This window comes from Methylophaga sp. UBA3613, assembly GCF_002375415.1.
Taxonomy (GTDB): Bacteria; Pseudomonadota; Gammaproteobacteria; order Nitrosococcales; family Methylophagaceae; genus Methylophaga.
Genome location: NZ_DFLS01000014.1, coordinates 1 through 57,671 on the forward strand (window position 1 = coordinate 1; position 57,671 = coordinate 57,671).

Genomic DNA, 57,671 nt, shown 5'->3' on the forward strand with positions numbered 1-57,671 from the left:
TTTGTACGTTCAAATTTTGCCTTAGACATGCCAGTCTCCCCGCCAAACTTTTTTAATTGTTAAAATCAAAAACAGGCAAGGTACTCCCTGCCCAATCAAATCGAAATAATGGAGCCCGCAATCAGAATCGAACTGATGACCTCATCCTTACCATGGATGCGCTCTACCGACTGAGCTATGCGGGCCATATCTTCCAAACTAAAATGGAGCGGGTGATGGGAATCGAACCCACATAGTCAGCTTGGAAGGCTGGAGTTCTACCATTGAACTACACCCGCAAAATAGTAAACTCTTTAAACAAATGGTGGAGGGGGGAGGATTCGAACCTCCGAAGGTAGAACCGTCAGATTTACAGTCTGATCCCTTTGGCCGCTCGGGAACCCCTCCACTAAAGAGGTCGCATTTTCCGGAAATACCCGCTCGCTGTCAACCACTATCTCACTTTTAAATTAAAAAGCATCAAATTGCTGAGTAAAACGGATTTGGAATCGGCATCAGAAGTGACACCATAGTATACTGCATCGCTGTTTTTCTAATTAATAACTGGAGTTTTTTATGGAGCAATACCGTGGCACCACGATCCTGTCCTATCGTCGTGACGGCCAGGTAGTCATTGGTGGTGACGGCCAAGTCAGCCTTGGCAACACCATTATGAAAGGCAATGCCCGCAAAGTAAGGCGTCTTTATCATAATAAAGTGATTGCCGGATTTGCTGGTGGCACCGCAGATGCCTTTACATTATTTGAACGTTTCGAAGCTAAACTTGAAAAACATCAAGGCAACCTGACTCGTAGTGCTCTTGAACTGGCTAAAGACTGGCGTACGGATAGAATGATGCGCCGCCTCGAAGCTCTGCTGGCAGTTGCAGATGCCGAAGCATCTTTAATCATCTCGGGTAATGGTGACGTCATCGAGCCTGAACACGGCTTAATTGCCATTGGCTCAGGTGGTCCATTCGCCCAGGCTGCTGCAACAGCTTTACTGCAAAACACTGATTTATCTGCCAGTGAGATCGTTGAGAAAGGCTTGAATATCGCTGCTGATATCTGCATCTATACCAATCACAACCTCACTATAGAAACTTTGGATTACAACAAATAATGATGAATCAATCACTAACGCCAAAACAAATTGTTCACGAATTAGATAAACACATTATCGGACAGCACGAAGCCAAAAAAGCCGTTGCGATCGCCTTACGTAATCGTTGGCGTCGACAACAGCTTGATGCGACTTTACAACAAGAAGTGACGCCTAAAAATATCTTGATGATTGGTCCAACCGGTGTGGGTAAAACTGAAATCGCCAGAAGACTGGCTTCCTTGGTAAACGCTCCATTTATTAAAGTTGAAGCGACTAAATTTACCGAGGTCGGTTATGTCGGTCGTGATGTTGAATCAATTATTCGTGATCTAGCCGAAAGCGCGATGAAAATGTTGCGTGAAACTGCCATTAATGATGCCAAACCGCTTGCCATTGATGCGGCAGAAGAACGTATTCTTGATTCATTGCTGACACCTGCCCGCGGCACATTGACCGAAGAAGAATCAAATACCCGACAAAAATTCCGCAAAATGCTGCGTGAAGGCAAACTTGATGATCGGGAAATTGAACTGGAACTGGCACAACATCAGATGGGTGTTGAAATCATGACACCACCGGGAATGGAGGAACTCACCAGCCAGTTACAGGATATGTTCCAAAGTATGGGTAACCAACGCAAGTCAACCCGAAAACTGACCGTGGCCAAAGCTATGCGTTTAATCAGTGAAGAAGAAGCTGCCAAGCTGATTAACGAAGAAGATTTAAAAGCTGAGGTTATTAACCGTGTCGAACAAAATGGCATCGTTTTTCTCGATGAAATAGACAAGATTACTCATCGTGGTGAAGGCGCCGGCAGTGGTGCCGATGTCTCACGCGCAGGTGTGCAACGTGATTTATTACCTTTGGTGGAAGGCAGTACGGTTTCAACCAAATATGGCATGTTGAAAACGGATCATATTCTGTTTATTGCCTCTGGTGCTTTTCATTTGAGCAAGCCTTCAGACTTGATCCCGGAATTGCAGGGTCGTTTACCCATCAGAGTCGAGCTCAATGCGCTGACAACAGAAGATTTTGTCAGAATTCTGACCGAACCGGATGCCTCGCTTACTGAACAATACTCAGCTTTAATGGGTACTGAATCTGTTGATTTGAGTTTTACAGCTGATGGTATCAAACGTATCGCCGAGCTTGCCTGGCAAGTAAATGAAAAGACCGAGAATATTGGTGCCCGTCGTCTGCATACCCTGCTGGAAAGGTTGTTGGAAGATATTTCCTATGAAGCGGGTGAAGAATCTCAACAAAAATTTATCATTGATGAAGATTATGTCAGTCAACAGCTGTCAGAGCTGGTGCAGGACGAAGATTTGTCACGCTATATTCTTTAAGGACTTTTATGAGCCAGGCACCATTGCCAAGCGAAATTCAACTACATAAGCATTCCCGTAAACTGGAACTAGTCTACGGGGTTGACCATTATTTGCTATCAGCAGAATTCCTGCGAGTGCACTCCCCTTCTGCCGAAGTCCAGGGGCATGGTCCAGGTCAAGAAGTGCTTCAGGTGCAAAAAGAAAAAGTGGGCATCAGTAATATTGAACCAGTTGGCCATTATGCCATCAAAATTTATTTCGATGATGGTCATGACAGCGGTCTGTTCAGCTGGGAATATCTTTATGAACTCTCGATTAATCAAGATGAATACTGGCAAACCTATCTGGAAAAATTAATGGCTGAAGGATACGAGCGTCAACAAGACGCCTGAGGGAATTATGGAAGACAACAACACTACCCATTTTGGCTTCAAGCAAGTTCCTACTGAGGAAAAAGCTAAACATGTCGCCGAGGTATTTCATTCTGTCGCCGGTCGATACGACTTAATGAATGATTTGATGTCAATAGGGATTCATCGGCTTTGGAAACGTTTTACTTTACATAACAGTAATGTGCGCCGCGGTGCCAAAGTCCTGGATATTGCCGGTGGAACGGGTGATCTGACGGCAAAGTTCGCCGATATGGTTGGGCCAACCGGTAAAGTGGTGTTGGCAGATATTAATGCCTCCATGCTGAATGTTGGTCGTGATCGGCTTACCGATCTAGGTAAAGCCGGTAATATTGAATATGTTCAGGCCAATGCTGAAGCGTTGCCTTTTCCTGATAATACATTTGACTGTATCACCATTGCTTTTGGTCTGCGCAATGTCACGGACAAAGACAAAGCGCTTGCTTCAATGTTGCGGGTACTTAAACCAGGCGGAAAATTAATGATTCTGGAGTTTTCCCAACCTGTCAGCTGGTTAACTCCACTCTACGATACCTACTCGTTCAAAGTATTACCGGCGTTGGGCAAACTGTTTACCAATGATGCTGAAAGTTATCGCTATCTGGCTGAATCGATTCGCATGCACCCGGATCAGTCCAGCCTTAAAAAAATGATGGAAGATGCCGGTTTTGAACGCGTTGACTTCATCAATATGTCTGCGGGCATTGTGGCGTTGCATAGTGGTTATAAATTTTAAATCATGAGTTTATTGTTAAAGCCGCTTGAAATAGCACTAAATCATGCTTTGCGTTTTGATATGGAAAGTCATGAAAAGCTTCAGCATTTTGCCAATCGTAGTATTCGAATTGATATTACCAATCTGAATATTGCCGTTATCGTCAGATTTACCGATGATCGGATTCTGCTAGAAGCAGCCGAAGAACATGTCGCGGATTTAATGATCAAAGCAGATAGCTTTGCCTTGCTGAAACTAGTACAGCAACCGGACAGCTTGTTTTCCAATCAGATTCAAATCCGTGGAGATGTCCAGTTTGCCAAACAGTTACAGGACTGGCAGCAACACTTTGATTTCGACTGGGAGCAACAACTTGCCAGAGTTACCGGTGATACCTTGGCTTATCCGCTGGCTCAGAGACTTCGACGTGGTTTTGACTGGTTAAATTACAATCGCTCAGAATTTGAGCAAAGTTTGGCCGAATATCTACGAGAAGAAAGTCAGTATTTGCCGGATAAATCGCAAACAGAGCGGTTTATGCAAAATGTGGATCTGCTTCGTGCCGATACCGAACGACTGGAAGCCCGAATAAAAAGACTGCAAAACCTTATCGAGAAAAAAACATGAAGCTCAGTCAGTTCGGACGTTTATTGCAAATAAATCATGTGCTTGGTCGCCATCGTCTCGACGAATTGATTCTGGCCATACACTTTTTCCGGCCTTATCGTTTCCTCAGCTGGTTTTCACCCTATCGCTGGCGTCATAAAGCTGACTTGCCCAGAGGGGAGCGAATTCGTCTCGCGTTGCAGGATTTAGGACCGATTTTTGTCAAGTTTGGTCAAATCCTGTCTACCCGCCGAGATTTATTACCTGAAGATATCGCCGATTCATTGGCAAAACTGCAGGATCAGGTTGCGCCCTTCCCTAATGATGTGGCGTTAGCTCTAATCCATGCTGCTTATGAAGAAGGCGAACCGGAACGTATTTTCAGTCATATTGAAGCTGAACCATTGGCCTCTGCATCAATCGCGCAGGTACATGCCGCGACCTTAACTGATGGTAAACAGGTCATTCTCAAACTGGTACGCCCGGGAATTGAGAAAGTAATTCGTCGCGATGTTGACCTGCTTTATACCCTTGCCGGCCTGGCTGAAAAATACTGGTCAGAAGGCAAACGCCTGCGTCCCCGTGAGGTGGTTGCTGAGCTGGAAAAAAACCTGTTTGATGAGTTAGATATGCTGCGTGAAGCAGCCTCAGCATCGCAATTGAAACGGCATTTTGCTGATGAAAGGTTGTTGTACGTTCCGGAAGTTTACTGGTCACTGACCAGACCGAACCTGTTAGTACAGGAACGGGTATTTGGCGCACCAATCAGCAATATAGCGTTATTAAAACAACATAATATCGATTTAGAACTGCTGGCGACAATCGGTGTGGAAATTTTCTTCACCCAGGTCTTCAGACACAGCTTCTTTCATGCCGATATGCATCCGGGCAATATTCTGGTCGATGTCAGCAATCCACAATTGCCGCGTTATATCGCCATTGATTTTGGCATTATGGGTACGCTGTCGCCGGATGATCAACGTTATCTGGCTGAGAACTTTCTGGCATTTTTCAATCATGATTATCGCCGTGTTGCTGAGCTTCATATCCAATCCGGATGGGTACCGGCAGAAACCCGAATGGATGAATTTGAATCGGCTATTCGCAGTGTTTGCGAGCCTATTTTTGCCCGTCCACTGAAAGAAATTTCATTTGGGCAGTTATTGTTAAGACTTTTCCAAACTGCCCGACGCTTTAATATGCAGATCCAGCCGCAACTGGTTTTACTACAAAAAACACTGCTGAACATTGAAGGTTTGGGACGTGACCTGTATCCTGACCTGGATTTATGGCAAACCGCCAAGCCAATTCTGGAACAATGGATGAAAGAAAAGCTGGGTTGGCAGGCGGCCGTTAAATCACTGCAGAAAGAAGTACCAACCTGGGCAGAGACATTACCGACCTTGCCCCGAATGCTGCATGACCTGACCAAACAAGCTCAAGCGGGTCAATTGCATATGCAATTATCGTCTAAGGATTTGGACAAGATCCGTCAGGAAGTACGCCATTCCAGCTACCGTACGGCCACAGCCGTCAGTGGCGCCGCCTTTATTGTGGGTGCAGCTATTATCAAAGGTCTGGATGGCTATTCAGCCAATATTCTGGCTGGCATGCCCGTACTTAGTTGGGTTCTGGGACTTTGGGGTGGCTTAATGCTTTATTTCAGTCTGCGGCGTTCCGGCTAATCAGAACAAGCCACTGATAACACCTTTATCATCAATATCAATGCGTTCTGCTGCAGGAATTTTCGGCAGGCCGGGCATGGTCATCACATCACCGCAAAGCACGACTATAAATCCTGCACCTCTCGACAAACGAACATCACGAATGGTCAGAGTGTGCTGCTCTGGGGCTCCGCGTAAACCAGGGTCACTACTGAATGAGTAAGGCGTTTTTGCCATGCATACCGGTAAATCTCCATGCAATGATTGAAATTCGCCGAGTTTTTTCATTACTTTTTTATCAGCGATCACCTCATTTGCCCCATACAACCGCATGGCGACAGCATTAATTTTTTCCCATAACGTCTCGCTGTCGCTATACAGCAATTTACATTTTCCAGGTTGCTGTAACTTTTCAACTACCGTCTGAGCTAATAACTCGGCTCCCGCTCCACCTTCAGCCCAATGACGGGCTAAAATGGCAGTTGCCCCCATGGACTCAACAGCATCCTTAATCAACGCAACTTCCGCATCACTGTCCTGAATAAAGTGATTTATTGCTACCACGCATTCCAGACCAAACTCGTTTTGTAAATTATGTAAATGCTTACGCAGATTGGTTAGTCCCGATTCAAGCGCCGTTAGATTCTCAGCAGCCAAATCCGGTACATTAACACCGCCATGGTATTTCAATGCCTTAACCGTCGCGACAACTACCGCAAGATCAGGACGAATACCGGCTTTCCGACATTTAATATTAAGAAATTTTTCCGCCCCCAAGTCAGCACCAAAGCCAGCTTCAGTCACCACATAATCGCTAAGCTTTAATGCCATTTTGGTCGCGATAACTGAATTGCAGCCATGCGCAATATTGGCAAAAGGCCCACCATGAACAAACGCAGGATTATTTTCCAGAGTCTGCACCAGATTCGGTTTAATGGCTTCTTTAAGTAAAGCTGTCATAGCACCCTGAGCGTTTAGATCATTGGCATATCTTGGTGTGCCATCAATTGAATATCCAATCAGAATATCACCAAGCCTTTGTTTTAACTCGGTTAATGACGCTGCCAGACAAAATATTGCCATGACTTCTGAGGCGACCACAATATCAAAGCGATCCTCGCGAACAAAGCCATTTGCAGGCCCCCCCATCCCTATCGTGATCTGACGTAAGGCCCGGTCATTCATATCCACAACCCGCTGCCAGGTAATTTTACGGGTATCCAGCTGCAGGCTATTGCCATGGTGAATATGATTATCAATCATTGCTGCTAACAGGTTATGTGCTGCTGCTATCGCATGTAGATCACCGGTAAAGTGCAGATTAATATCTTCCATTGGAACTACCTGCGAATAACCGCCACCGGCAGCTCCTCCTTTTAACCCAAAGCAAGGACCCATTGAGGGTTCGCGAACACAGACGGTGGCTTTTTTGCCAATGCGGTTCAACGCATCACTGAGACCAATAGTCGTGGTGGTTTTACCCTCACCGGCAGGAGTCGGGCTAATGGCTGTAACCAGAATCAATTTGCCATCTGGTTTTGTCGCCAGATCATCCATTACCTGCAGAGAAACCTTGGCTTTATAACGTCCATAGCTATCCAGATCATCCACCTGCAATCCTAATTTTTGCGTGGCGATATCCGTTATATTCTGCATTGTTGCCTGTTGGGCGATTTCAATATCTGACATGCTATTATCCGAATTTTGACTCTGCGGGCATTATACGCGAGTTAGTATATGGCTCAGTATCTTGGCCGATAATTACTCGCCCCAGCGTGGCATCAATTGATGTTTTATGGAGGCTTGATCGAGAATTCTGGCCACCACGAAATCGACAACGTCTTCAAGTGTCTGCGGTCGGAAATAAAAACCGGGATTAGGCGGCATAATACAAACACCCAGCCGGGAGAGTTTCAGCATATTCTCCAAATGGATGGGCGAAAAAGGAGCCTCACGGGGGACAACGATCAATTTACGTTGCTCTTTAATCATTACATCAGCGGCACGATTAATCAGATTATCGCTGCCGCCACAGGCAATGGCCGACAAGGTTCCCATGGTACACGGGCAGACAATCATCGTGGGCACTGAATGCGATCCGCTGGCAAGTGGCGATGACCATTGCTGCTCGCCATACAGTTTTATCTGTCCGGCCTGGCAACTAAATTGTTTTTCCAGTACTTTAGTGGCATCTGCTGCACGTGAGGGTAGTTTCCAGTCCAGCTCATCGGCTAATACAATTCGACCAGCAGCAGAAATCATCAGATGCACGGTGATTCCCTGCAACAACAACTGCTCTAGTAAACGTTTGGCATAGGGAGCACCCGATGCACCGGTAATGGCCAGCGCAACTTGTTTTGAATCAGTCATTGTTCAACGCATCCAGGATTTTTTGATGAATGCCGCCAAAACCGCCATTGCTCATCACCACAATATGGTCGCCTGATTTACTTTGATTAACCAATTGCTCGACGACATCATCAATGTTTCGAAGCAGTACCGAGCCATCGCCGAGTTGTTGCTGAATGTTATCTAACGACCAGGTTAACTGTGGATCCTGATAGAGAATGACCATATCAGCCGCGTTTAGTGATGCAGCTAAGGTATGCTCATGCACGCCCATTTTCATCGTATTGGAACGCGGTTCCAATACGGCAATCAATCGCTGTTGACCTATGTTGGCCCTTAACCCTTGCAAGGTGGTAGCAATCGCCGTGGGATGATGGGCAAAATCATCATATACTTTGATTCCCCGACATTCACCTCGTAGCTCAAGGCGACGCTTAACACCTTTAAACTGGTTCAATGCTTCACAGGCATGCTCCACAGTCACACCAACATGATGCGCGGCCGCAATAGCTGCCAGGGCATTATTAACATTATGCTGACCAAGTAAAGACCAATCCACTTTGCCGGTATTTTGGTTGTGTTGCAACGTAAAGCTATGTCCATCTTCTGCCGTTTCAGCTAATTGCCAGTCAGCCTGTACATCATTCAAGGTTTGTCTTGGTGTCCAGCAGCCACGCTCCAGCGTCTGTTCTATTGCAGGGATAGCGTGCGGCGTAATCACCAAACCTTCAGCCGGAACAGTACGAATTAAATGATGAAACTGCGTTTGAATGGCAGCCAGATCAGCAAAGATATCAGCGTGATCAAATTCCAGATTATTAATGACTAAAGTACGCGGGTGGTAATGAATAAATTTGCTGCGTTTATCAAAAAATGCCGTGTCATATTCATCGGCTTCGATCACAAAGAAAGGGGTATTTCCAATCGCAGCAGACTGACCAAAATTACCGGGTACTCCACCGATCAAAAAACCAGGTTGCATACATGCATATTCCAGAATCCAGGCCAGCATACTGCTGGTCGTGGTTTTACCGTGAGTCCCGGATACCGCTAGCACCCACCGATTAAGCAAAATGTTTTCTGCCAACCATTGTGGTCCGGAGATATAAGGTAAATTACGGTTCAGCACATATTCTACGGCAGGATTGCCACGAGACATCGCATTACCCATAACCACCATATCGGGAGCCGGTTGCAAATGCTCCGGCAAATACCCCTGCATGACGTCGATTCCTGCGGCGGCTAATTGATCGCTCATTGGCGGGTAAACATTGGCATCAGAACCGGAAACATCGAAACCACGTTCACGAGCCAGTAAAGCCAGTCCCCCCATAAAGGTACCGCAGATGCCTAAAATATGGATATGCATTCAGGCTACTCCGGACATGACAAGGCCATTAATAACAATCGCCAGCACTACGTATAAAACCGTTAAAGCAACCGCCTTAGGTGCTGATGTTTCAATACTGCGGCGTATGATATGTGCGGTGACCATCAAACTCCATAACATCACCAACATCAGTGCAAACAAGATGAAATTTGCTGTATCTGATTGTTCAGCGTACTGATGAAAGGCCCATAGCAGTGGCATGGCTAACAGACCCAACAGACTGCCGGTGCCGGCCAATGCCATTAATGACTGTTGGTAACGCGGCAAAAAGTGGTTCAGGCGAAGCAGTCCATAAAGAAGAGTCGTTAATACGATCACATCTGTTAAACCAATCCATAGACTGATTCGGAATGACATATCAATTTGGTTGACCGATACGCTGACAATAAAATATATCAACAATAGCAATTGCATCAGTTGATTATTAGCCGGAAGGCTATCTGGTCCTGAACGGAACAGACAAATGTCGATTAAGCGCAGTATAACTTTCATGTGCGGCATCATAGCGCGTCAGCAATAGTTCACAAAATTTTTCTTGTCTCTTTTATATTTTTACTCATAAAAAAACCCGGCAACGCATAACGCTGCCGGGTTTAATTTTAGTTATGTTTTATACTCAGTCGTCCAGAGCAACACCCCATGGGAAGGAGCCGACTTCGATGGTTTTAATACGCTCCTGCTTAGCAGTATCTACAACTGAAACAGTGCCATCCACCCCGTCAGCAGTGTAAATCATCGAACCGTCTTTCGATAGATCCAAGCCCCAGACACGTTTGCCAACAGGAACATTACCTTTTAATTCCAAAGTTTCCGCATCGAGAAATGCTACCGAATTACCACGTCCTGTGGTGACATAAAGCATTTTATCATCAGGACTGACTTTGATATCCATCGGCTTTGAGTTCTCTACATCAATACCTGATTTCTTGATTACTTTCAGTGTTTCCATATCGATAATGGCAACTTCATTGCCAATTTCGCTGGTGGCATAAGCCAGACTGCCATTACTGTTAAAAGCCAAGCCTCTTGGACGTGCGCCTACAACAAGATGTGCCACTGCTTCGTATTTAGTTGTTTCAATAATATGCACCATATTGCTTGATTCACTGGTGACCAAAGCATATTTACCGGTTGGAGATACTGCTACACCCTCGGGTTCAATACCGACCTGAACCACTGCCAGCTTTTCACCTGATTTAGGATCAAGGAAGGTCGCCTCGCCATCATCTTCATTCGAAATCACAATATGACCGCTCACCGGATTAACCCCAAATGTTTCAGGATCATCACCTGCATCCAGGGTTTTGATAACTTCCAACGTTTTTACATCAACTACAGCAATGGCATTATCTTCACTGATAGCGACATACAGCATGGTTTGATCAGGCGACAGACCAATACCCCGAGGCCGTTGCCCTATATCAATTGTCGTTTCAACTTTATTGGTGCGGGAATCAATCACACTTACCGTATTATCTTTTTCATTGGTGGCAAACAAGCGATGAGTAGGTTCAGCCAATGCGGCGGTACTCGCCAGAATCAGTGAACTTAACAAAAGTGTTTTAAATTTCATTCAGCGTTCTCCATAGTATTTTTTAATTTTATTTGCAGGTAACTTTACCAAGACTATCCAAGCCACCTTTAAAACCACGTAACGGCGCTTCAGCAACAATTTTATTATCGTTATCTACTAACAATAGAATTTGTCGTAACTGCCCATTCTCACGGAAATTAGCGTTATCGCCTTTTTGTCCATCAAACACCAGGTCCGTTTTAAGATGATTCAACATAAACTCTGCATCATACTGCATGGTTTGCACCACTGAGTCTGCAATCATTTTGGTTCCAGCCCAGCCAGCCCATGCCTGGTCCGTCATTGCCTCACCTTGAGATTTTTTAAACCGGTTGTTTAACTGGCTAGCAGCAAACTTTACAAAATCTTCGTGCCAGCTTTGTACATTTGCAGGCTTATCCGGATTCTTTTCCTGCCACTGCGCTAGAGCATCAGCACGCATTTCATCACTTGGCGTGATATGAAATAGATTCGGCAGACAGGATTCACGTAACTCATCCGAGCGTGAAATAAGATTTATCACCGGTATTGCAGCAAACTGTTCTGATTGAGCCACTTTCATTATGTAATCGTCATCTGTCGCTAACAACAGCACCGTTTCAATCTCAGTTGTTTCCAGTGCATCAGGCTCCACGACTTCTATTTGGTATTTTTGTCCCAGGAACCCTCCCTGAAGATTGGCTTCCTGAAGTCCCTGTTGCACGCCAAGCCAGACTTGTCCTTCAGTGGGTCCAACATAATGCATGGTGACTTCAATTTCATCTGCCATCAGCCATTGTGGCCAGATAAAAAACAGGAACAATCCATATTTTTTTAGGTGATACATTCATTTCTCCTTCCTTTATAAAACCCTTTCAAAGATACGTACTTAGAGATCCTTGACCATCAGGAAAATCCTCAACCTTTCAGGAAATTATCCTAACTGCGCTCCTGCAAAAACATCATTATTTTTATAATCAATTAGTTATATAAATTTTACCCTGTAAATCTGCATATAGAATATTGAAACTGGTTGATATAAACCACATCCTTATTTGGCAAGATGTTTTTTCTCAAGATTTCTTGCCAGAGGCCGCTACGGTTCATACTAGGAACAGAGTGAGAAAAATGAAAAACAAATCACTGGAATTGGATCTGAGGCAAATCATGCAGGGACTTGAGGAATTTGCAACGTTCATGAGTTATCAAAGCAACTATGAGGGATTACGCATACTCAAAGTGGAAACTCAGCATGAGAATGTTCAAGATTACAATACCAGCCAACCTTCAGACAATATTGTATCTATGGAAAAAGCTCGCATTAAACGAACTGAATACGTAGACACTTTTCCCGCTGCCAAAAAATATCAATAAAAAAGGCCCGCATCATGCGGGCCTTTTAATTTTAAACCTGACTCCCATCAGGGTTAACTTCACCATCTTCATCTATTTCAGGCGGCATCAAGTCAGTCTTAGTTACCCCCATCAGCAATACAGCAGTGCCTGCAATATAAATAGATGAATAAGTCCCCACCAGAATTCCGATAAGCAGCGCCGTGGCAAAAGCGTGAATTACTTCACCGCCAAATACAAATAATGCCACAACAACCAGCAATGTCGTCATCGATGTCATGATGGTCCGGCCTAAAGTGGCATTAATCGAAGTATTAATTACTTCAAGTGGTTCCGCTTTACGCATCTTCAGAAAGCTTTCACGGATCCTGTCAAAGACTACAATGGTATCGTTCAGCGAATAACCTATCACGGCCAGGATAGCGGCCAACACTGTCAGATCAAAATCCAGACGGAAAAAAGAGAAAAACCCAACAGTAATAACAACGTCATGGACTAACGCCAGCACCGAGGCAATCGCAAAACGATATTCAAAGCGCAGTGCCACATAAATAAGAATACCAATCAGCGCATAAACCATCGCCAGACCGCCATCTTCAGCAAGCTCTTCACCCACCTGAGGCCCCACAAACTCGACTCTTCTGACCTCAACAGCATCGGTTTGCTCTGCTTGCAATAAAGCCACAACCTGATTACTTATTTCAGCCATATTTTCACTTTCAATAACGGGCAAACGTATCAGTACGTCCGTTAAAGAGCCAAAATTCTGAACTAAAGCATCACCGTAACCACCCTGTTCAAGTATTGAACGGACCTCCCCAAGGTCGACTGCCTGAGGATATCCCACCTCAATCATTGTGCCGCCGGTAAAATCGATTCCGAAATTCAAACTGTTGGTCACGATTGAATACGCCGAAATCAGTATTAATACTGCCGAAAATGCTAATGCAATTTTTCGGATCCCGACGAAATTAATGTTTGTTTCTTTGCTCAATAAATGCATGACACAAGCCTTAATTAAATGGACAGTTTTGGTCGTTGCTTACGGCCATAAACAAGGTTAATCACCATGCGTGTGCCTACAATCGCAGTAAACATTGAGGTCAAAATGCCTAACGTCAGTGTGATAGCAAACCCCTTAATGGTTCCGGTACCAAAACCAAATAACACTATCGCAGCAATCAACGTTGTAATGTTAGCGTCAGCAATAGTTGAAAATGCTTTTGAATAACCGGCATCAATACTGGCACGTGGGCTGTTACCCAGTCTTAATTCTTCACGAATACGCTCGAAAATAAGCACATTCGCATCAACCGCCATACCAACTGTCAGCACAATACCTGCAATACCTGGCATGGTGAGTGTGGCCTGTAACATTGATAACAACGCCACAATTAACACCAGGTTGGCTGCTAAAGCCAGATTAGCCACTGCACCAAACAATCGATACCAGACAATCATAAATACGAGTACCAGAGCAAAGCCGATCATTACTGAAGCAAAACCCTGATCAATATTTTCCTGCCCCAGGCTAGGCCCGACAGTGCGCTCTTCGACAATATCGATTGGCGCTGCCAATGCACCTGCACGTAATAATAAAGCAAGATCCCGTGCTTCAGTCGTACTGTCCAAACCGGTTATCTGAAACTTTTTACCGAGTTGATCACGAATAGTAGCGACACTGATAATCTCCGGGATTTGACGTCGTACACTGACTTCTTCGCCATCAATTATCTGTGTTTCAACTTTAGATTCAATGAAAACCACCGCCATCGGGTTACCGATATTGTCACGGGTAATATTGCTGAAAATGCGTGCGCCTTTTCCATCTAATGTCACCGATACGGCCGGCGAACCGGATTGACCGTCTATTGTTGAGGCCGCATTGATAACATGTTCACCGGTCAGCATCACCCGCTTATTCAATAGATAAGGTCTGCCATCGCGGTGATAATATAATTCAGAATTGGCAGGAACTCGTCCGTTGACCGCATCCTGAACATCACTTTCAAAATCGACTAAGCGAAATTCCAGGGTTGCCGTGGCACCAAGAATTTTTTTCGCCTGAGCGGTATCCTGCACACCCGGCAATTGAACAACAATGCGATCCTGCCCCTGTTGCTGCACAGTAGGTTCAGCGACACCCAGCTCGTTAATACGGTTTCGCAAAGTGGTGATGTTTTGTTGTAAAGCCAGGTTCTGCGTTTCGCGAACAATCGTGTCATTTAAGTTTATAGTGACGGTTGGACGCTCTGCATTTTCATCGATAGCAACCACAAGCTCATTGTATTCGCGATCGATTGCATCAATAGCCGCATCAAGATCTGCTGCTTCCCGAAAGCCAAAGGTCAAAACACCATTTTCAACGTTGACCTGGGTATAGCGAATTGTCTTATCACGTAATAAAATACGAATATCGCTGGCATAACTTTCGAGTGTTTGCTTCAACACCGCATCCATGTCCACTTCCATCAGGAAATGCACACCACCGCGTAAATCCAGACCAAGATTCATCGGTTCTGCCCCAAGAGACTGTAACCAGGCCGGAGTATTGGGTGCCAAATTCAAAGCGACGATATAATCTTCAGAACTCAGTTTCTGCTGAATAAGTTCACGTGCCTCGAGCTGTTCATTGGCTTCACTGAAACGAATCAATAAACGGTTTTCTTCCAGCACTACACCCTTGTATGGGATTTCAGCCTGTTTAAGGCTTGATTCGATTTCATTAACCAACTGCAAATCAACGCTGTTCAGTCTTCCGGCAGAAACCTGTACAGCAGGATCATCACCAAACAGGTTTGGCATGGCATAGATAATGGCCGTGAGTATTACAGCCACAACCAGTAAATTTTTCCAGAGGGGGTATCGGTTCATCTTGATATCCAGATAGCAAAAAGGCTGCTCGCAGGCAGCCTTTTCATATTTACAGTTTTTTCAATGTGCCTTTTGGAAGCACTGAATTGATTGATTCACGACGTACTTTAACTTCGACAGTTTCTGCAATCTGCAAGTTAATCGCGTTATCGTTGATATCATTAATTTTGCCCATCAAGCCACCATCCGTTACAACCTCATCACCTTTCGCTAGTGATTGCTGCATAGTACGGTGGGCTTTAGCGCGTTTTTGCTGCGGACGAATCAACATCACGTAAAAAAGCACTAATAAAATGATTGGGAACGCAAAATCAAGCAAGCCCGGCGAACCCGTTGATGCTGCAGTTTCAGCAAAAGCAGGTGAAATCAGAAAATCCATCATATTTCCTCTAAACTGGCAAATAAAAGACAGTGATTATGCCACAGCCAACTGCCGGCTGATAGCCAATTAACCTATTCTGCACGATCCTGACGCATTGCGTAAAACGATTGACGAAACTGTTGAAGATTTCCCGCTGCGATTGCGTCTCTCAGCTGTTGCATCAAGCGTTGATAATAATGCAGATTATGAATGGTATTCAGTCTTGGACCGAGCATCTCACCGGTACGATCCAAATGATGCAAATAGGCGCGACTGTAATTTTTACAGGTATAACAATCACAGTAAGGATCCAAAGGTCCTGTGTCCATTTTATGACGACTGTTGCGAATTTTAATGACACCTTCATGTACAAATAAATGACCATTTCGTGCATTCCGCGTTGGCATCACGCAGTCAAACATATCCACACCCAGACAAACCGCTTCAACCAGATCTTCGGGCCGACCGACGCCCATCAAATAGCGTGGCTTGTCCGTTGGCATTTTCTCGCTGAGGTGGTTGAGAATTCGCAGCATGTCTTCTTTTGGTTCGCCCACAGACAAGCCGCCGATGGCATAACCATCAAAGCCGATCTCAGTCAGACCTGCCAGAGATTCATCACGTAATGCTTCATGCATACCCCCTTGCACGATTCCGAATAACGCCGAGGGATTATCTCCATGTGCTGCTTTACTGCGCGCTGCCCAACGTAGCGATAACCGCATCGAAATGGCCGCGGTCTTTTCATCAGCAGGATACGGCGTACATTCATCAAAAATCATTACAATGTCACTGCCAAGGACGCGTTGCACAGCCATGGATTCCTCAGGCCCCATAAAGACCTTGTCACCACTGACTGGCGAGCGGAAATGCACACCCTGCTCAGTTATCTTGCGCAGCTCACCAAGACTGAAGACCTGAAAACCACCGGAGTCGGTCAAGATAGGCTTATCCCAGCGCATAAAGTCATGTAAATCACCATGTCGCTGGATAATATCTGTACCTGGACGCAACATCAGGTGAAAGGTATTGCCCAGAATGATCTCTGCTCCAGTGGCTTTGACCTCTTCCGGCGTCATTGCTTTAACTGAACCATAAGTCCCAACCGGCATGAAAGCAGGTGTTTCAATGGTTCCCCGGTCAAAACTCAGTTGGCCGCGGCGGGCAAGTCCATCCTGTGCTGATGTCGCAAATTTCATTGTGTTAACTCATCAAAAATTGGCGCACAGGATAGCATTATCGATAAGGTTTCAGTGAATTCAGACGCAATCCCCTGTCAGTTAAGGTAGGATCTGCATAAAATTTTTAGTGGAAAGCAGTATGAGTCAATCAAAAATTATTGTGGCGTTGGATTACCCCGATGCGAATGCCGCGCTTAATATGGCCGATCAGTTGGATCCTTCGCGTTGCCGCCTCAAAATAGGTAAAGAATTATTTACCCGCAGCGGCCCGGAAATCGTCAAAACGTTACAACAAAAAGGTTTTGATATTTTTCTGGATTTAAAATATCACGATATTCCAAATACTGTTGCTAAAGCCTGTGCAGCCGCTGCTGATTTAGGCGTCTGGATGATGAATGTTCATACTTTGGGTGGACCGGCAATGATGTCTGCAGCACGTGAAGCGATCGGCAGTCATCATGATGCTCCTCTACTGATTGGTGTGACATTGCTAACCAGCATGGAGCAGCAAACATTTGAAGCCATAGGTTTAGAAGGCACCATTCCCGAAACAGTCCTTCGGCTTGCTGTAATGGCAGCAGATAATGGCTTGGATGGTGTGGTTTGCTCGGCACATGAAACGGCGATGTTAAAAGCCGAACTGGGCAGCCAGTTTCAATTGGTGACCCCAGGCATACGTCCGGCAGGCAGTGCAAAAGGCGATCAACATCGGATCATGACTCCTGCCCAGGCTATTCAGGCTGGCAGCCATTATCTGGTCATAGGTCGTCCGATAACTGCTGCAGCAGATCCAATGCAAAAGCTGATTGAAATTGAAAACGAGTTACGTTAGAGACTCATAAAAAAGCCCGCAGCAAGCGGGCTTTCATTTGTATCAGTATCGTTTTTTAACAAATTAAACTTTAAATTTCCCTGAAGCATCCTGCAATTGAGAAGATAGACTGCTAAGTGTATCAACCGCTTCAGAAGTAGCACGTGCACCATCTGCAGTATGATCAGCAATCTGACTGATATTAACAATACCGCGATTAATATCTTCAGCAACTGAACTTTGTTCATTAGCCGCATTTGAAATCTGCGTGCTCATCTCATCCATGGTAGAAATCATCGCTGTTATAGTATCCAGAGCCGAACCAGCACTGGCAGCTTTTTCGACACTGGTCTTGGCGCTTTCACGACTTTCATTCATGACTTTCACGGCAGCACGAGCACCTTGCTGCAAACGCTCTACCATTTCTTCAATTTCGTGCGTGGATGACTGGGTTCTGGCAGCAAGCGTACGAACCTCATCAGCAACTACCGCAAAGCCTCTGCCATGTTCACCGGCACGGGCCGCTTCAATAGCAGCATTCAATGCCAACAGATTGGTTTGCTCTGTAATTCCGCGTATGACATCAACGATTGCACCAATATTACCGATATCCGCTTCGAGTTCACTTAAAGTCTCAGCCGCTTTTTCAACTTCGCTGGCCAGAGTATCAATAGATTGCATTGTCTCCAGTACCACCTGCTTGCCGGCTTTAGCTTCATTATCGGCATTACGTGCGGCTTCAGCAGCATTGGTTGCGGTGCGTGCTACTTCCTGAACAGAGGCAGTCATTTCATTCATCGCTGTCGCGACTTGATCAGTCTCTTCCTGCTGTTTTAATACTCCCGTCACCGTTTCTTTACTGATGACCGTCATGTTTTGCGTTGCGGTATTTAGCTGACTGACACCACCAATCAGCGTGTGCACCAGGTTGGCAACATTTTTGCGGGCACTGTCTAGTTCAAATGCCATCCAGCTGAAATCGCTTTTACCGGAAATGGCAATTTTTTGCGTGAGGTCGCCTTTCTTAATATTCTGAATTCCATTGACCAATGTGGTTGCGCGTTTGTCACCAAAACGTCCAATAACATGTGCCATAAACATGATCAGTGCACTACCGATAACAACAAATCCACCCACCACTTTAAGTTGTTGCATCGAGGTAACCGCGTTCAGTTCCATGTAGAACATTAACCCGGCCAGCACCACCAAACCGATAATGCCAAATCCGGCAACAATGTACATGCGTTTTCTCAGCGAATAATTCTCTAACTTAAACACGCCGCATTCTCCCTTCTATGTTTATAATTATTGTAATTATCATGCAAACACACTCACACCGACACTATTATCTGGTGAATCAACTGATAACTGTGTTGCTTCATTGTCCATATCGTCCGTTTCAACAATAACTTGAGCTATATTATTGCCGCCATGTAACTGTTCATCTTGCTCAGAACCCTGCGAAGGCTGATCCTGATGGCTTACTTCAGCATTATTCAATGCCAGTCCGCTTTCGTTGAAACTCTCACGTAATCTCGGCAGTGCCTGCTCCAAAGCATCCCTTGCTGCTGCATTTGAGGCAATAAAAGTAACATTGGTCTGATCATTTTGCATACTCAACCTGACTTCTACAGGGCCGAGATTAGCCGGATTCAGCCTTAACTCTGCTTGTTGAACACCCTCACGCGCCATCCAAACCACCCGGCTACTCATCACTTTGCCCCAAGCTGCACTGTTAAGCTGAGGTTGTATGTTCAGCGATAAAGCGGGATTAGCAACACTCGGTGTACCAGCCACAGACGTGGTCATACCGGGGATGGTAGAAAATACTAAAGGACTACTGAGTTTGCTGGCTGAACTTCTCTCCGCCTGAGGATCCAGTTGCCGCATCGCGGAAATTGTTTCAGCACTGGCGGTCATCAACTGTTCCGGCGTTTTTCCCGCCGTTTGCATCATTAACTTAACCTTTTCGGTGGTAACCGCGTCACCTTCCACATTTTGCTTCTGAATTGCCTGAAGTATATCTGCACGGATTGACGTTGCTGAAAAATCTGCATTATTCGATTTGCTCTGCATCGCAAGCACAGATTTTTTCATATCCTTATCACCTGACTGTGGAATATTTATTAATGGCGTTGTAGCGAGCTGCTGCTTTTCAGTTTTCTTTTCTGTCACGGGAGTAACAGCCAAAATCATTAAAGGATCACTTTCATCCTCACTCTCAGTCTTATCAATTTTGCCGTCAGTATCGACAATGATTTCTTTAGTCGGTGCTTTATCGGATTCCAGTTCTGAATTGTCAGCCGTTTTTTCCGTCTTATCTACCTTTTCCGATTTTTCAGGCGGCAATTCTTTGCCGTCTTTTGCATCCGGCTTTTCCGCTTTGGTGTTTGCTTCAGCCTGTTTATTATCTGTTTTAAGGTCATTCCTGGCCGGTTTATCTTGATCTGGTCGTTGAGGTTCATTTAGCCGACGATCCAGTTCCGACGCAAAGGCCGCATTATCTTTACTGTTGGCAGCAGAAGTTATGGCTTTGTCTGTATTGTTCGGGGCAACACTCAGCGAGGAGAGGGTCAGTTGTTGCGTCATTTCATTTCCTTAAACTCTGGTTAGTAGCCGTATAGCGCTGTTATAGGTAATGAATAGCAATGGCTGTGCCAGAATCGATATTTCATAGCTCAGTATTTTTAGTGATTACTTTAATCAACTGCGTTAATGCATTGGTTTGCTCAGACAACTGTTGGCTGATTTGCTCTATGGAATGGCGGCTGCGATTTTCCCAACCGATATGATTATGCGTCAGATCTTTTTCCAGTTGTTGTGAAAGCTCAATGCTTTTATTCAGCTGTTGCTGCTGCTGACCAGACTGAATTTTCAAAGGTTGAAGCAATTGACTCAATTGTTGGTTCAGCACTCTAATTTCCATTGAAAAGTCACGAAGCTGACGCGCATCATCACCCAGCTTTGCCGCTTCAACAGTACAATTTAACGCCAGCAGGCTGGTTTCAAACACGGCGTCATCTATTTCCTGCAACATAGCAGTTAAATGACTGTTTTGCAGTTGAACTTGGTAAAGCGTTTTTTCCAGTGCCGGTAGAATATTTTGTGCTAACGGAGCGTTTTCGTTCGGCGTTGAAGATAGCGATAGACCTGAACCAGTCGCACTATGAGGATAACATTCGAGCAGAAACCCCTCGGGCTTATCATTTTTGTAAAGAACCGAAATCGTTAATCGCACATCCAAAAAGTCGTTGCGTAAATCAATACTTCTAGGCAGCTGCTCGAAATCACTTAGCCACTCTATGGGGAAGGGAACGGCTTCAGCGAAATGTTGTAACGAAATACCTTTAAGTCTCTCAATATTAAGATCTGGAAACATTTTTTTGAGACTGTCTTGATACTGTTTTAGCAGTGTTTCTGCCGCTACATTGAGGTAACTTACCACCAGATTTAAATCGATAATAATCATCGGCGTGGCAGTTTGCTCGACGGCTAGCGAGGTAAGCACATACTCTGCTGCCGGAGCTTGATCTGTTTGATAAACCGTTACCGGCTCGGCTACCTGGCCAACAGGAGTCTGCATCAACTCAGCCACATACTGCAGAACATTTCTCCACGCTTGCAGTAACGTGTCATCCCATTCCTGCTCAGAAAATTCGGCAACCACGGATAACCAGTTTTCGATGAACATCTCATAATGGGATTGTTCGACACCATATTGCTGATGTCGCACTCCCAGCCCCTGAAGATAATCCTCGATCATTTCCGAGTCACGTAAATGCTGGATCAACAAAACCATCGATGCGAGTAATTTCTTATGTTGCCCTTCAATCGTGACTGATTTGAACAACGGCATTATCGCCGGGTATTCAGCAAATAATCGCTGATAAAAGCGCTCAGCTAATGCATCACTAAAACTCATTAACGCAGCAAAATTATGCTCGACCAGGGTTATATCTTGCTCATCCAGCCCTGCCAATCCACTAATAGGATGATGTTGTAGAGCATTCTCAGCCATCAGTCTGCTCTTCCCAATAGCAAATCATTTGCCAGAGACTGATAATCAGCTGGATTTGCAGACTCGTTATCGTATATCACCGTTTTTAGCACTCGCTTCGGAAAATACTGTGTCAATAAATCACCGAACTGGTAGGCAAAATCAGTACCGTCCGGCAATCTGTTTAAACATAACCATAACCTTATTGAATCAGATCTCAATTTCGCCACCCGTTGCAATACCGGTAGCATTTTTATCATACCGCGTAATGCACCATGCTCCGCAGAAACTGGTATAAGCATATCACTCGCAGCCAAAACGGCATTCGTGCCTAATAATCCTGAGATCGCAGCGCAATCAATCAGAATGATATCTGCATCTGATTGTATTGTCGAAGTAAGTAGTTGCTTCAGTTTAACACCGAGTTTTATTGATGGTGTTTGCTGTTCGAACAAATGCAGCTCGGGACCCGACGCAATTAAAGACAGTTGTTCGCTTAGAGGCAGTATTACATCACGGGCATCATCTTTAAAAGAAAGTAAAGCATCCATGCCAATTTGAGTTTCAGCTACCCCAAATTGTCGGGTGAGATCAGCCTGGGGATCCAAATCCAGCATCAGCACCCGATAACCCATTTCTGCCAGAATCACCCCCAGGTTTGCCGTGATGGTGGTTTTACCGACGTCATGGGTCTGATTCATCACAGCAATAATTCGTTTTGTCCCTTGCCCAAACATGGTTTAATTCTGTCCCTGTAGCAATTGCTCAAATAAATTAGCTATATCAAGTAAATGAATCTTTTGTGAATCATCATTCACACTATTTATCAGACACTGATGTGTGGATGAGCTGGATGCCATTTCAGCAAGCTCTGAGTGGTACATTAGAATCGTCACGTCGGTAACACTAAGCCCCAGTAGTCGTTGTGAATCCAATGGATGATGTAACAAAACCAGTAATGGACAGTTAAATTGATGAGGAGGGACGTCAACTTCAATCAATTTATTCATATTAACGACCGGCACAATCGCATTGCGAACATGCACAACACCAGATAACCATGAGTTCGTTCCAGGCAGTCGTAATACATTTTCCAACGCCAGGACAGTCGTAATACAATGGACCGGCAGCGCATATTGCTGATCTTCGATAACGATCAGCTGGTAAAGATCATTGTCCAAAGGCGAATTAGCAGACGATTTCATTGCTCACCGGCAATCGTAAGGGACATCAACAGCTTGCCAGGCTCGAGCAGTAAAGCAATATTTCCATCATTCAGTATTGCGACGCCCTTGACTCCATTTACATGACGATAATGCGGAAGTAAGGACTTAACAAGCAGTTGAGCCTGTTCAGCCAAACTGTCTACCTTCATTGCAAAAACATTGTTTTCAGTAGTCAGTAAAATGATAAAACCGGACTGATCATCTGTTTCCTGTACAGGCAACTGCAGGAATTGGCGAATATCAATCAATGGTACTTGCCGGTTATCATCAGTGATAAACCACTTTTTGCCTCGATGCCAGACTAACCTGCTGCTATGAGCAGCATAGCTATCCAGCACACTTATTAATGGCAATGCCAGCGTTTGTTGATCAACATTAATGAGTTGTACATCCATTAAAGCCTGATGAACAGGTATGTACAGGGTAAAACAGCATCCTCTGCCATGGCTCGAAATTAACTCAATTCGACCTCCCATATCGGTAATATGTTGCTTCACAACATCCAATCCGATACCTCTTCCGGAGATAGCATCTGCTGATACTGCGGTGGAAAAACCTGGCCGAAATACCCAGTCACTGAGCAGTTGTTGATCAAGCTTACTCCCCTGCAAATTGACCCCGAGCTGTTTTGCTTTGGCCAGGATCTTTTCTTCAGCTAAACCAGCTCCGTCATCACTGAATCGAATGATCAGTTGCTCATCAACTTGTTCAGCAATAATGTGGATTTGACCTTTTACAGATTTGCCGGACTGCTGGCGAAGCTCGGTGGGTTCAATTCCATGAGCGAATGTATTTCGCAAAAGATGGGTTAATGGATCTATCAACGAATTGACGATCATGCTATCCACCTCAATGGGCGCGATATCCATATTCAACTGGATTGGTTTATCGGTTTTATTCGCCAGATCAAATGCCATCCGGGGTAATCTTGCAAAAGCATCGGCCAATGGACGCATCGAAATATGTAACAGCTGTTGTTGCAATAATTGCTGTTGATGTTTCATCGCCTGATTACGACGCGTTAAACGAATTTTATCCGTTTGATTTAACTGGTTAGTAAGTGCAAACGTCTGCTTTAACTGTGTCTGTAATGTATGCGAAACGGTTAATAATGCTTGCAGATTGGCCTCGCTCATTTTGTATCGATTTGGCTCATTGACTCTTTTGGTCTGCGCTAAAGCCAATACTTCTACCGTGAAATCACAGACATGTTTTACCCAGTCAAACTGCGAGATAATTTGTTGATAGCTCACTTCAGCCGTAAGTGTTATTTGCCAGCGCAGGTAACATTTATACAGGTCAAAATCTGCAAAATCGGGTAATTTATCAGTAAAGACGGAAACCTTTACCGGACCAAACTGGCGTAATGCTTTGATAATCCGTAATGGATCATGGCCGTTTTCAAAAAACTGCGGATGTGGGCCAAAATCAATTTGCCAGACAGAGCCATTCATTTCCGGCACAATCGGTGGTTTACCATTATTCTGATTTTGCTGATCCAGACGATTTATCCTAGCAAGGCAATTTGCCAGATTTTCGGCCTGTATTGCTGGATCTGCTTCAGTACCACTTAAGCATTGCCGGCAAAAATCAATTGCCACCAACAGTCCGTCCCTGTCTTGGCTGGTAAGTTGGCGGTTTTCCGTCAGAATATTCTCGATGGCATGACAAACTTTTGCTATTGCTTCATTTTCGAAACTGGCGGCAGTCCCCTTGAGGGAGTGCAATAGTCTGAGAGTATCTTGCCAATGGGCATCGCCGCTGGTGGAGCTCTCCAATGACGATAAGAGCCAATCCTCTATTTGGTTTAATGTTTCCAGAGCTTCCTCATGAAAAGCAGCTGTGGCAGAGGATAAAAGCGGATGCATGGCAATCGAAGATTAATTAAGCAGTGAGTTGATAGTGTCGACCAACTGTTCAGGATCAAACGGTTTTTTTAACCATCCACTAGCACCTGAAACACGGCCAAGATTTTTTTTGTCTTCATCTGTTTCCGTTGTTAATAACAGCACCGGGGTGAAACGGTATTGCGGTAACAAGCGCAGCATCGTTATGAATTCTGGTCCAGTCAGTTGCGGCATATTAAAGTCACTTAATACCAATTCAAACTGCTGCTCAGTCGCCATATCAATGGCCTGTTTACCATCTTCTGCGCACACCACATCATGGCCTGAATTCTGCAAAATAATCTGCAACATCTGTCTGAGCGAGGGGGAATCATCGACGACTAGAATCCGAGCCATTTTAGTTATTCTCCATTGAATCATTATCGGCAACTGATGGCTGATCGGTCATTTTAAAAGATAGACCGGAAAGACTTACGGCATCCTGAAAGCTATCACTCATCGCAGACCAGTGCACCTCAATATCATATTTCTCTGCCTGTTGCTGAAATTGATAAAGTAATTGTAACGCCGCGGTATCAATACGCTGCAAACGGCTGACATCAATAAAAACGTTATTTCCAGCCAGCAGTATTTTTAAACAGTGCAAATACCAAGACTCCAATTGAGTAATGTTTAGCTGTTCTCCACAATCAAGTTTTTCCGTTGTATTCGTCATTTTTATAGCTTTTTTTAATTACATTTTTTGCCGCAATACAATAAGGACCGGACAAAAATGTCCGCTTGTGAGTTTATACAACCAATGTCATATGCAAATTACCACATAACAAATCTAAGCAGAGACTATGCCATATGCCAGGGTTTATTTATGTTTGCGTGCCCAAAGCATAGCGGTATGTTCATCAGCCAGTCGCTGCTCCAGTTTATGCTGACGTTGCTCGTCTTCTTTTTGATAGCGTTCTTTGAGGGATTCGATAGATCGTTGTTTATTTTTGGCTTCCAGCCAAAGCTGACGTTGTTTTTGGGTCTGCATAAAACACTGTTCGACGTGGCGCTGTTGCATTCGAATAGCGTTATCTAACTGTGCAAGAAATGATCTTAAGTCAATTGCTTTGCGAGCACTCATCTGTACAGCGTCACCTTGGCGAAATTGCTGCAGGTACTCTTCGCGATAACGCAGTAAATCATTAAGCTGATGTTTTTCCTGCTCAAGCACGTTGTTGGCCTGAACCAGGCTCTGCATGGCTTTATCGGTCTCACGACCGGCCATTTCAATTACTGGTATCAGTTTGCTTGCCCGTGTCATATTGCTGTAGCACCCGAATCCGTCGTGTTATCCAAAATTAGAATTTACGTTGCTCCGCTGTCATCAATTGTCCATTTAATTGCTGTGAATTGCTCATCTGGCCAAAAGCCAGTTTTTGCAATGACTGCAGGCTACTGTTCCAATCATGCGCCACATGCATGTCCTGTTTCAACATTGCTGATAACGCCGGAAAACGATTAATGGCTTCATCAATTTGCTGATCGCTTCCTGCCTGATAGGCACCAATGGTAATTAAATCCTGATTCTGCCGGTAAGTAGAATAGATTCGTTTGAATTGCTGGGCCAGCTGCAGTTGTTTGGCATCGACAACCTGCGGCATGACACGACTGATCGACGCTTCAACATCAATCGCCGGATAATGCCCGGCTTCAGCTAACTGCCTGGATAACACTATATGTCCATCAAGTATGGCACGAGCTGCATCGGCCACCGGATCCTGTTGATCATCACCTTCGGTGAGCACCGTATAAATTGCGGTTATTGCTCCACCACCAACTTCACCACTGCCAGCACGTTCAACAAGCTGTGGTAATAACGAAAAAACCGATGGAGGATAACCTTTGGTGGCTGGCGGTTCACCAACTGCAAGGGCAATTTCACGCTGCGCCTGGGCAAAACGTGTCAGTGAATCCATTAACAACAAAACCTGCTTGCCCTGATCGCGAAAGTATTCTGCAATACTGGTTGCCAGCATGGCGCCATGCAACCGCATCAAGGGTGAATGATCGGCTGGTGATGCGACGACCACGGCACGCTTTAAGCCTTCTTCACCTAGAATATCTTCAATAAATTCTTTAACTTCACGTCCCCGTTCACCGATCAATCCCACCACGATGACATCAGCTTCGGTAAAACGCGTCATCATACCCAGCAACACACTTTTGCCGACACCACTCCCGGCAAACAGACCCATCCTCTGACCACGACCAACCGTCATTAACGTATTGATTGCCCGGACACCAACATCAAGATGTTGTCTGACCGGTGCACGGGATAAAGGATTTACTGTTTTCCCATGCAGAGGGACTTTATCTTTTACGTTAAGCGGCCCACGTCCATCAAGCGGTTTTCCGGCACCGTCGACAATTCTGCCTAGTAAAGCGTTACCAACAGGTACCTGAGAATCACTACGGATTGGCCTGACCCGGGCATTAGGAACCAAGCCGCGAATATTGCCGGTAGGCATTAAATACAGTGTTTCATCATGAAACCCTACTACTTCAGCTTCGACAGGTTCTCTGCCAGGAGCATGAATTTCGCAACGACTGCCAATGGAGGCCTGGAATCCAACAGCCTCCAGCGTCAGACCGACCATTCGGGTCAATCGTCCTTCAACGGTAATCGGTGTTTCATGATCTGCTGTCAGTCGCTCCAGCTGATGCTGCAACCTGTCATGCAAAGAGGTTGATTGGTTTGGCGATTCAGCTGGGTTCATGATGGTTGTCTTGGCTTAATAACCGTGAAATCAAATTATTGAGTCGGGTTTCAACGGTGGCATCAATGGTAGTATCTGCCGTCACCAACTTGGCTCCCCCACGATTTACCAGCGGATCCTCATACCATTGCCAGCCGGTATCTTCATCCAGTTTCAAGCCGTTTTTTACCAGCTCCATATCTTCGGGGTTCAGATAAACTTTTAGCTGGCGATCACTGACGGGTAAAACTGCAAGCGCTTCGCGCACAGCGGTCAAAACCATTTCAGGTTTTTGCTGAAGTTCGTGATAAACCATTTGCCGCACCAGCAAACTGATCATCGACAGTAAATCATGTTCAACAATTGAATCAATGCTCTTAAGCGGATTATTCAGACTGTCAATCAAGGCTTTCCATTGTTGAGCCTGTTGCAGAATATCGGCTTCCCCGGCTTTCAATCCTGCTTCATGACCTTGCTGGTAACCTTCATCATAGCCCAGCTTAAAACCTTCTTCCTGCGCTGCCTGCTGAACGGCTTCCAATGCTTCAACGGTTAAAGGGTTGGTATTTTCAGCTTCAACATCTGACACCGATACCACACGAGGAACTTCCCATCGCTCATAGGCATTGGCGAGTTCTTCGGCGGATAAAACGTTAGCATGTTGGGTGGTATAAAGATCATCAGATGAAGTCATCACCACCACCGCTACCTAATGCAATATCACCTTTATCGGATAACATCCGTGCGGTAGACAAAATGGATTTTTGCGCGGCCTCAACATCACTGATACGCACGGGTCCCATCGCTTCAAGATCATCACGTAACATCTCTGCTGCACGCTGGGACATATTTTTAAGAAACTTCTCTTTGAGATTTTCATCAGCACCTTTAAGGGCAAGCTGAAGCTGATCGGTTTGAATTTCACGCATTAATGTTTGCATGCCACGATCATCCACATCAATCAGATTATCAAATACAAACATCAAATCTTCGATGTTCTGACCGAGATCCGGTTCGGATTCTTTGATTTTTTCCATAATGGCTGCTTCACGACTACCCTCAACAAAGTTAAGGATATCGGCAGCTGTTTTAGGCCCGCCAACGGTGGCAGTTTGTCCGCCAGCATTACCGCTGAATTGTTTTTCCAGGATTTCATTCAGCTCATTCAGCGCCGCAGGCTGCACACCATCCAATGTGGCCACCCGCAGCAGAATCGCTGCCTGATCACGTTCTGGAAACATACCAAGCACCTGAGCTGCTTGATCGGGATCGAGAAACGAACAGACTATCGCGACGATTTGGGGATGTTCCAGTCGTATGACTTCATAGATAGCACGAGCATCCATCCATTTTAACTGCTCCAGACCATTGGTATTGCCACCGGAAAGAATCCGATCAAGCAAACCACCGGCACGTTCTTCACCCAGTGCACCAACCAGCATTTTCCGTACATAATCATGAGAGCCAATGCCCAGACCAGTTTCCTGTTCCACCGTGGTGACAAAACTGCCTAATACAGTTTCAACCTCACTACGCGTCACATTGTTCAAAGTTGCCATGGCCTGACCGATTTTCTGAACTTCTTTCGGCCCCATATGCTTAAGCACCTGCGCAGCATCTTCCTCACCTATTGAGCGAAGAAAAACTGCGGCTTTTTCAGTACCAGTTAATTTACGGGGTTGTTCGGCCATTATGCATCACTCGCTGCCCAGTTTTTTACGACCTGCGCAACCAGCGCAGGGTCCTGCTGTACTAAACTGCGAATATTAGTTAAATGCTGTTCAACACGCTCAGAACCAGTCGTCAGTTTAGCAATATCCTCACCGTTTTTACTACTTGCTGCCAATACTTGCTCTGCTGACATTCCCTCGGCATTTTCACCGCTCTGGTTGGCTAACTGTTTATCAGGAGATTTATTCAAATCTCTGAAAGCTGGACGTATCAAACCAAATATTAAGAATAACACGACCAATGCACCCAAGACTTGTTTACCCACGTCCCAAACCCATGGTTGTTCCCACAGTGGGATACCTGGAAGTGGCTCGGCCTCAATCGGAGTTACAAATGGTGCGCTGACAACATTTAAGCTGTCGCCTCGGGCCATATTGAAACCAATTGCGTCCATGACAAGCGTGTTAATACGCGCCATTTGTGCGTCGCTCATTGGTGTGGTGACAACATTACCTTCAGCGTCGGTGGTGGTCGGTTCATCGACCAATACAGCAACGCTCAGCTTACGAATGTCGCCAGGCGCCAGACGGCTATGACTGATGGTGCGATCCAATTCAAAATTACGGGTGGTGCGACGTGAACTTGAGCCAGGTGTAACCGTCTCAGTAGTCGTTTCTCCATCTTCTCCAGCGTTTTCCTGAGCAGCTTGTTCCGGTGCGACACCACCACCAGGAGGTTGATTAGCCAATGCCCCCGGCACTCCCATAGGTCCAAATCCCCCAACGCGCTCTTCTTCAGCAAGTTGTTCACTTCGTAATGCCGCGAGATCCGGGTTATAACTTTCCTGTGTTTGTTCGGTTACCGTAAAATCGACATCTGCCACCACTTGGGCACGCACGCCATTCATGCCAACGATAGGTGTCAAAATATCCTCAATACGACTGATATATAATTGCTCAAGTTTTTGCGTAAACTCTAGCTGGGAATCACTTAATGCCAGACTGTTACTCCGTTCTGGTTGGCTAAGTAAATTGCCACGCTGATCGACTACCGTGACATCTGAACTTTTCATGTTAGGTATGCTGGCCGCGACCATGTGAGTAATAGCCGATATATGGCCACGTTCTAATGTTCGTCCAGAATAAAGATTAACGACCACTGAAGCCGTAGGCGGTTTACGTTCACGTACAAATACCGATTGCTTGGGAATAGCCAGATGCACACGGGCACTGCGAACGTTCTGTAACTCACTCACTGAACGGGCAAGCTCTTGTTCCATTGCACGCTGATAGCGAGCCTGCTCAATAAACTGGCTGGTGCCAAACCCCTGTTCCTGACTGAGGATTTCCATGCCTTGTGCACTACTGCGCGGTAAACCTTCAGCTGCCAGGCGTAAGCGTAATCCCTGAACTTCTGAAGCCGGAACCAACAATGCCCCTGTAGTAGGGTCTAACTTATAATCAATTTGCATCTGTTGCAGCACATTGGCTACTTCAGAGGATTCCTGAGCTTCCATGCCGGAAAATAACACCTGATAAGAAGGTGTTTGTGACCACATAAACACGTAACCGCCAACAGCAATACTGGCTGCGATCGCCAATAAAAACATGATCTGCTTGGTTATGGGTTGGCGGGAAATATTATTTTGCATAACCGCCAACGGAGTGTTGGCAGCAAATGTGTTCGTTTTTGTAGCAGGTGCATTTTCCATATTCAGGCTCTTCAGTTAAACCAACGCCATTAAATCGACATTCTCATGACTTCCTGATAAGCCTCAATCAGCTTATTGCGGACCTGGACCGTGGCTTCAAACGCCACACTGGATTTTTGGGAGGCAATCATGACATCGGTTAAATTGACATTGGGATCACCCAATTCAAAAGCTGTTCGTAACTGACCTGCTGTTTGTTGAGTTTCATTTACTTTATCCACAGCATTTTTCATCAGATCACCAAAATCAACTCTGCCACTGGATAAATTCTGCTCAGCTGGCATTGGCATGGTCTGATTAGCCTGAGTTTGCATGGCCCGCATCTGCGTCAGTAACTGGTTAGGATCAATAGCTTTTATCATGATTATATTCTCGCTTTGTATTGCTTGTTGGGCTGAGTTTGTTTATGCAGACTTCTTGCCAAATTTTCCAGGAATGGCAATGCCCTGTTCACGAAAACGTGAGATTTTGTAGCGTAAGGTGCGTTCACTGATGCCTAATTCTTTTGCTGTCTCCCGGCGGCTACCGCGATGTTTTGCCAGTATGTCGAGAATATGACGCTGTTCGTGACTACGTAAATCATCTGCATTATCGACGGGGCTAACAGTCTCACTCTGCTCTGTAACAGGTGTCGCGTTTAGTTCATTTGTGGTTTGCTGAGCTCCCGATATAGCTTCATATGCCAAATCATCGGCGCTAATGATTGAGCCAGTTTGTAAAATCAACGCCCGTTGCAGAACATTATCGAGTTCCCGAACATTTCCCGGCCAGTTGTGTTGCGACAGTTTTCTTTTTGCTTCACTGTCGAAATGCGGAGCGACCCGTCCACCTTGCTTGCAATGACGTTCGAGTAACTGCTCGGCAAGCGGTACGATATCCTGAGGTCTTTCTCTCAAAGGCAATAACTGCAACGGAAAAACATTCAATCGGTAAAATAGATCCTCACGGAAACGGCCGGCTTTGACTTCATCACGTAAAGTGCGGTTGGTAGTCGCCAGCACACGAACATCAAGAGAGAGGGTTTTTCTGCCCCCCAGACGCTCCACTTCGCGCTCTTGCAATACGCGCAGTAATTTGGCCTGCAATGAAATATCCATCTCGGTAATTTCATCCAGCAAAATCGTGCCTTGATTAGCCTGCTCAAACTTACCAGCATAGGCTTGAGCTGCCCCAGTAAACGCGCCTTTTTCGTAACCAAACAGAGTGGCTTCAAGCATGGACTCCGGAATAGCCGCACAGTTAATGGCAATGAAAGGGCCGTCCTGACGTGGTGAATGCCGGTGAATAAAGCGTGCTAACACTTCTTTACCCGTACCACTTTCACCATTTATCAGAACGGTTGCGTCAGTCTCAGCAACACGTCTGGCCAAGGCCTGTAAATCCACTGATGATTTGGCTGCTGCGACCATATCATCACTGGCTGGCAGTATTCGCACGTAGCGTTGTACCCGCTGCAATAAATCATCAGCTTCAAACGGTTTCATTAAATAGTCGCAAGCCCCTTCGTGCATGGCTTCTACCGCACTTTGTACAGAACCATAAGCCGTCATCAGAACAACAGGTAATGAAGGCAACATCGCCCGGGCTTTTTTCAATAATGTATGACCATCCATCGGTTGCATCTGCAAGTCGCTGAGCAATAAGCCAATCGGTTCATTAGCCAGTTTATCCAAGGCCTTTTGCCCGTGATCGGTCGACGTAACTTTATAGCCCGCAAGTTCCAGCGTGTCGCATAAAGCGGTACGTAAATTGGCATCATCTTCCACTACCATAATCATCGACTGATTCATGATTTGACTCCTGCTTGCATTTGTTCCTGAGAGGTATTAGATGGACGGTAAACAGGCAATCGCAGACAGAACGTGCTGCCTACCCCCTGCTCGCTATCGAGCCAGAGCATACCTTTGTGAGCTCTGGCAACAGACTGCACCACAGCGAGTCCTAACCCGGTTCCTGAAGAACGCGTGGTATAGAAAGGCTGCAGAATCTTGTCGTAATCAGCTTCGGCGATGCCAGCACCATTATCTTCAATACTGATTTCAATAAACTGTTGTTGACCTTCTTCAGCATAATCAGCATGAATGGTTATTTTTCCTGTTTCCCCACAGGCCTGCCGGGCATTGTTGAGTAAATTATTCAGTGCACTAACCAAAGCTGGCTGACAGCCATAAATATAACCATCGTTCACCAGATTAATGACATGAACATTGAGCGATTCACTTTCCGGTTGTGCCACAAATTGCTGAACCAGCTCATCAATTAATGCATTCACACTTACCGGAGCAGTGCTATTCATATCACCCCGTGAAAATGCCAACATATTGCGAACCAGCTGTTCCATATGGCTCAGGCTGTCATGTAAACGACGGGCAAATTTTAATTGTGTAGTTTGTTCAGTCTCAGGCTTAAGAAGCGGAGCCAGATATAAAGTGGCCGATGATAAAGGGGTACGAATTTGATGTGCCAGACGTGCGGCCATTTCACCCATAGCCGATAATCTTTGCAGATGTGCAACCTTACGTTGTAACTGACGAGTTTCGGTAACTTCCTGCAAAAGAATAATCTGGCCAGGCTCTTTATCCAGCGGGCTGGTTGAAATATGGACCAGTCGACCATCTGCCAGTGAAACATCATGCCCATCATCTTCTCTGGGCTTGAACGCACGTTTGATAACATCAATCCAGCGTTGACCCGTCAACGGTTCGCCTAATAAATTAATCGCTACCTGGTTACAATCCTGAACCACACCCATTCCATCAATGACCACAACACCACCAGGAATGACGGCAAGCAAACTGCTGAGACGATCTGCAATGCGGCTCTCTGAAGCGGATGTTTTTTTGGAATTTACCGGTGGTGTCCACAAAGGCTTATGTTCAGCGATATCAACCACATTACGTTTTGTTGGTTGTATTGCCTTTAACGCAACTTTATTTTCACTGTAAGGTGAGGATTCAGGCCATTTGAGGTTCATCTAATTTTGCTCCACTAAAGGGTTTCCAATAGTGAGTTAGCAAAATATATGCCCTATTTTTTATTCTTTATTTTTCAATATGTTATATTAAATAACTTTATTTCAGAGTCAAATTTCAGGCGCTATTTCAGCTGATTTCAATATCCCGTTGAATACCGTATTTTCGCATCTTTTCAACTAACGTCGTTCGGCGCATTTTTAATCTACTGGCTGCATGAGCTACAACCCCAGCCGCTTCATCCAGGGCCTGTTTGATCAGCAGATATTCCAGATTGGCCAGATGTTCCCTTAAATCCAAGCCATCTTCAGGTATGGTATCCATACTTAACAGCGCATCATCAGATTGCTGAAAACCATTCGCTGAAGCTGAAGCATCACTACCATTCGCTTTGGAGGATACTTTAAGCGCAGTGGGTGAGTGTGGCTGGGAATCAATTGCCGATGTAATAACTTCCGGGAGTGGTTCACCCTCAATCTGGTATTTCTCTGGCAGGTCATCAAAGTCTACCGTGCCGTAGGGATATAAAATGACGAGTCTTTCAACCACATTTGCCAGTTCCCGAACATTGCCGGGCCAGGTATAGCGGCATAATGATGCGATGGCCGTCGGAGTAAAGCGTACAGCTCCCCGGTTCTCATGTTCTATTCGCTGTATAAGCTCATGAATCAATAATGGAATGTCTTCAGGCCGCTCGCGTAAGGCAGGCATCTCAATAGGAAAAACGTTTAAGCGGTAAAACAGGTCTTCTCTAAAGCGACCATCACCTATATGAGTTTCGAGATTACGATGAGTTGCAGCAATCACTCTGACATTGGCTTTCTGAGTTTTATTACTGCCTACGCGTTCAAAGGTTCTTTCCTGTAAAACTCTTAATAACTTAACTTGCATAGGCAGGGGCATATCACCGATTTCATCAAGAAACAGTGTTCCGCCTTCAGCCATTTCAAAACGACCTTTACGGGCAGTTATCGCGCCAGTAAACGCACCCTTTTCATGGCCAAATAATTCGCTTTCCAGAAGTTCACCGGGAATAGCACCGCAGTTTACCGGTACAAAAGGTTTATCGCGACGTGAGGAAAAATAATGCAGGTTGCGGGCAACCACCTCTTTACCCGTTCCAGATTCTCCTAAAATCAATACATTGGCTTCTGAATCAGAAACCTGATGTATCATTTTTTGAACCCGTTTCATCTTTGTACTGTTGCCCACCAGCGAACGAAATAACGGTTCTGTTTCAGCTTGATTATCAGCCTGGTTCCTGTAAACCGAAGCTTGTTGGATTGCATTGTTTAGCTGAAGGTATTTGATGGGGTAATTTAAGCTACCGATAGAGCCGGGAAATTCTCTGATTAAAGCTTCTGGATAATCGAGTGTAAAAACCGGGATCCTTGCTTCATGATTAATAAGCTCACGTAATAACTGTTTTGTCGGGCTAACACCACCACAATCCCCAACCAGCGCTAAAGCAATATCATTCAAATCATTAACACTATCAAACCAGTTTTCCATATCATTCACCACGACAGCGTGGCAATTTACGAACGCAATAAGCGTGGAAAGTGTTTCTCGGCGTTGTGGGTCAATATCTATCACCAAGATATTACACGCATTCATAACTGCTCCTGAAGGCAAGCTCTTTCTGAACCTGCTGGTATTACGTTAGGGATTTAGTTAATTCAAGTTAAGCACTTTGCAGTTAGTTGTCAAAAAAATGACACTGTAAATGGGAACTTTTTCAGAAACAAGCGCGCTAACTAATTGGATTGATAAGCCGTTACGGCTTTATGGGTGAATTTTGCATTACGCATTTGAAGTTGTAGAGATTGTTTTCCTTCCTGGCAATGCGCAATCAGTTCATTGTTGGTGTCGATAAGTGTTTGCAGCACTGTCGCCTGACTTTCAATTTCTGGAGAATCGTCATCTAAAGGAAATATCGACTGCAACAGTATTTGCCTTTTTTTATCAATTTCTGGCAATTCATTCCATTGTTTCTGCTTAGCCATAGCCAGCATATTTTGAGTAAGTTGCACCGCTTGGTGCAGGGAGTTAAGTTTATCGCTGAAATGTGTCATAAATGATTAGTGATAATCAGCCGGAATATTATCCCAACCAGCTTTCACTTCCATTAAAAGGCTGCTGACTTCATCCAGAATTGCAACATCATTACTGACATTTGCTTCAAGCAAACGTCGCCCCATATATTCGTACAAGGCATCCAGGTTAGCAGCAACTTCACCACCTTTTTGAGCATCAAGGCTGGTTCGTAAGCCTTGGATAATATTCATGCCCCAAGTAATCTGCCGACTTTTTTCAGCAATATCATTTCGGTCGATACAGCCCTTGGCGGTAGCAATTTTAGATAGCGCCCCCTCCATTAACATCTGAATAATACGATGCGGTGAGGCAAAGTTAACTTCTGACTCTACGGCTCCCCGACCATAACCTTCCAGTGCTTTTTTATTGATCATGTTTTGCATCATCCTAATTTCGCTCTGTGTTACTTATTATTATTCAATGAAGCTAATTGTTGCGTTAAAAAGCTCGACGTATTATTAAGGCTGCTCACCAGAGTATCAAGCGCAGTAAATTGAGCTCGGATTCTGGCTTCTACAGAAATCATTCGATCTTCCATTCGTAAAATCTGGTCATCAATTCCCTCGACTTGAGTCTTCAGACCGTCTTCACGGGCATCAATCAATCCATCGCTGGCTAACCAACCATTGGCAAGGGTTGATAGTTTTGCTGCAAACCCACCATTCTCTGAGGCAAATAAATTGGTAAAAGATTCAAAATCGGTATTCATAATTTCAGTAATACGATCCGAATCAACCTCCATAACGCCCTGTTTATTGATTGAGACACCCGCTTCTATCAGATAACTAAAAGAGGAACCGTCAATTGATGAACCAGCATTTAAAACATCAAAAATTTGCCGTTCTAACGATAAAAGAGTGCTATCAGCTTCCAGCTGTCCATCGCGTTGCTTGTTAATTTCCGTTCGTAAAGCATTGAAGGCAGCTGCAAAGGCTTCAACAGATTCGAGAATTTTCTCATCATCCCGAGTTACACTTAACGTTGAAGAGCCTATAGAAGCAGCATTGATAGTCACACCATCAATAGCGCCCGTAATTGTATTGGTGCTACTACTGACATTAAAACCGTCTATCCGGACAAGGGCATTTTGAGCGGAAGAAATGGCCGCCCGAAATTCCACTCCGCCTTCTGGATTATAGGCTAAGGCAGATAGACCAGCTTCATCAGTATTGCCACCATCACTGTCTGTTACACTTATCCGCAGAGCATTATCTGTTCCGGTTTCTTTAGAAGAGAGAACCAGACGAGCACCATCGTCACCCGTAACAATTGTCGCAGAGACACCGGTGTTATCAGCTGCATCATTAATTGCATCACGTATACCAGCCAAAGTGTTATTGCTACTATCAATCGTGAGATCAAAACTCTCAGCTCCGATACTGATACTCAGTGTGCCTTCACCCACGACCGTATTGGAATCGGTATAGGCTTGAGTGGCAATTTTGTCCCTTTCTGCCAGACTGACCACTTCAATATCGTAATTTCCAGCAACAGCACCATTTGAAACTGAACTGGTAAAAACAGACTCACTTCCACTAGTGGCTTGATATACCTGAAACTTCTCAGGTGAATTAAGATTAGCCATTGCTGATTGGAAATCAGCGACTTTACTCTTTAGCGAGCCATAAGCACTTATCTGAGCATTAATAAATGACTTTTTTGACGTTAAGTTGTCGATAGGCTGACGCTCAATCTCCATCAACTTAGTGACAATATCGTTTACATCTAAGCCAGACCCGATGCCTGGTGCTTGTATTGTAGCCATGATAACGCTCCCGATTAGTGTGTAATTTTAAGCAAATTACACGCCAATCAAACTCTCATCTCCAGCAACATGCCGCGATACTCTTCCAAAGAGCTACGAACGACTAATAACTCTTCAGCGGGTATTTGTCTGATTAATTCATCCGTTTCAGAATCAATCACTTTAATAACCGTATCGCCACTTTTATCATCTACTGAAAATTGTAAAGAACGATTCAAGTTTTGCATGTAGCTATTAAGCTCAACCACTCTCTCCTGAATCGCTGCTAATTGCTCCTCCGTGGCTTCCAGCTGTTTGGATAACATCTTCGGTTGAGCCAATGGATTAACCCGTTGTGTTGAAGCAAGCCCTGAAACAACTTCAGCAGGAACATTACTGCCCTGCTGAATATTGCCAGAATTTGGTAATGACAACGAATCAGTTTTAACTGTTAAATCGTTGGTAGTCATTCCTTCATCCTCCAAGAGTATCGGGTAAGCGTTTCCCGGCTATTTGCCGGGAAAGCCTCCCGGTAACTTATCCGAGTAATGAAAGTGCTGTCTGAGGCAGGGTATTTGCCTGCGCCAGGATTGAAACACCAGCCTGTTGCAAAATTTGCGAACGCGTCAGGTTAGCTGTTTCAGCAGCAAAGTCAGCATCTTGGATACGGCTCCGTGCTGCAGTCAGGTTTTCTGCATAGTTTTGCAGGTTAGAGATAACCGCCTCAAAACGATTTTGCAGAGCACCGTATGTGGCACGTGATTGGTTAACAGTATCCAGAGCGGTACTCAAGTTAGCAAGTGCTCCAGAAGCCGCACCAGCAGTACTTACGTCAATTGTACCTGTTGCCGCCAAATCAGCTGAATAGCCGGCAATAGCAGTCATACTAACAGTTGATACCGACAATTGATTTGTTGCAGCACCACTTGCACCGACTTGGAATGTCAATGAGTTGGCAGCACTCAGTAGACCATTACCGGCAAATTCAGTAGTCTGAATAATACGTGAGATTTCTTGAGTTAACTGGTTAACCTCAGCCTGGATACCTGTACGGTTACCTGTTGTGGCGTTGGCAGACTGTACCGCTAGCTCACGGATACGTTGCAAGTTATTACCAATTTCACCTAATGCACCCTCAGCAGTTTGACCGAGGGAAATACCATCAGATGCATTACGAACTGCTTGGTTGGTACCACGGATATCACGAGTCAGCTGTTCAGCGATGAACAAACCGGCTGCATCGTCTTTCGCGCTGTTGATACGCAGACCAGATGATAAACGTTGCAGTGATTGATTCAGACTGCCTTGTGATGCTTCAAGATTACGCTGTGCATTTAATGATGCCAGATTCGAGTTAACAATAACCGCCATGAGAATTCTCCTAGGCTTTTAAGGGCATTTTGCCCCACTAAACATGGCGGACAGACTGTGGAAAACCCAGTATTTACCGCCTCCGAAATGTTTAGCGACCTGCGATTATTTTTCTTTAATCTTTTTTTCAAATAAACCGGAATCCACCCAAAGCATGTCTTTCCAGGAACTTTGAAGCCATCATAATTAGCCCTGCAATAGGGTTAATGCACTCTGTGGCAAACTGTTTGCCTGTGCCAGAATTGATGTACCTGCCTGCTGCAGGATCTGAGCACGAGTCAATCGGGCTGTTTCAGCCGCAAAATCGGCATCTTCAATCCGACTACGTGCAGCAGTCAAATTCTCGGCATAATTCTGCAGATTAGATATAACGGCTTCAAATCTGTTCTGCAAAGCACCGTAGGTTGCACGAGTCTGGTTAACCGTATCAATATCAGTTGATAATCCTGATAATGCTGCAGATGCATTTGAGGCATCACTGACATTGATTGTTCCGGTTGCAGTTAAATCTAATGAATAACCACCAATACCCGTAATATTAACCGTATCCAGAGTCACTTGGTTATTTGTTGAACCACTGGCACCAACCTGGAAGACCAGAGAGGTTGCCCCACTTAATAGCTTGGTTCCACTAAACTCAGTGGTTTGAACAATACGCGAAATTTCCTGGGTCAACTGATCTACTTCTTTTTGTAAACCGCTGCGATCACCAACCGTGGCGTTTGACGCCTGGATAGCAATTTCACGAATCCGCTGAAGATTGTTGGCTACCTGGCCTAACGCACCCTCAGCAGTCTGTCCTAATGAAATACCATCTGCTGCATTACGAACAGCTTGGTTTGTTCCCCGAATATCTCGAGTAAGTTGTTGAGCCACAAAAAGACCAGCAGCATCATCTTTGGCGCTGTTAACTCGCAAACCAGAGGATAAACGTTGTAAAGCTGTATTCAGATCATTTTGCGAAGTGCTCAGGTTACGCTGAGCATTCAAAGATGCCAGATTACTATTGACGATTAGTGCCATAACACTCTCCCTAATTGAGCGATTCTATTCAGAACCTGCCGGCGTTCCGAACAGGTATGAATTCAACTAAGCAGTGTTCGTGCCAATAATCTTTATTTTTTCAATGTGGTAAGCGTAAACCTAGAAAAATAAAGGGCCAAACAGGCCCTATAGATTTGGTATTAATTTCTTGTCAGAGCCTCAAGCCATTCATCCAGATGATCCTCAAGCATGTAATGCTTGAGAACCCATGCCTTTAACGCTGAACCGGCATCAGCTAATGCCGCTTTATCGGCCAATATTTGCCGGATTGCCGCCACCCATTCATCTACTTGATTTTGCACATAAATAACTGGGGGATTGTTGGTACGATACGGATAAATATCGGTACAGATAACCGGCCAGCCTAATACTCCATACTCTAATAACCGTAGATTACTTTTTGATTCATTAAAAGGATGGAGTTCCAGTGGCGCGATAGCCAGATCCAGATTCAAGCTGGCAAGTTTTGCAGGGTAATCGGCCATTGGTACAAAATGATGATACTCATGGACATAAGGCTTAATATTTTCTGGACACATGCCCATAAATATCCAATCCACCTCATCTGCAGTCGCCTTAACTACTTCAAACATTATGGCCAGATCACCTTGATGTTGCTGCGCGCCGGCCCAACCGACACGAGGCTTTTCGCTTTGATTAGATAACGAAGTGACCGAAAGCCATGGTTCTTTTGGCAAGCGATTAGGAATAACTCTGATATCTTCAATCATACCAGCACAAAGGTCTGCTAAAGGTTGTGTCGAGACAATTAATCTATCCGAAGCTTGCAGCGCGCGCCTCATTCGTGATTTTGCGTCAGCAAAATGACGCTTTATTTCTTTATAGGCTGAACTCTGCTCCGGCACGTTAGTAAGTAAATCATCAATACTATAAACCCGGAAAACCTCGGGTAAAAATTCTTTAAGCTGGTCTAATTGTTTAAGTTGGAGATCATTTAAAGCGGCATGAAACACCACTGTCTCCGGTGCAATGCGAGCATATTCCGAGATCATAATCGGTTTGGTGAAATTATGATTAAATCGATAATATTCACATTGTGCCAATGCTGCATGACTAAGAGCACTAAAAGGTTGAATCACTCTGTAATCACCACTTCCACCAGCTAATGGCAGCCCAAGCACACGATTTCTATCATGAAAATTGGTATCCCAATTAGTGGGCATTTGGGCTTCGATTTGGATTTCTCTGGTTGCAAGAGTCAAATGACGGTTAAAGTAAGGATCATTGGCTATCTGAGGAAGCCACTTTTTCAACATAAATGTTTTTTCACGCAGAAATCTTCGGGAATTTTCGTCAGCTCTTGGAGAAAATTCGCTTATTTGACTGACACTTCCGTGATGGACTAAGACTGTATAAGGAGTCCAAGTCACTAAGTATCCCTTTTCCCGTACCTCTAGACATAAATCAATATCGTTATAGGAAATAGCCAGATTTTCCTCGTCCATACCCCCGACATCATCATAAATAGATTTTCGAATCATCAAACAGGCAGCTGTTACAGCAGAAAAGTTTTGATCTAAATGTGCGCGGTCCATATAGCCTGATTCGTGTATATCCCGCACTCCTAAGAAAAGATGATCCGCAACACTATCCATGCCCAAAATAACACCCGCATGCTGCACTAATCCTGACTCGGGGTAAACTAAACGTGCTCCGACAATGCCAACTTCCGGCCGTTGTGCATGCCTGACCATTCTATCTAACCATTCGGCGTGCAAAATTTCCGTATCATTATTTAAGAACAGTAAATATTCGCCGTTTGCCTCTTTTGCGGCTAAGTTGCTTATTGCTGCATAATTAAATGGGTAGGGATATTCCAGTCGCCTAACCCGCTCACCGTAGTTTGCTTGAAGCACATTAATATATTCCAAAATATCTGGATCTTCGCTTTGGTTATCGACAATAATCAGCTCAAAGTTTGAATAAGTCGTTTTCAGAAGCAGAGAATCAACACATGGTCGGAGATACTCAATTTTATCTTTTGTTGGAATAATGATAGAAACTAGAGGTGATACAGGCCACTCATACTCTACTCGAACGCTATTTTGTGCCAGCCCTGGTTCTAGGTATGCATTTATACCCAAACGCTTTAAATGCTGTTCTACAGCCATCTGCATTGTGGGTTGGTTCATTTGCCCTTGAATCGTTTCTGGAAGGTGAATCAACACATCACTAATATGACCTATTGCAGACGATCCTAACAATTCAAAGGCTTTAAACGTGAGGCCATAATTTTCATGCGCAGGCAACATGTCAAATCCGCCTAAACTTCTGAACAGGTTACTCTCGCACAGCACTAAACCTGCATAATCTTTGCTTCTCAACATATCGAGATTAAAGTCCGGCTTAAACCGTGGAGAGTGCCTTGTTCCATTAGCGGAAATTAAATCATCATCGCTGTAGAATAATTTTTGCTGTGGATATTTATCAATATAGTCTCCCATACTCAAAAATGTATGCGCTTCAAACTGCACACCTGCCGGTACAAACATGGCCCAACCATCTGACTGCTTCATTATCAAATTATTCAGAAAAACGTATGGGTCTTGTTCAGCGGGGAAACTTTGCCACTCCAACACATCCAGCTCATCAAACATCACATCGGGTGCAAGTCCATCAGCAATAACCGTTAGCTTCCAATTGTGATAGAACTGTTTTGCAAGTGAGTCAATGGTATTCGCTAAAAGATTTTCCTCACCCTCAAACATAAACATATACAAATGGAATGTTGGCTGAACTGACCAACTCATCATTCTTTCTGCATGAAGTTGGGCATCGATTTCTAATAAGGCATGATTTTTAATCCAACGTTGATAATCAATATTTAACTGCCACTCATAAATTTCTGATCGGAGTTGAAGTGCAAGGGCTTTTTGCTCGACGATCTGTTTGTGATCAAGCAGGGCTTTCATTAAATCATGGAGCTCAACGGCATCCTCAGGACTGATTGCATTTTTATAGCGCTGAACAATTGCATCGAAGGCCGCTTTACACACAGTGATTAAAAACAGTTCTCTCTCTTCTGCAGAAGAGAAAATATTTCTCCTCTTTTCCAACATTGACCGTGCAATTGACAGTAATGGTAGTCCCGTCTGATTCTGTACAGGAAAAAGTTGACTGTTAATCAGGTCACGGATTTTTTCCGCTTGAGGGTTGATATGCTGCGGCTTAATATTTTTAAAACAAAACTGACAAATTTGCTCAATTTCCTTTTGGTTGAGCAGTACCTCACCTTCAGTGGATAAAATGTCAAACAGTAATTCCTTCAAGGCGGTTTCAGTGAATTCATAGCCTAATGACTTTATCCAGTTAACTAAATCATCCTCTTGAAACAGCGTCAACTGAGCATAGGTGGCCACTTTGAGCACAACCACAAGTACTACTCGTTTTATATTGTCTCTTTTTGTTTCAACGGGCACACCAAAGCTCTCTGCATAACGTTGACCTTCTGTATGAGTCAGCCAGTCCGCCGTGGTCAATAAGCTTCCTGGAGAAAGTTTGAACATGGAGGTCGCAAGTGCCATAAACACGTTTATATGGTTTGGATTGGGTGTTTTTTTGATATACCAATGACGTTCAGCTGGCTCTTCCAAAAAAGCGACATTGTTTTGCACATGCAAAGCCGTCATTTGAGCGTCATGACGTCGCCATACTCCCCCCATTGTGCCGGTATAACAGCCAATACCGTATTTATCTTCTAGTAGTTTCAAGACAAATTGTTCACCTACTTGCTTTAATGGTGACGCCACTAAAGCCTCATATCCATATTGCAAACATTCGGTTCTGAACGCCGCCATATGTAAGGGAACAAAGTTGAATATAGTCAGGAAAGGACCAATAAAAAGAGGACCAGAACGGTCCGGGGAAAAGGGAAAACGATTGTGATCGTATCGCGTTTTCGTTTGCTCGATGTATTGCTGCCAGTTGAAAAAAACAAACGGACTTTCAGGATGAATTTTAAATTGCTCCAGCGCATCCTCAACAAAGTTATGTTCTAGAAAATCATCAGCCTGTAGAAATGAAAAATATTGGCTATCAGCTTGCCGAATCGCATAAATGCTATTGGCTGTGCCACCAATATTTTTTTCATGGACAAACAATGACACTCGAGGATCTTCAAGATAGGGTTCGATCACCTCAAACGTATTATCGGTTGAACCATTATCGTAAATCATTAACTTCCAATGTGGGGAAGTTTGATTGATAACCGACTCAAGAGCCTCACCAATAAAATGTCCATAGTTATAACTGGTGATGCCGATGGTTAATATTCCGTCCTGCTTTATTGTTGTCATTGTTTCTTCCTGAGGTGGTATCTGATGTTGGACTATATGAGTTTACTTTCTCAACAGATAACCATCTGGCGATCCTGTCAGCACTACTTTATGTTCTAATTCTTTATCCATTTCAAACATCAGTCTTTCTCCATCTGCTGCTTCAACTGATTCCGTTTCAAGTTTTTTCAGATAGGCCCAAACAGCCGTTTTGGGATTATTTCCCTTTCCCCAGGGGCGTTGAGACGTCATATCGTCTGGAGCATCCTCTATTACCGTATCACCTACCATGCAATAACTGCCCGGACTCACTAAGGGGGCATAAGCTTCAAGCTCGGCTAAAACATGATCATGCGTATGATTACTATCCAGACACACCATGATCCTTTTGTAATCTTTCGCAAACTCTTTTACCTGAGCAATAATGCTCTCATCAATGCTTGAGCCTTCTAGCATGGTAATTTTTTTACTCAAGGGATGACTGGCCAAAGCGACTTTATTATGGGGTCTGATTTCAACATCTATTCCCAGCACATGGCCTTTGTCTATTTCGTCACATGCTTCCAGAATAGCGAGCATTGATGCACTATGGATCAAGGTTCCTCCCCAAGCGATACCTGCTTCGATTATCAAGTCGGGTTTCACCTTCCAGATAATTTCCTGAAGAGCATATAAATCCTGAGGTATCTGGATTATCGGCACACCTAACCAGGTAAAGTTATAAACATAATCTGCTTTTCCAATGCCAATCTGGTTAAAAAACTCTTGAGAGGCTGATTGTAATGGTTGATTGTCAGGATATTGACGGACACGATCGGTAATATCTTGTTTAAATTGTTCTAACGGCGTTTTTTCCATGCTTTTTTTAACCTTTAATTACAATCGCTATCGTCTATACGTAACAGTACAAAACAAAATCACCAAAAAGCGGGGCATGCTGACGTAAACGGAATTGATATTCTGGAACAAGTTGTCTGACATACTCAGCAATCTCATAAAGATCGCTCGGATAGTGATATACACACAATGCCATTTTGGGTTTATATTTCTTGATCGTTTCTTCAGCGCCCCTGAGGAGAGGCATTTCCATCCCTTCAACATCCGCCTTTAAAAATGTAATGGGTTTTCCTGCAAGATAAGCATCTAAGGTCCATACTGCTGAGCTAATACGCTCATCAATTTCTGTAGCCTCATCTGGAGCCTCAGCTAAACCATGGCGAAGCGGATCATCATTTACAAAAGTACAATTCATACGTCCTTGTTCAGAGGAAAGACCGGCTTTTACTAATGAAACCTTGCTTTCATCAATCGCCCACTCCTGTGATAACCGTTCCATTCTTTTGGTCATGGCAGCAAATTGTTTATAGCCCGGCTCAAACGCATACAGATGTCGGAAAGTCCCCAGGTTTTCCCAAATAAACCTTTCTACACTATCGCCAACAAAAGCACCTGCATCGACAAATATTTCATCAAAATTGCCAGAAAACTCAGGCAAGCCAAAATACATGTCTTTTTCCATCACTTGCAGGCAACTATCAACCGAACCGGTCAACATGGCGATGAGCAAGGCATTAAAGGTTTCGATGGACTTTTCATCCTGAAAAAAATTATCTCTAACACTCGCTAATCTAGCGTAATTTTTTACCACAAAATACCCATCAAATGACATGACAGGGAAATCATAATTGCTCATTTCATCAGCAACCTGTTTCACTACATGTCTTGCTGCAATAAGCATGGCGGAGACTTTTTCTATTTCCGCTTGCTCAGGGTACTTAACTAAAACGTTATGTATTTTTGAACCTGTTTTTCTAGTATCTCTATCTAAAAAACCGTCCACTTTCACCCCAAGGTTCTGCAGATGCTCACACGCCCATGTGCCTACAAATCCAGCACCATAGATCACACCACCATTGATAAAATTTTGATCTATTTCATCCACTAGAGGGGCCAAGTTTTTAACTAGTTCAAGAACATCTTCCGATTTATATTTCATTTCATATTCCATTCTTGGCTTTTAGCATTTATTGCAATCGATAAATAGACCGAGGGGACCAACCCAGGGACAAAGCAGCATTTTCTATTTTTTCAGCATGTAAATATGGAGCGATAACCAGTAATGCTTCCGGCTGAATCTCATTCGGATCGTATATAGATTGCTGCTGAAAATGACTTTTCTGTTTTTGTTTACTGGCATCACACAACCGGTAGTCAATTCCGTTTAATTTCGGCAATAGACTGAATAATTGCGTTGAAAGCCCCCATATTGTCAGTTGAGAATGCTGCTTCGCTAAACTGATAAGTGTCTCTGCCTGGTCGTTCAGCGCACGCTGTGCAGAAGACACATAGTTTGCAATATTATCGGTTAGCTCAAATACAGCCGGGGAAGGACGCTCAGTTTTTTTGGCTAAAATCATCAGCGAAGGATACTCAAATTCCGGCGTCGGCAACATCGCTCTTTGACAGGAAACAATTTCAAAACCATGTAGGTTTAACGCGGTATTCAATGATTGTGCTGAATAATGGTAGATATGTTCACGAATGCCCATCCAGAATGCTGTACCAATCGGTTGTTGGGCATAGTTTTCTGCATCTGGAACCTCAATCAATATATGTCCCTGGTCCATTAAAACGTTATGAGCATTTTTAAGAACAGAATCTAAATCATGAATATGTTCCAAGACATGAAAATACGTCAATAAATGCTGACTGCTAACAGTAAATGGCAACGATAAAGCGCCGCCGGTTTGAAAACTAATGGGTGAATTATCACTGTTATCTTGGCTAACAGGCATGCTTTTTAAATCCACATCCACACCAATGCAGTTGGCTTGCCAACCTTGTTTATTTAGCCATTGCAAAAACCCGCCCCGACCACACCCAATATCCGTAATAGGTGTGTGTTCCAAACCAGCCTTCGCTAAAAAATCATAGTAGTGCTGATATTTAGTCACATTTGCAGGCGAAGTAATATCAAAATGGTCATTTTCAAAATAACTACATTCATTGGCATAAAATTGAGCCAGAGTCTCATCATCAATATTTGCGACATAGACTAATCCGCAGTTATCACAGCTATGCCATTGTGCGGTATAGTTAAAGATTGATGCATCAAGACCACTATATTCCCAATCGGTCAAATGATGGGTCTCTGCCAGGCAAGCTGGACAAATTTCATCTTTTCTCACGTACTTTACCTACTTGCATTTAACTTGGTTAGCAGCACTTCTTTGTAGCGATCGATATTATCCACCTGAGCGTATTTAATATGGCCACAGTTACGGCAAATCGGGTTGGTCTTTCGTTGACCTTCCAAATGCAGAACTCTCAGCTCCAGCATTTTTTCAGAATTCCAGATTTGCTTTATGCTTTGCTGCTTTAAGTCGCCAATGACCAGTTTTTGATCCCAATCGGGACAGCACGCACTGATGGTTCCATCGGCATTCACGGCCATGGCGTAGAAAAGATAACTGCACACACTTTTTTCTTCGAGACTTTGCTGATATTGGCCTTGGTCCATCTGCACCTCAAAGCCACTTCTTTCTTCAATATCAAATTCAGGCCAAATTGGGGCGATGCTTTCCACAAAAATTCGATCGCAATACTCGCCAAAAGTATCGTAAAACTCGCGTTGCTGCTCAGGGCTAAGGTAGTTACCAGGGACTTTTATGGTTACTTCACAATCACCTTTATTCGCATAAAGCCATTTGATTTTTCTGACGAATTCTGGAAAGTCTATTTTTACTTTTGCGTGTTGCAGATATTGCTCAGCATTAATGCCTTCCAATGAGATATTCAGACGGTCCAAACCCGCTGTAATCATTTTTGTCAGCAATTCTTCCGTAAATAAAGCGCCATTGGTGGCAAGATCAATATGTTGAACCCGTCCACTGTTTTTGGCTAAAGCAATCATTTCTGCAAGTTGTTTATTTAATAAAGGTTCACCGATCTTATTCATCCGCATCACTTTAAGTGGCTGCGAAAATTCAGCGAGCTCATCAATTAATTTTTCGAATAACCCTAACCCCATCAAACTTCGTTTGTAATCGGAGTTTTTAATCAAATCAATGTGTCCCGTTGGACAAAACTGACAACGAAAGTTACAGGCACTGGAAGGATCGACATACAGCAGGAAAGGTGTTTCTAAAGGAATCACATTCTGCAATTCAACCCTGTCTTCTGGGTTGAGTTTTGATTTAACTTCAGCTTTCATTATTGACTCCAGCATTGTTGGTTCGCTGATAACGTTCCGATGGTATCGCGTAAATTACAGCGCCTGTGCCACAACCACTATGTAGACGAAAAAAGAACTGGTAATTGTCTAAAGTTTTCATTAACCACGCTGCCATTTTGTATAGTCCTAAACGATTGTGATACGCCGTGCTTGTAACAATGGGTCGATGTTTACGCAATGTTTTTTCAGCCCCTTGCAACACATTCAACTCTTCCCCTTCCAAATGTAATTTCATGAAGGTTACCGGTACATCAAAGGCATCAAATGTCTTAACACTAAGGCTAGTATCACCGATTTCGCTAAGCTGACATGCATATCCCGCGCCAGCAAAAAATTGACGCATCCCTGAAACATTTGACAAGGCTGTACCATACAGATGAACTTGGTCACGGTCTCGACTGATGAGTTTTTCCAGCTTCGACTCTATCAGGGACAGATTTTCAGGATCAGGTTCAAATATCCATAACGACTTATAGTGATAATTGAAAGCATCCAGAAGCAATAAAGACGTTTCTCCCTGGTGAGCACCAATATCAGCAATAACCTCTTGCTGATGCACGACGGACTTTACTTCTGGAATCAAATAGCGGTTCTCTGGTTGCATTTCAGCCCCAGCAAACAACCAATCTTGGCGAAGGTGCCGCCAGGCAATGAACTGAAGGTGGTAAGCACGAGACTGAGGATCATTCCACTGCTCCATCACAGTCGAAATCTGTTCCGCCTCTTCCGTTGATAGCTGAGCGCAAAACCAACCATTACTAAGTGGGTGCTTATCGCGATAAGCTTCGCTAATATCATAGAAGTGCACCACATCTTGCCACCCCTGTTCAGTCAATGTTTCCTGTAAATGAGAAAACACCGCATTAGCAACACATATAGCTAATAAAGATGAGTGTTTTAATTGTAATGGTACGTCTTCGGGAAGAAGTAAGGTTACATCTTGCCAAAAGGGATCCTGCCGATGCTGATCCGCTTGCTGATCCACCACGGCTTCAATTTTAATGCCCAGTCGATCACAATAAACTTTAGCCATCCTGCCCAAATTCCCAGCCCCGTAAAACACAAGTGGCTTATCCACATGACGGCTTGGATCGGCAATGGTTTGCCTTACCAGTTGTTGCAGCAACTGTTTGACCATTGCCATATCGGGTAATGCATCAAATCGCCTCAGCATAAGGAAGCGACTCCTCCAGCCCATTTCGCAAGCAATTCATCCTGCGGAAAATATCGATGAAAATGTATTGCAGAGCCTTTGGTCTCCTCCATCATACTGTGACGCAAAAAATCATCTTCTGGGCGCTCAATAAAGCCATCATTTTTAAACAATTCTGCTTGCTGTTGACAGGATAAGAACCACTGGGCGGGAGTTCCCCCAAAAATGTTATCAAAAGCAATTGCCTGCTTTTGCATTTGCATAGCCAAGTTGTATTGTTCATCAAAGGCTTGCTGCATTTTGCCTGATGCATGTCGATCACGAACAAACGCCGACGCGTTTCCCCCCATTTCTGTTCGTTGTTGAGGATGCTGGTGTAGCCATAGAATGGCTTCAGCAAAACTCGTCTGATCATTAACCACTAGACCAGTTTTACCATGTTCCACAATTTCACATTCAGCAGGATTATTTAACACCACTGGCACGATGCCCATTGCCATTGCTTCCAGCAAGGCATTTTCATTCGTTCCATAGTGTCTCGGATTTTGTAGGTACGCCAAAACATTAATTTTATCTAAAGATTTGGCGACATCATGGATGTAACCAGTAAACATTAACAAATCAGTTCGGCCTAAACGCTTCGCTTGTGCCATCAACGTGTCGGCATTAAAGTCGTCGCCAATCATCGTCACTGTGAACGGTGTTAATTCAACCTTAGCCAGATAATAAATGTAGTCTGGATGCAATTTAGCGAAGTTAAAACTTCCAAGATAACCTACTGACAAGTTTTTTTGGGGATGACAGGCCGCCGATATAGGCCAATGTTCCAGACCATTATTACTATGAATAACTGCCAACTTTTTGTTATTTACTTCCAGCAGAGACTGTATTGATTCAGCCTGATAAGTGCAGGCTGACGTCATAATAAAGCGTGAAGATATTTCAACTAGTGCTTCAGGAATAATTTCATTATACAAACCGGAAACATGGCACCAAACCACCAGCCTCATAGGCAGATGACAGCATTTCAATAAAGCCGAAATCGTTTTTGGATGGCGCCACCATTCCAATTGCACAATGTCTGCCTCGGTTATCAGGTGTTTTAGCTGTTGTTCATCAGGTTCAACTATCACCTGATGGCCCGAAGCGATAATCAACTTTATAAAGTGATCTTTTTCAGCCTGCTCTAAACAAACAAACACATGTTCCACATGATGTTCCGATGGTTGGAGCAACCCTGATAATGCCCGTCCAACGCCTCCTCCCAGATGTGGAGTGAGGTGAATTACTTTCACTACCGACTCGCCAAATGTGCCTTGAATCGTTCGAGTAAGACAGGTTGATAAGGATCAATATTGTCAGGAAGACAGTGCGTCAACTGGCCACAATTATTGCAGACAGGATGTTCGTTGCGTCTTCCTTCCAAGTGCTGAAGGCGTAAATCGTTAAACTCTGTCGAATTCCATATTTCTCTTAAGCTGTGCTCACGCACATCACCGACAATCAAGCGTCGCTCCCAATCAAGGAAACAAGAGCTGACCAATCCATCAGCATTGACTGACATGCCATAAAAAATGTACGGGCAAGTATCGGTTCGGGTAATCGGTTGGTTATAAATGCCTTCTGTAATCTTTATTCCGGTTTTTTCTTCGACATCAAATTGAGGCCAACAAGGGGCAAAGTTTTCCAAGGAAATACGATCACAGTAATCGCCAAATACATCAAAAAATTCCTGTTGCTGTGCTTCAGTGATCAACTCTTTGGGAATTTTCATCACAATTTCACAATTGCCTTTATTGGCATATAACCATTTGACGTTTTCAACAAACTGTTCAAAATCAAAATTGAAATTGGTGAATTTTTTGTACTGCTCTTTGTTCATGCCATCAACTGAGATATTAATTTTATCTAAGCCGGCCTCAAGGATTGGCCCCATTCGCTCAGGGGTCATCAAAGAGCCATTGGTGGTGGTATCAATATAATCCACAAACGGGCTTTGTTTGGCGTAAGCGACCATCTTCGCCATTTCTTTATTTAATAATGGTTCGCCATCCTTATACATTCTGAGCACTTTTATCGGCTGACTAAAACCCGCCAGATCATCAATCACTTTCTGAAATACTTCGAACTTCATTCTGCCAACAAAACGGCCAGTATCTTTAATCAGATCTTTGTGGCCTGTTGGGCAAAAAGTACATTCAAAATTACAAGCACTGGCAGGATCAACAAATAGGATCATCGGTGTAGCTAAAGGGATGACATCCTGTAAAGGAGTGCGCTCCTCCAGATTAATTCTAGGTTTAACTTCAGCTTTCATTTGTTTCCCCTAATCTCAAATAATTCAAGATATTATCCATTGTTTTAATTTGTCTGCGTTACCCCAAAAAGCCATAGCTTCGTAATCTGGATATGGGTAATATCCAAGATTAAGTTCTATGTTGCTTTGACGTGCAGTTATAAACCGTTTCACTAGTTCTAAAATAGTTATCGGCTCGCCACTACATATATTGAGGATACCGTTACATTCTTGTCGTTCTATGACTTTAAGCAAATATTGCGCCACCGTTTCAACCGCCAGATAATCTCTTACCTGTTCACCACCAGACATGTTAAAAACAGGGTCGCCATTTTCAATCGCCTGCTCTAATTGAGATAACAGGCTGTTAGCATGTTGGCCTGATCCATACATATAAAACAAGCGACACCATTGAAGTGTAAAAGGTCGCTGTTTCTGCAAAGAAACCAGCCATTGCCGAAGATTATCTTTAGCCTGAGCATACGGAACATCTGGAAATACCGGCATAGATTCCGTGAGTTCTCCTGCTTTTTTGCCATATTCAAGGCAGGTTCCCGTCACCAGAATATGTTGGATTCCAGCCTCAATCATGGTTTGTAAAAACTGCTTATGTGCCGGTAAAACAACGTCCAGATGAAAGCTTTGTTGATAATTTGGCAGACCACTCCACGCTAAATGAATAAGTACATCATGACTGGCTATCGTGTCAGGCCACTTAGTCTCGGGGTTCTCTATGTCAACTTCAATAATACCGACCTGATGCCCCCAATCCCTATTGAGAACATTCGATTTATCTCGTGTAATTACCGTGACCTGATGACCTTGTCGAAGTGCTTGAATGACTAAATGGTTTCCAATAAAACCGGTCGCGCCTGTCACCAGTAATTTCATGATGAAACTTGCAGTTCCGGAATTACCGTCACAAATTGCCCACCCCATTCTCGGATATGTGACTGTTGCTGCATCACCTCTTCAGCAATATTCCAGGGTAAAATCAGTACAAAATCCGGTTTTTTTAAGGTGATTTGGTCGGGAGCTAAAATCGGAATGTGTGAACCAGGAAGATATTTGCCTTGTTTTGATGCTGCAGCATCCACAACCAATGGCAGTAAATCAGTTGAGATACCAGCATAGTTGAGTAATGTATTACCTTTTGCTGCTGCACCGTACGCTATCACCGATTTATTCAATCGCTTTTGCTCGGTTAAAAAATCAATTAACTGTTGCTTAATGTGTTCGGCATACCCTTGGAATCCGGTATAGGTGTTGAGTTTCGATAAACCAAACGTTTTTTCTTCTGCTAATAAACGGATGACATCGGGTTCTGTGCTGCGTTTATCAGCATGATGGCAGGCATAAATTCGCAAGCTACCGCCATGGGTTGGCAGTGTTTCTACGTCAAAAACTCTTAATCCTTCCTTGTCAAAGATCTGACATACAGTGTTAAGAGAGAGGTAGGAAAAATGCTCATGGTAAACCGTATCAAACTGTCGATGCTGAATGAGCTGAAGCAAATGTGGAAACTCTAAAGTAATGGTTCCATCTTTTTTAAGCAGAGTCTTTAATCCAGCGGTGAAATCGTTTATGTCAGGTACATGTGCATAAACGTTATTACCAATGATCAGGTCAGCCTGTTTACTTTTTTCAGTGAGTTCTTGTGCCAGTTGCTGTCCAAAAAACTCACGAAGGATGGGGATCCCCAATTTTTCGGCATGGTCAGCAGTACTGTCAGTAGGCTCAATACCCAAACAAGGTATCGCTGCAGCCACGAAGTTTTTTAATAAATAACCATCGTTCGCCGCGACCTCGACGATCAAACTATTCTGATCCAGCTGCAAGCGTTGGATAATCTGATGACAGTAACGTTCAGCATGCGATAACCAGCCCTGAGAAACTGAAGAAAAATAGGCGTAATCATTTGTAAACAATTTATCAGCCGCCGTGACATCTTCTGTCTGAACTAACCAACAGCGATCACACACATACAGTTTTAATGGAAATTTCGTTTCTGGCTGGGTGAGTTGCTCAGCCGTTAAATAGGCGTTCGAGGGTGGGGCAACGCCAAGATCCAGAAATGTATGTGTTAATGGTGTTTTACAATGCCGGCAATTCATCCAGATAAATCCTTTAACCACTTCGCCACTGTAGGTAATTCGGAATCTCTTACCGACAAGTTATTTACCGGCAGCGGCCAATCGATGGCTAAATCAGGATCTTGAACATGAACTCCCGCTTCAGCCGTTGCGGAATAAAAAGCGGTATGAAAGTAAATCAATTCACTTTCTGCCGCTAATGCCTGAAAACCGTGAGCACACCCTTCCGGAATGACGATCATCGTATCGTTTTCCTGACTTAATTCTTCTGCATGCCATTGGAGAAATGTTGGTGAGTCAGGCCGTAAATCCACCATCACATCCCATACGGCACCTTGAATACAACGGATAAACTTCATTTCCGCTTCAGGAGAGCGCTGATAATGCAGCCCCCTAACAGTCCCTCTAGTGGTCGTCCTGCTGAAGTTCACTTGTTTGATTTCGCGCTGGGCAAGGATAGGGGCCAATGTTTTCTGACAAAATAATCTGGAAAACTCCCCTCGTTGATCCTTAAACGAGGTTTGTTTGATCACAAAAGCGTCTGGGATATCCAGAGATATCCGTTGCATTGTCATGACCAACAGACTCCCACTTTGTTGGCATCATCAATGTAGTGTTGCCATTGACTTGCTGTAGCCACACGACCATTTTGTTGCAAACTCTTATACCAAAGCGCTGTATTTTCTGTGGCTTTATTTAAGTCCCAGACGGGTGTCCAACCTAATTGCTTACGTGCTTTGTCACTATTAATCCCCAGACAGATCGTCTCATGTTGTACGTCTTGTTTGGCAATATGCCATGTAAATGCTGGCCAATGTGCATGGATGGACTCCAACACATCACTCACAGTAGCAATCTGCCCCGAGACAGGACCAAAATTCCAGGCCTGAGCGCAGGCCTGCTCTCGCTCCCATAATTTTTGCCCCAATAGCAGATAACCGCTCAAGGAGTCCAAAACATGTTGCCATGGCCTTGAAGATTCTGGAGATCTAACTTCTAACGGGACTTTTTTCGTGACACTTCTGACAGCGTCCGGGATCAATCGATCAACCGACCAGTCTCCCCCACCAATAACATTCCCTGCCCGGGCAGAAGCCAATAAAACATCTTGCAGATTGAAATATGATTTTCGGTAACTATCAACAACCAGTTCTGTCGCCGCTTTGGAAGCACTGTAGGGATCATGACCGCCCAGAGGATCGGATTCCGTGTATCCATCTTTTTTTTCATGATTCTCATAACACTTATCACTGGTGATAACCACAATGGCTTTCACCGAAGGTACGTGACGACATGCCTCTAACAGGTTAACCGTACCCATTACATTGGTTGACCAAGTTTCGAGAGGCTCACTATAAGATATCCTGACAAGGGGTTGAGCCGCCAAGTGAAAAACCATGTCGGGCTGCCAGTCTGAAATAATTTCTGATAGGGTTCGATAGTCACGGATATCAGTAAGCTTTTGTTGAATATCGAGCTGTAATAAAGCCCAATGATTGGGCTCAGTATCAGGCTCCAAAGCAATGCCATACACTTTGGCCCCCATTTGGGATAACCAAAATGTCAACCAACTTCCTTTAAACCCGGTATGACCAGTGATTAATACTTTTTTATTACGATAAATATCAGCAAACATTACTCCCAAACCTTCCATGGAGCCGTGGTTTGCCATAAATTTTCCAGGCTGACTTTATCTCGGAGCGTATCCATTGCTTTCCAAAATCCCGTATGGCGATAGGCCATTAACGCCTGCTGATCTGCCAGTTTTTTTAGCGGTGATTCTTCCCATGCTGTCGTTGGACCATCAATAAAATCCATAACTTCTGGTTCGAGCACAAAGAAGCCGCCATTGATCCATGAACCATCACCTGCTGGCTTTTCTTGAAACTGTTCAACTCTCTCACTATTCAAATTAAGTGCGCCGTATCGACCCGGCGGTTGAATAGCTGTAACTGTGGCTAATTTGCCGTGTGATTGATGAAACTCAATCAATTTTTGAATATTAATATCGGAAACGCCATCACCGTAAGTGAAGCAAAAGGTCTCATTGCCAATATAATCTCTTACTTTCTTCAAACGTCCACCCGTTTGGGTGTCTTCCCCTGTTTCAATCAACGTGATTTTCCAGGGTTCTACATGCTTTTCATGGACTTGCATTTCATTATTGGCCATATCAAACGTCACATCTGACATGTGCAGGAAATAATTGGCGAAATATTCTTTTACGACATAGCCTTTATAGCCCAGACAAATAATGAACTCATTCACACCGTAATGAGAATACTGTTTCATAATGTGCCAGATAATCGGTTTGCCACCAATGGTAATCATCGGTTTGGGTTTTAGATGAGACTCTTCACTGATTCTGGTGCCTAAGCCACCGGCAAGAATGACTGCTTTCATAGTTAATCTACTGTGATTAAGTTGCGTCTAAGTGTTTCACAAAAAGTTAAACAAAGATAACCCCTGCACTTTGACATACACTTGTTGGGCTGCCTGTAAACCCACTGATTGTAAATTTAATTGTGTAATTGCCTCAGCATAGTCGAGATCTTCTATTTGAGAAAGCGTTGTGGTCATACTGAACTGTGAACTGTCATTGATTTCACGTTGTTGTTCTACTGCATTTTGCCGCGTACCAATCCGGGTACGGGCGTCCAGAGAAGCATCCATGGCGTAGTCCATGTTTGCGAGAAAATCGCCATCATTCGCTCCGGTACCTACAGTGCCATTGGAAAGAGCAGTAGTAAAATCCTGGATGGTCTGGAAAATGGCTTGATTAGGACCTGCTACTGTCTGGGTAATAAACAAATCATTGCCTGGCTCATTGATAGCAACAAGGTAGCCATCACTGACTCGTAATTGTCGTTGCCCGCCATCCCCGTTATAGGCATAGGTTGTGGTATCAAATGGTTGCACATCAGATTGATAACCGGAAAACAGATATTCCCCATTTGAATCTGTCGTATTAGCCAAAGCGACCAGTGTTTCATTTAGTTGATTAATTTCTTCAGCAATACCCTGACGTGATTCATCACTATTCGTATCATTCAGCGCCTGTACTGCCAGCTCTCGAATGCGCTGCATGATGTCACCAGCGCTTTTTAGGGTTCCATCCGTAGTGCTTAAGCGGCTATCAGCAACATCGGCATTATCTTGATATTGTTGTGAAAGACCAATCTGTCTTTGTAAATCGAGCATTTTAACGGCGCCAATGGGATCATCCGACGGTGTTTGAATCCGCTTGCCGGATGAAACCTGTAATTGGGTTTTAGCCAATTCACTCTGTTGTCTCAGCATGGCCTCCAAGCCTTGTTGAGTTATGCTATTTGTGGAGATACGCATGGTTGGTTAATCTCCTAAAATGCGTTAATTAACGAATTAAACACGGTATTCGATACTGTGATTATTTGCGAAGCCGCTTGATAGGCTTGCTGAAACTTGATCAGATTGGCCGCCTCTTCATCCAGATTAACCCCTGATACACTTTCCGAACGTTGACGGA

Annotated in this window: 56 protein-coding genes and 3 tRNA genes (1 of these 59 running past the window's edge); 8 read left to right on the plus strand and 51 right to left on the minus strand. The window is 44.2% G+C overall.

The genetic code is table 11. The annotated features are described in order from the left end of the window. Positions 1–109 precede the first annotated feature (109 nt). From B3S93_RS14800 to B3S93_RS14810, 3 genes are all read right to left on the minus strand, one after another. Positions 110–185: transfer RNA gene (locus B3S93_RS14800), tRNA-Thr, on the minus strand. 19 nt (positions 186–204) lie between these two features. After that, a tRNA-Gly gene (locus B3S93_RS14805) sits at positions 205–278 on the minus strand. 24 nt (positions 279–302) lie between these two features. After that, positions 303–387, minus strand: a tRNA-Tyr gene (locus B3S93_RS14810). A 168-nt stretch (positions 388–555) separates the two neighbouring features. Between B3S93_RS14810 and hslV the strand changes: the two genes are divergently transcribed. From hslV to ubiB, 6 genes are read left to right on the plus strand one after another with little or no spacing between them, the layout of a single operon-like run. Beyond that, positions 556–1,101 (plus strand): ATP-dependent protease subunit HslV, encoded by a 546-nt coding sequence (gene hslV, locus B3S93_RS14815; protein ID WP_014707506.1) that lies wholly within the window; start codon positions 556–558, stop codon positions 1,099–1,101. Continuing rightward, positions 1,101–2,429, plus strand: coding sequence for an ATP-dependent protease ATPase subunit HslU (hslU, locus tag B3S93_RS14820; RefSeq protein WP_292400770.1), 1,329 nt, complete (start codon positions 1,101–1,103; stop codon positions 2,427–2,429). The genes hslV and hslU overlap by 1 nt, the downstream gene beginning before the upstream one ends. A gap of 8 nt (positions 2,430–2,437) precedes the next feature. Continuing rightward, positions 2,438–2,803 (plus strand): DUF971 domain-containing protein, encoded by a 366-nt coding sequence (locus B3S93_RS14825; RefSeq protein ID WP_292356319.1) that lies wholly within the window; start codon positions 2,438–2,440, stop codon positions 2,801–2,803. A gap of 7 nt (positions 2,804–2,810) precedes the next feature. After that, a complete protein-coding gene (ubiE, locus tag B3S93_RS14830; RefSeq protein WP_318988379.1) occupies positions 2,811–3,557 on the plus strand; it encodes a bifunctional demethylmenaquinone methyltransferase/2-methoxy-6-polyprenyl-1,4-benzoquinol methylase UbiE in 747 nt (248 codons plus the stop codon). A 3-nt stretch (positions 3,558–3,560) separates the two neighbouring features. Beyond that, positions 3,561–4,163 (plus strand): ubiquinone biosynthesis accessory factor UbiJ, encoded by a 603-nt coding sequence (locus B3S93_RS14835; protein ID WP_292400773.1) that lies wholly within the window; start codon positions 3,561–3,563, stop codon positions 4,161–4,163. After that, positions 4,160–5,827 (plus strand): ubiquinone biosynthesis regulatory protein kinase UbiB, encoded by a 1,668-nt coding sequence (ubiB, locus tag B3S93_RS14840; protein ID WP_292400776.1) that lies wholly within the window; start codon positions 4,160–4,162, stop codon positions 5,825–5,827. Before B3S93_RS14835 ends, ubiB begins: the two co-directional genes overlap by 4 nt. Here the strand turns inward: ubiB and B3S93_RS14845 are convergent, their stop codons facing one another. The 6 genes from B3S93_RS14845 to B3S93_RS14870 form a co-directional block, all read right to left on the minus strand. Further along, the gene (locus tag B3S93_RS14845; protein WP_292356313.1) at positions 5,828–7,495 is read right to left on the minus strand and encodes a formate--tetrahydrofolate ligase; all 1,668 of its coding nucleotides are present in this window, start codon (positions 7,493–7,495) and stop codon (positions 5,828–5,830) included. Between the two features lie 72 nt (positions 7,496–7,567). Next, a complete protein-coding gene (locus tag B3S93_RS14850) occupies positions 7,568–8,176 on the minus strand; it encodes a UbiX family flavin prenyltransferase (protein ID WP_292356312.1) in 609 nt (202 codons plus the stop codon). Beyond that, positions 8,169–9,524, minus strand: a complete 1,356-nt coding sequence (gene mpl, locus B3S93_RS14855; RefSeq protein ID WP_292400779.1) for a UDP-N-acetylmuramate:L-alanyl-gamma-D-glutamyl-meso-diaminopimelate ligase — start codon at positions 9,522–9,524, stop codon at positions 8,169–8,171. Before mpl ends, B3S93_RS14850 begins: the two co-directional genes overlap by 8 nt. After that, entirely contained in the window at positions 9,525–10,037 is a 513-nt protein-coding gene (locus B3S93_RS14860) for a hypothetical protein (RefSeq protein WP_292356308.1), read from the minus strand. It lies immediately after the preceding gene. 124 nt (positions 10,038–10,161) lie between these two features. Then, complete coding sequence (locus B3S93_RS14865; protein WP_292400782.1) at positions 10,162–11,118, minus strand: PQQ-dependent catabolism-associated beta-propeller protein; 957 nt, start codon at positions 11,116–11,118, stop codon at positions 10,162–10,164. 28 nt (positions 11,119–11,146) lie between these two features. After that, a complete protein-coding gene (locus B3S93_RS14870; protein WP_292356305.1) occupies positions 11,147–11,944 on the minus strand; it encodes an ABC transporter substrate-binding protein in 798 nt (265 codons plus the stop codon). A 176-nt stretch (positions 11,945–12,120) separates the two neighbouring features. Here B3S93_RS14870 and B3S93_RS14875 point away from each other — a divergent pair, with 176 nt between their 5' ends. Continuing rightward, complete coding sequence (locus B3S93_RS14875) at positions 12,121–12,471, plus strand: hypothetical protein (protein ID WP_292411631.1); 351 nt, start codon at positions 12,121–12,123, stop codon at positions 12,469–12,471. 31 nt (positions 12,472–12,502) lie between these two features. Here B3S93_RS14875 and secF read toward each other — a convergent pair whose 3' ends face one another. From secF to tgt, 4 genes are all read right to left on the minus strand, one after another. Continuing rightward, a complete protein-coding gene (secF, locus tag B3S93_RS14880) occupies positions 12,503–13,453 on the minus strand; it encodes a protein translocase subunit SecF (protein ID WP_292356302.1) in 951 nt (316 codons plus the stop codon). 14 nt (positions 13,454–13,467) lie between these two features. Next, the gene (gene secD, locus B3S93_RS14885; protein ID WP_292400785.1) at positions 13,468–15,324 is read right to left on the minus strand and encodes a protein translocase subunit SecD; all 1,857 of its coding nucleotides are present in this window, start codon (positions 15,322–15,324) and stop codon (positions 13,468–13,470) included. 49 nt (positions 15,325–15,373) lie between these two features. Then, complete coding sequence (gene yajC / locus B3S93_RS14890; RefSeq protein WP_014707521.1) at positions 15,374–15,703, minus strand: preprotein translocase subunit YajC; 330 nt, start codon at positions 15,701–15,703, stop codon at positions 15,374–15,376. A gap of 74 nt (positions 15,704–15,777) precedes the next feature. Next, positions 15,778–16,884, minus strand: a complete 1,107-nt coding sequence (gene tgt / locus B3S93_RS14895) for a tRNA guanosine(34) transglycosylase Tgt (protein WP_292400788.1) — start codon at positions 16,882–16,884, stop codon at positions 15,778–15,780. A 121-nt stretch (positions 16,885–17,005) separates the two neighbouring features. On the opposite strand from tgt, the gene pyrF reads away from it, so the two are divergent. Continuing rightward, a complete protein-coding gene (gene pyrF, locus B3S93_RS14900) occupies positions 17,006–17,698 on the plus strand; it encodes an orotidine-5'-phosphate decarboxylase (protein WP_292400791.1) in 693 nt (230 codons plus the stop codon). 63 nt (positions 17,699–17,761) lie between these two features. On the opposite strand, the gene B3S93_RS14905 is transcribed toward pyrF, so the two are convergent. The 38 genes from B3S93_RS14905 to flgK all read right to left on the minus strand — a co-directional run. Continuing rightward, positions 17,762–18,955, minus strand: coding sequence for a methyl-accepting chemotaxis protein (locus B3S93_RS14905; RefSeq protein ID WP_292400794.1), 1,194 nt, complete (start codon positions 18,953–18,955; stop codon positions 17,762–17,764). A 39-nt stretch (positions 18,956–18,994) separates the two neighbouring features. Next, positions 18,995–20,266 (minus strand): flagellar hook-length control protein FliK, encoded by a 1,272-nt coding sequence (locus tag B3S93_RS14910; RefSeq protein WP_292400797.1) that lies wholly within the window; start codon positions 20,264–20,266, stop codon positions 18,995–18,997. Between the two features lie 82 nt (positions 20,267–20,348). After that, on the minus strand, positions 20,349–21,695 hold the full coding sequence (locus B3S93_RS14915) for a globin domain-containing protein (RefSeq protein WP_292400799.1): 1,347 nt from the start codon (positions 21,693–21,695) through the stop codon (positions 20,349–20,351). Further along, the gene (locus B3S93_RS14920) at positions 21,695–22,411 is read right to left on the minus strand and encodes a ParA family protein (RefSeq protein WP_292400802.1); all 717 of its coding nucleotides are present in this window, start codon (positions 22,409–22,411) and stop codon (positions 21,695–21,697) included. The genes B3S93_RS14915 and B3S93_RS14920 overlap by 1 nt, the downstream gene beginning before the upstream one ends. A 3-nt stretch (positions 22,412–22,414) precedes the next feature. Next, on the minus strand, positions 22,415–22,879 hold the full coding sequence (locus B3S93_RS14925; protein ID WP_292400805.1) for a chemotaxis protein CheW: 465 nt from the start codon (positions 22,877–22,879) through the stop codon (positions 22,415–22,417). Further along, positions 22,876–24,768: a chemotaxis protein CheA gene (locus B3S93_RS14930; protein ID WP_292749206.1), complete on the minus strand. Its 1,893-nt coding sequence runs from the start codon at positions 24,766–24,768 to the stop codon at positions 22,876–22,878. Before B3S93_RS14930 ends, B3S93_RS14925 begins: the two co-directional genes overlap by 4 nt. A 12-nt stretch (positions 24,769–24,780) precedes the next feature. Further along, the gene (locus B3S93_RS14935) at positions 24,781–25,143 is read right to left on the minus strand and encodes a response regulator (RefSeq protein ID WP_292356281.1); all 363 of its coding nucleotides are present in this window, start codon (positions 25,141–25,143) and stop codon (positions 24,781–24,783) included. 1 nt (position 25,144) lies between these two features. Beyond that, complete coding sequence (locus B3S93_RS14940) at positions 25,145–25,462, minus strand: STAS domain-containing protein (protein ID WP_292749209.1); 318 nt, start codon at positions 25,460–25,462, stop codon at positions 25,145–25,147. 144 nt (positions 25,463–25,606) lie between these two features. Next, positions 25,607–26,050, minus strand: coding sequence for a flagellar export protein FliJ (gene fliJ, locus B3S93_RS14945; RefSeq protein ID WP_292749214.1), 444 nt, complete (start codon positions 26,048–26,050; stop codon positions 25,607–25,609). Between the two features lie 37 nt (positions 26,051–26,087). Further along, positions 26,088–27,506: a flagellar protein export ATPase FliI gene (gene fliI, locus B3S93_RS14950; protein ID WP_292749217.1), complete on the minus strand. Its 1,419-nt coding sequence runs from the start codon at positions 27,504–27,506 to the stop codon at positions 26,088–26,090. Further along, a complete protein-coding gene (locus B3S93_RS14955) occupies positions 27,493–28,179 on the minus strand; it encodes a flagellar assembly protein FliH (RefSeq protein ID WP_292400816.1) in 687 nt (228 codons plus the stop codon). The genes fliI and B3S93_RS14955 overlap by 14 nt, the downstream gene beginning before the upstream one ends. After that, entirely contained in the window at positions 28,166–29,176 is a 1,011-nt protein-coding gene (gene fliG / locus B3S93_RS14960) for a flagellar motor switch protein FliG (protein WP_292400819.1), read from the minus strand. Before fliG ends, B3S93_RS14955 begins: the two co-directional genes overlap by 14 nt. Beyond that, on the minus strand, positions 29,176–30,867 hold the full coding sequence (fliF, locus tag B3S93_RS14965; protein WP_292400821.1) for a flagellar basal-body MS-ring/collar protein FliF: 1,692 nt from the start codon (positions 30,865–30,867) through the stop codon (positions 29,176–29,178). Before fliF ends, fliG begins: the two co-directional genes overlap by 1 nt. A 29-nt stretch (positions 30,868–30,896) precedes the next feature. Then, on the minus strand, positions 30,897–31,229 hold the full coding sequence (fliE, locus tag B3S93_RS14970) for a flagellar hook-basal body complex protein FliE (protein WP_292400824.1): 333 nt from the start codon (positions 31,227–31,229) through the stop codon (positions 30,897–30,899). A 42-nt stretch (positions 31,230–31,271) separates the two neighbouring features. Then, positions 31,272–32,657 carry a sigma-54-dependent transcriptional regulator gene (locus B3S93_RS14975; protein WP_292400827.1) on the minus strand — a complete coding sequence of 462 codons (1,386 nt, stop codon included), beginning with the start codon at positions 32,655–32,657 and terminating at the stop codon, positions 31,272–31,274. After that, complete coding sequence (locus tag B3S93_RS14980) at positions 32,654–33,841, minus strand: sensor histidine kinase (RefSeq protein ID WP_292400829.1); 1,188 nt, start codon at positions 33,839–33,841, stop codon at positions 32,654–32,656. The genes B3S93_RS14975 and B3S93_RS14980 overlap by 4 nt, the downstream gene beginning before the upstream one ends. Before the next feature lie 127 nt (positions 33,842–33,968). Beyond that, positions 33,969–35,456 carry a sigma-54 dependent transcriptional regulator gene (locus B3S93_RS14985; protein WP_292356261.1) on the minus strand — a complete coding sequence of 496 codons (1,488 nt, stop codon included), beginning with the start codon at positions 35,454–35,456 and terminating at the stop codon, positions 33,969–33,971. A gap of 140 nt (positions 35,457–35,596) precedes the next feature. Beyond that, positions 35,597–35,914, minus strand: coding sequence for a flagellar protein FliT (locus B3S93_RS14990; protein ID WP_292749222.1), 318 nt, complete (start codon positions 35,912–35,914; stop codon positions 35,597–35,599). A gap of 6 nt (positions 35,915–35,920) precedes the next feature. Continuing rightward, positions 35,921–36,310 (minus strand): flagellar export chaperone FliS, encoded by a 390-nt coding sequence (gene fliS, locus B3S93_RS14995; RefSeq protein WP_292356257.1) that lies wholly within the window; start codon positions 36,308–36,310, stop codon positions 35,921–35,923. Positions 36,311–36,339: 29 nt separating this feature from the next. Further along, the gene (gene fliD / locus B3S93_RS15000; RefSeq protein ID WP_292400834.1) at positions 36,340–37,701 is read right to left on the minus strand and encodes a flagellar filament capping protein FliD; all 1,362 of its coding nucleotides are present in this window, start codon (positions 37,699–37,701) and stop codon (positions 36,340–36,342) included. 47 nt (positions 37,702–37,748) lie between these two features. Further along, entirely contained in the window at positions 37,749–38,150 is a 402-nt protein-coding gene (locus B3S93_RS15005; protein WP_292356253.1) for a flagellar protein FlaG, read from the minus strand. 67 nt (positions 38,151–38,217) lie between these two features. Further along, a complete protein-coding gene (locus B3S93_RS15010) occupies positions 38,218–39,051 on the minus strand; it encodes a flagellin (protein ID WP_292400836.1) in 834 nt (277 codons plus the stop codon). A 186-nt stretch (positions 39,052–39,237) separates the two neighbouring features. Continuing rightward, entirely contained in the window at positions 39,238–40,074 is an 837-nt protein-coding gene (locus tag B3S93_RS15015) for a flagellin (protein ID WP_014707546.1), read from the minus strand. Positions 40,075–40,235: 161 nt separating this feature from the next. After that, a complete protein-coding gene (locus B3S93_RS15020) occupies positions 40,236–44,411 on the minus strand; it encodes a glycosyltransferase (RefSeq protein WP_292400839.1) in 4,176 nt (1,391 codons plus the stop codon). A gap of 42 nt (positions 44,412–44,453) precedes the next feature. Beyond that, entirely contained in the window at positions 44,454–45,248 is a 795-nt protein-coding gene (locus B3S93_RS15025) for a cephalosporin hydroxylase family protein (protein WP_292356246.1), read from the minus strand. 34 nt (positions 45,249–45,282) lie between these two features. Further along, a complete protein-coding gene (locus tag B3S93_RS15030; protein WP_292400843.1) occupies positions 45,283–46,386 on the minus strand; it encodes an FkbM family methyltransferase in 1,104 nt (367 codons plus the stop codon). A 28-nt stretch (positions 46,387–46,414) separates the two neighbouring features. Further along, positions 46,415–47,578 carry a class I SAM-dependent methyltransferase gene (locus B3S93_RS15035; RefSeq protein ID WP_292400847.1) on the minus strand — a complete coding sequence of 388 codons (1,164 nt, stop codon included), beginning with the start codon at positions 47,576–47,578 and terminating at the stop codon, positions 46,415–46,417. Positions 47,579–47,583: 5 nt separating this feature from the next. Continuing rightward, on the minus strand, positions 47,584–48,603 hold the full coding sequence (locus tag B3S93_RS15040) for a radical SAM/SPASM domain-containing protein (RefSeq protein WP_292400850.1): 1,020 nt from the start codon (positions 48,601–48,603) through the stop codon (positions 47,584–47,586). Then, positions 48,593–49,798: an FkbM family methyltransferase gene (locus B3S93_RS15045; protein ID WP_292400853.1), complete on the minus strand. Its 1,206-nt coding sequence runs from the start codon at positions 49,796–49,798 to the stop codon at positions 48,593–48,595. The genes B3S93_RS15040 and B3S93_RS15045 overlap by 11 nt, the downstream gene beginning before the upstream one ends. Next, positions 49,792–51,072, minus strand: coding sequence for a glycosyltransferase family 4 protein (locus tag B3S93_RS15050; RefSeq protein ID WP_292400855.1), 1,281 nt, complete (start codon positions 51,070–51,072; stop codon positions 49,792–49,794). The genes B3S93_RS15045 and B3S93_RS15050 overlap by 7 nt, the downstream gene beginning before the upstream one ends. After that, entirely contained in the window at positions 51,072–52,094 is a 1,023-nt protein-coding gene (locus B3S93_RS15055) for a radical SAM protein (RefSeq protein WP_292356237.1), read from the minus strand. The genes B3S93_RS15050 and B3S93_RS15055 overlap by 1 nt, the downstream gene beginning before the upstream one ends. 24 nt (positions 52,095–52,118) lie before the next feature. Then, positions 52,119–52,964: an NAD-dependent epimerase/dehydratase family protein gene (locus B3S93_RS15060; protein WP_292400857.1), complete on the minus strand. Its 846-nt coding sequence runs from the start codon at positions 52,962–52,964 to the stop codon at positions 52,119–52,121. After that, positions 52,961–54,187, minus strand: coding sequence for a class I SAM-dependent methyltransferase (locus B3S93_RS15065; RefSeq protein WP_292400859.1), 1,227 nt, complete (start codon positions 54,185–54,187; stop codon positions 52,961–52,963). The genes B3S93_RS15060 and B3S93_RS15065 overlap by 4 nt, the downstream gene beginning before the upstream one ends. After that, on the minus strand, positions 54,184–54,741 hold the full coding sequence (locus tag B3S93_RS15070) for a dTDP-4-dehydrorhamnose 3,5-epimerase family protein (protein ID WP_292400862.1): 558 nt from the start codon (positions 54,739–54,741) through the stop codon (positions 54,184–54,186). The genes B3S93_RS15065 and B3S93_RS15070 overlap by 4 nt, the downstream gene beginning before the upstream one ends. Next, positions 54,738–55,838, minus strand: a complete 1,101-nt coding sequence (gene rfbG, locus B3S93_RS15075; RefSeq protein ID WP_292400866.1) for a CDP-glucose 4,6-dehydratase — start codon at positions 55,836–55,838, stop codon at positions 54,738–54,740. The genes B3S93_RS15070 and rfbG overlap by 4 nt, the downstream gene beginning before the upstream one ends. Then, positions 55,802–56,569, minus strand: a complete 768-nt coding sequence (gene rfbF / locus B3S93_RS15080) for a glucose-1-phosphate cytidylyltransferase (protein ID WP_292400869.1) — start codon at positions 56,567–56,569, stop codon at positions 55,802–55,804. The genes rfbG and rfbF overlap by 37 nt, the downstream gene beginning before the upstream one ends. 36 nt (positions 56,570–56,605) lie before the next feature. Then, complete coding sequence (flgL, locus tag B3S93_RS15085) at positions 56,606–57,511, minus strand: flagellar hook-associated protein FlgL (RefSeq protein WP_292400872.1); 906 nt, start codon at positions 57,509–57,511, stop codon at positions 56,606–56,608. A gap of 14 nt (positions 57,512–57,525) precedes the next feature. After that, on the minus strand, positions 57,526–57,671 hold the 3' end of the coding sequence (gene flgK, locus B3S93_RS15090; RefSeq protein ID WP_292400875.1) for a flagellar hook-associated protein FlgK. Its footprint extends 1,246 nt past the window's final position; 146 of the gene's 1,392 nt are visible here — the last part of the coding sequence; its start codon lies beyond the right edge, outside the window — the gene reads right to left on this strand; it ends in the stop codon at positions 57,526–57,528.

Excerpts from the sequence above, each read along its gene's own strand:
- hslV (WP_014707506.1), top strand. The coding sequence starts at position 556 with ATGGAGCAATACCGTGGCACCACGATCCTGTCCTATCGTCGTGACGGC.
- hslU (WP_292400770.1), top strand. The coding sequence starts at position 1,101 with ATGATGAATCAATCACTAACGCCAAAACAAATTGTTCACGAATTAGAT.
- B3S93_RS14825 (WP_292356319.1), top strand. The coding sequence starts at position 2,438 with ATGAGCCAGGCACCATTGCCAAGCGAAATTCAACTACATAAGCATTCC.
- ubiE (WP_318988379.1), top strand. The coding sequence starts at position 2,811 with ATGGAAGACAACAACACTACCCATTTTGGCTTCAAGCAAGTTCCTACT.
- B3S93_RS14835 (WP_292400773.1), top strand. The coding sequence starts at position 3,561 with ATGAGTTTATTGTTAAAGCCGCTTGAAATAGCACTAAATCATGCTTTG.
- ubiB (WP_292400776.1), top strand. The coding sequence starts at position 4,160 with ATGAAGCTCAGTCAGTTCGGACGTTTATTGCAAATAAATCATGTGCTT.
- B3S93_RS14845 (WP_292356313.1), bottom strand. The coding sequence starts at position 7,495 with ATGTCAGATATTGAAATCGCCCAACAGGCAACAATGCAGAATATAACG.
- B3S93_RS14850 (WP_292356312.1), bottom strand. The coding sequence starts at position 8,176 with ATGACTGATTCAAAACAAGTTGCGCTGGCCATTACCGGTGCATCGGGT.
- mpl (WP_292400779.1), bottom strand. The coding sequence starts at position 9,524 with ATGCATATCCATATTTTAGGCATCTGCGGTACCTTTATGGGGGGACTG.
- B3S93_RS14860 (WP_292356308.1), bottom strand. The coding sequence starts at position 10,037 with ATGAAAGTTATACTGCGCTTAATCGACATTTGTCTGTTCCGTTCAGGA.
- B3S93_RS14865 (WP_292400782.1), bottom strand. The coding sequence starts at position 11,118 with ATGAAATTTAAAACACTTTTGTTAAGTTCACTGATTCTGGCGAGTACC.
- B3S93_RS14870 (WP_292356305.1), bottom strand. The coding sequence starts at position 11,944 with ATGTATCACCTAAAAAAATATGGATTGTTCCTGTTTTTTATCTGGCCA.
- secF (WP_292356302.1), bottom strand. The coding sequence starts at position 13,453 with ATGCATTTATTGAGCAAAGAAACAAACATTAATTTCGTCGGGATCCGA.
- secD (WP_292400785.1), bottom strand. The coding sequence starts at position 15,324 with ATGAACCGATACCCCCTCTGGAAAAATTTACTGGTTGTGGCTGTAATA.
- yajC (WP_014707521.1), bottom strand. The coding sequence starts at position 15,703 with ATGGATTTTCTGATTTCACCTGCTTTTGCTGAAACTGCAGCATCAACG.
- tgt (WP_292400788.1), bottom strand. The coding sequence starts at position 16,884 with ATGAAATTTGCGACATCAGCACAGGATGGACTTGCCCGCCGCGGCCAA.
- pyrF (WP_292400791.1), top strand. The coding sequence starts at position 17,006 with ATGAGTCAATCAAAAATTATTGTGGCGTTGGATTACCCCGATGCGAAT.
- B3S93_RS14910 (WP_292400797.1), bottom strand. The coding sequence starts at position 20,266 with ATGACGCAACAACTGACCCTCTCCTCGCTGAGTGTTGCCCCGAACAAT.
- B3S93_RS14915 (WP_292400799.1), bottom strand. The coding sequence starts at position 21,695 with ATGGCTGAGAATGCTCTACAACATCATCCTATTAGTGGATTGGCAGGG.
- B3S93_RS14920 (WP_292400802.1), bottom strand. The coding sequence starts at position 22,411 with ATGTTTGGGCAAGGGACAAAACGAATTATTGCTGTGATGAATCAGACC.
- B3S93_RS14925 (WP_292400805.1), bottom strand. The coding sequence starts at position 22,879 with ATGAAATCGTCTGCTAATTCGCCTTTGGACAATGATCTTTACCAGCTG.
- B3S93_RS14930 (WP_292749206.1), bottom strand. The coding sequence starts at position 24,768 with ATGCATCCGCTTTTATCCTCTGCCACAGCTGCTTTTCATGAGGAAGCT.
- B3S93_RS14935 (WP_292356281.1), bottom strand. The coding sequence starts at position 25,143 with ATGGCTCGGATTCTAGTCGTCGATGATTCCCCCTCGCTCAGACAGATG.
- B3S93_RS14940 (WP_292749209.1), bottom strand. The coding sequence starts at position 25,462 with ATGACGAATACAACGGAAAAACTTGATTGTGGAGAACAGCTAAACATT.
- fliJ (WP_292749214.1), bottom strand. The coding sequence starts at position 26,050 with ATGACACGGGCAAGCAAACTGATACCAGTAATTGAAATGGCCGGTCGT.
- fliI (WP_292749217.1), bottom strand. The coding sequence starts at position 27,506 with ATGAACCCAGCTGAATCGCCAAACCAATCAACCTCTTTGCATGACAGG.
- B3S93_RS14955 (WP_292400816.1), bottom strand. The coding sequence starts at position 28,179 with ATGACTTCATCTGATGATCTTTATACCACCCAACATGCTAACGTTTTA.
- fliG (WP_292400819.1), bottom strand. The coding sequence starts at position 29,176 with ATGGCCGAACAACCCCGTAAATTAACTGGTACTGAAAAAGCCGCAGTT.
- fliF (WP_292400821.1), bottom strand. The coding sequence starts at position 30,867 with ATGGAAAATGCACCTGCTACAAAAACGAACACATTTGCTGCCAACACT.
- fliE (WP_292400824.1), bottom strand. The coding sequence starts at position 31,229 with ATGATAAAAGCTATTGATCCTAACCAGTTACTGACGCAGATGCGGGCC.
- B3S93_RS14975 (WP_292400827.1), bottom strand. The coding sequence starts at position 32,657 with ATGAATCAGTCGATGATTATGGTAGTGGAAGATGATGCCAATTTACGT.
- B3S93_RS14980 (WP_292400829.1), bottom strand. The coding sequence starts at position 33,841 with ATGAACCTCAAATGGCCTGAATCCTCACCTTACAGTGAAAATAAAGTT.
- B3S93_RS14985 (WP_292356261.1), bottom strand. The coding sequence starts at position 35,456 with ATGAATGCGTGTAATATCTTGGTGATAGATATTGACCCACAACGCCGA.
- B3S93_RS14990 (WP_292749222.1), bottom strand. The coding sequence starts at position 35,914 with ATGACACATTTCAGCGATAAACTTAACTCCCTGCACCAAGCGGTGCAA.
- fliS (WP_292356257.1), bottom strand. The coding sequence starts at position 36,310 with ATGATCAATAAAAAAGCACTGGAAGGTTATGGTCGGGGAGCCGTAGAG.
- fliD (WP_292400834.1), bottom strand. The coding sequence starts at position 37,701 with ATGGCTACAATACAAGCACCAGGCATCGGGTCTGGCTTAGATGTAAAC.
- B3S93_RS15005 (WP_292356253.1), bottom strand. The coding sequence starts at position 38,150 with ATGACTACCAACGATTTAACAGTTAAAACTGATTCGTTGTCATTACCA.
- B3S93_RS15010 (WP_292400836.1), bottom strand. The coding sequence starts at position 39,051 with ATGGCGGTTATTGTTAACTCGAATCTGGCATCATTAAATGCACAGCGT.
- B3S93_RS15015 (WP_014707546.1), bottom strand. The coding sequence starts at position 40,074 with ATGGCACTAATCGTCAATAGTAATCTGGCATCTTTGAATGCTCAGCGT.
- B3S93_RS15020 (WP_292400839.1), bottom strand. The coding sequence starts at position 44,411 with ATGACAACAATAAAGCAGGACGGAATATTAACCATCGGCATCACCAGT.
- B3S93_RS15025 (WP_292356246.1), bottom strand. The coding sequence starts at position 45,248 with ATGGAAAAAACGCCGTTAGAACAATTTAAACAAGATATTACCGATCGT.
- B3S93_RS15030 (WP_292400843.1), bottom strand. The coding sequence starts at position 46,386 with ATGAAATATAAATCGGAAGATGTTCTTGAACTAGTTAAAAACTTGGCC.
- B3S93_RS15040 (WP_292400850.1), bottom strand. The coding sequence starts at position 48,603 with ATGAAAGCTGAAGTTAAATCAAAACTCAACCCAGAAGACAGGGTTGAA.
- B3S93_RS15045 (WP_292400853.1), bottom strand. The coding sequence starts at position 49,798 with ATGCTGAGGCGATTTGATGCATTACCCGATATGGCAATGGTCAAACAG.
- B3S93_RS15055 (WP_292356237.1), bottom strand. The coding sequence starts at position 52,094 with ATGAAAGCTGAAGTTAAACCTAGAATTAATCTGGAGGAGCGCACTCCT.
- B3S93_RS15060 (WP_292400857.1), bottom strand. The coding sequence starts at position 52,964 with ATGAAATTACTGGTGACAGGCGCGACCGGTTTTATTGGAAACCATTTA.
- B3S93_RS15065 (WP_292400859.1), bottom strand. The coding sequence starts at position 54,187 with ATGAATTGCCGGCATTGTAAAACACCATTAACACATACATTTCTGGAT.
- B3S93_RS15070 (WP_292400862.1), bottom strand. The coding sequence starts at position 54,741 with ATGACAATGCAACGGATATCTCTGGATATCCCAGACGCTTTTGTGATC.
- rfbG (WP_292400866.1), bottom strand. The coding sequence starts at position 55,838 with ATGGCAAACCACGGCTCCATGGAAGGTTTGGGAGTAATGTTTGCTGAT.
- rfbF (WP_292400869.1), bottom strand. The coding sequence starts at position 56,569 with ATGAAAGCAGTCATTCTTGCCGGTGGCTTAGGCACCAGAATCAGTGAA.
- flgL (WP_292400872.1), bottom strand. The coding sequence starts at position 57,511 with ATGCGTATCTCCACAAATAGCATAACTCAACAAGGCTTGGAGGCCATG.